This window comes from Arthrobacter livingstonensis, from assembly GCF_003219815.1.
GTDB lineage: Bacteria > Actinomycetota > Actinomycetes > Actinomycetales > Micrococcaceae > Specibacter > Specibacter livingstonensis.
In genome coordinates this window covers 229071-285009 of sequence record NZ_QJVD01000001.1, presented here as the reverse complement: position 1 = coordinate 285009, position 55939 = coordinate 229071, and the positions used below count along the sequence as shown (strand labels likewise).

The 55939-nt window shown below is 61.0% G+C and carries 58 protein-coding genes and 2 pseudogenes (2 of these 60 only partly in view); 29 read left to right on the top strand and 31 right to left on the bottom strand.

Going from position 1 to position 55939, the window contains the following annotated elements:
* Nucleotides 1–397 carry the 5' portion of an RNA polymerase sigma factor gene (locus CVV68_RS01325; protein WP_110499199.1) on the bottom strand. Its footprint begins 203 nt before the window's first position, so the window shows 397 of its 600 coding nt (coding positions 1–397); the start codon lies at nucleotides 395–397; the stop codon falls past the left edge of the window.
* Between the two features lie 232 nt (nucleotides 398–629).
* On the opposite strand from CVV68_RS01325, the gene CVV68_RS01320 reads away from it, so the two are divergent.
* From CVV68_RS01320 to CVV68_RS01295, 5 genes are all read left to right on the top strand, one after another.
* Nucleotides 630–1133: an Asp23/Gls24 family envelope stress response protein gene (locus CVV68_RS01320; RefSeq protein WP_110499198.1), complete on the top strand. Its 504-nt coding sequence runs from the start codon at nucleotides 630–632 to the stop codon at nucleotides 1131–1133.
* Between the two features lie 239 nt (nucleotides 1134–1372).
* On the top strand, nucleotides 1373–1828 hold the full coding sequence (locus CVV68_RS01310) for an Asp23/Gls24 family envelope stress response protein (RefSeq protein ID WP_110499197.1): 456 nt from the start codon (nucleotides 1373–1375) through the stop codon (nucleotides 1826–1828).
* On the top strand, nucleotides 1825–2439 hold the full coding sequence (locus CVV68_RS01305) for a DUF6286 domain-containing protein (protein WP_110499196.1): 615 nt from the start codon (nucleotides 1825–1827) through the stop codon (nucleotides 2437–2439). Before CVV68_RS01310 ends, CVV68_RS01305 begins: the two co-directional genes overlap by 4 nt.
* 46 nt (nucleotides 2440–2485) lie before the next feature.
* Nucleotides 2486–3103 (top strand): Asp23/Gls24 family envelope stress response protein, encoded by a 618-nt coding sequence (locus CVV68_RS01300; protein WP_110499195.1) that lies wholly within the window; start codon nucleotides 2486–2488, stop codon nucleotides 3101–3103.
* Nucleotides 3104–3325: 222 nt separating this feature from the next.
* On the top strand, nucleotides 3326–3529 hold the full coding sequence (locus CVV68_RS01295) for a cold-shock protein (RefSeq protein ID WP_110499194.1): 204 nt from the start codon (nucleotides 3326–3328) through the stop codon (nucleotides 3527–3529).
* An 84-nt stretch (nucleotides 3530–3613) separates the two neighbouring features.
* Here the strand turns inward: CVV68_RS01295 and CVV68_RS01290 are convergent, their stop codons facing one another.
* The 3 genes from CVV68_RS01290 to CVV68_RS01275 form a co-directional block, all read right to left on the bottom strand.
* On the bottom strand, nucleotides 3614–3868 hold the full coding sequence (locus CVV68_RS01290) for a helix-turn-helix domain-containing protein (protein ID WP_110499193.1): 255 nt from the start codon (nucleotides 3866–3868) through the stop codon (nucleotides 3614–3616).
* A gap of 1141 nt (nucleotides 3869–5009) precedes the next feature.
* Complete coding sequence (locus CVV68_RS23045) at nucleotides 5010–5501, bottom strand: hypothetical protein (RefSeq protein ID WP_146238797.1); 492 nt, start codon at nucleotides 5499–5501, stop codon at nucleotides 5010–5012.
* A gap of 179 nt (nucleotides 5502–5680) precedes the next feature.
* On the bottom strand, nucleotides 5681–6265 hold the full coding sequence (locus CVV68_RS01275) for a helix-turn-helix domain-containing protein (protein ID WP_110499190.1): 585 nt from the start codon (nucleotides 6263–6265) through the stop codon (nucleotides 5681–5683).
* 121 nt (nucleotides 6266–6386) lie between these two features.
* Between CVV68_RS01275 and CVV68_RS01270 the strand changes: the two genes are divergently transcribed.
* The 3 genes and pseudogenes from CVV68_RS01270 to CVV68_RS01260 all read left to right on the top strand — a co-directional run.
* The gene (locus CVV68_RS01270) at nucleotides 6387–7451 is read left to right on the top strand and encodes an NAD(P)/FAD-dependent oxidoreductase (protein ID WP_110499342.1); all 1065 of its coding nucleotides are present in this window, start codon (nucleotides 6387–6389) and stop codon (nucleotides 7449–7451) included.
* A complete protein-coding gene (locus CVV68_RS01265; protein ID WP_110499189.1) occupies nucleotides 7448–8290 on the top strand; it encodes a class I SAM-dependent methyltransferase in 843 nt (280 codons plus the stop codon). The genes CVV68_RS01270 and CVV68_RS01265 overlap by 4 nt, the downstream gene beginning before the upstream one ends.
* 400 nt (nucleotides 8291–8690) lie before the next feature.
* Nucleotides 8691–9050, top strand: a pseudogene (locus tag CVV68_RS01260) (GNAT family N-acetyltransferase); the annotation flags it as partial.
* Nucleotides 9051–9120: 70 nt separating this feature from the next.
* Here CVV68_RS01260 and CVV68_RS01255 read toward each other — a convergent pair.
* The 3 genes from CVV68_RS01255 to CVV68_RS01240 all read right to left on the bottom strand — a co-directional run bounded on the left by CVV68_RS01255 (nucleotide 9121) and on the right by CVV68_RS01240 (nucleotide 11324).
* On the bottom strand, nucleotides 9121–9936 hold the full coding sequence (locus CVV68_RS01255; RefSeq protein ID WP_110499187.1) for an NAD-dependent epimerase/dehydratase family protein: 816 nt from the start codon (nucleotides 9934–9936) through the stop codon (nucleotides 9121–9123).
* Complete coding sequence (locus CVV68_RS01250; RefSeq protein WP_110499186.1) at nucleotides 9933–10397, bottom strand: MarR family winged helix-turn-helix transcriptional regulator; 465 nt, start codon at nucleotides 10395–10397, stop codon at nucleotides 9933–9935. Before CVV68_RS01250 ends, CVV68_RS01255 begins: the two co-directional genes overlap by 4 nt.
* A gap of 372 nt (nucleotides 10398–10769) precedes the next feature.
* Nucleotides 10770–11324, bottom strand: a complete 555-nt coding sequence (locus CVV68_RS01240) for a YceI family protein (protein WP_110499185.1) — start codon at nucleotides 11322–11324, stop codon at nucleotides 10770–10772.
* A 418-nt stretch (nucleotides 11325–11742) separates the two neighbouring features.
* Between CVV68_RS01240 and CVV68_RS01235 the strand changes: the two genes are divergently transcribed.
* Nucleotides 11743–12909 carry a DUF4238 domain-containing protein gene (locus tag CVV68_RS01235; protein WP_146238796.1) on the top strand — a complete coding sequence of 389 codons (1167 nt, stop codon included), beginning with the start codon at nucleotides 11743–11745 and terminating at the stop codon, nucleotides 12907–12909.
* A gap of 378 nt (nucleotides 12910–13287) precedes the next feature.
* Here the strand turns inward: CVV68_RS01235 and CVV68_RS01230 are convergent, their stop codons facing one another.
* Together CVV68_RS01230 and CVV68_RS01225 are read right to left on the bottom strand one after the other, a co-directional pair.
* Nucleotides 13288–14820, bottom strand: a complete 1533-nt coding sequence (locus tag CVV68_RS01230) for a tetratricopeptide repeat protein (RefSeq protein WP_110499183.1) — start codon at nucleotides 14818–14820, stop codon at nucleotides 13288–13290.
* Complete coding sequence (locus tag CVV68_RS01225) at nucleotides 14817–15722, bottom strand: protein kinase domain-containing protein (RefSeq protein ID WP_170133043.1); 906 nt, start codon at nucleotides 15720–15722, stop codon at nucleotides 14817–14819. The genes CVV68_RS01230 and CVV68_RS01225 overlap by 4 nt, the downstream gene beginning before the upstream one ends.
* Before the next feature lie 542 nt (nucleotides 15723–16264).
* On the opposite strand from CVV68_RS01225, the gene CVV68_RS23330 reads away from it, so the two are divergent.
* Complete coding sequence (locus tag CVV68_RS23330; RefSeq protein WP_170133042.1) at nucleotides 16265–16426, top strand: hypothetical protein; 162 nt, start codon at nucleotides 16265–16267, stop codon at nucleotides 16424–16426.
* Between the two features lie 49 nt (nucleotides 16427–16475).
* Here the strand turns inward: CVV68_RS23330 and CVV68_RS01220 are convergent, their stop codons facing one another.
* The 5 genes from CVV68_RS01220 to istA all read right to left on the bottom strand — a co-directional run bounded on the left by CVV68_RS01220 (nucleotide 16476) and on the right by istA (nucleotide 22444).
* Nucleotides 16476–16976: a hypothetical protein gene (locus CVV68_RS01220; RefSeq protein ID WP_146238795.1), complete on the bottom strand. Its 501-nt coding sequence runs from the start codon at nucleotides 16974–16976 to the stop codon at nucleotides 16476–16478.
* A gap of 370 nt (nucleotides 16977–17346) precedes the next feature.
* Entirely contained in the window at nucleotides 17347–17685 is a 339-nt protein-coding gene (locus tag CVV68_RS01215; protein WP_110499180.1) for a hypothetical protein, read from the bottom strand.
* Nucleotides 17678–19225 carry a hypothetical protein gene (locus tag CVV68_RS01210; protein ID WP_211320681.1) on the bottom strand — a complete coding sequence of 516 codons (1548 nt, stop codon included), beginning with the start codon at nucleotides 19223–19225 and terminating at the stop codon, nucleotides 17678–17680. Before CVV68_RS01210 ends, CVV68_RS01215 begins: the two co-directional genes overlap by 8 nt.
* A gap of 724 nt (nucleotides 19226–19949) precedes the next feature.
* On the bottom strand, nucleotides 19950–20771 hold the full coding sequence (gene istB, locus CVV68_RS01205; RefSeq protein ID WP_110499178.1) for an IS21-like element helper ATPase IstB: 822 nt from the start codon (nucleotides 20769–20771) through the stop codon (nucleotides 19950–19952).
* Nucleotides 20768–22444: an IS21 family transposase gene (gene istA, locus CVV68_RS01200; RefSeq protein WP_110499177.1), complete on the bottom strand. Its 1677-nt coding sequence runs from the start codon at nucleotides 22442–22444 to the stop codon at nucleotides 20768–20770. Before istA ends, istB begins: the two co-directional genes overlap by 4 nt.
* An 819-nt stretch (nucleotides 22445–23263) precedes the next feature.
* Between istA and CVV68_RS01195 the strand changes: the two genes are divergently transcribed.
* From CVV68_RS01195 to CVV68_RS01185, 4 genes are all read left to right on the top strand, one after another.
* Nucleotides 23264–23863 (top strand): DNA-binding protein, encoded by a 600-nt coding sequence (locus CVV68_RS01195; RefSeq protein ID WP_110499176.1) that lies wholly within the window; start codon nucleotides 23264–23266, stop codon nucleotides 23861–23863.
* Nucleotides 23864–24319: a hypothetical protein gene (locus CVV68_RS01190; RefSeq protein ID WP_110499175.1), complete on the top strand. Its 456-nt coding sequence runs from the start codon at nucleotides 23864–23866 to the stop codon at nucleotides 24317–24319.
* On the top strand, nucleotides 24312–24521 hold the full coding sequence (locus tag CVV68_RS23040) for a hypothetical protein (RefSeq protein ID WP_146238793.1): 210 nt from the start codon (nucleotides 24312–24314) through the stop codon (nucleotides 24519–24521). Before CVV68_RS01190 ends, CVV68_RS23040 begins: the two co-directional genes overlap by 8 nt.
* A 333-nt stretch (nucleotides 24522–24854) precedes the next feature.
* Nucleotides 24855–25202 (top strand): metallophosphoesterase, encoded by a 348-nt coding sequence (locus CVV68_RS01185; protein WP_110499174.1) that lies wholly within the window; start codon nucleotides 24855–24857, stop codon nucleotides 25200–25202.
* Between the two features lie 152 nt (nucleotides 25203–25354).
* Here the strand turns inward: CVV68_RS01185 and CVV68_RS01180 are convergent, their stop codons facing one another.
* The 7 genes from CVV68_RS01180 to CVV68_RS24850 form a co-directional block, all read right to left on the bottom strand.
* Nucleotides 25355–26266, bottom strand: a complete 912-nt coding sequence (locus CVV68_RS01180) for a ParB family protein (protein WP_146238792.1) — start codon at nucleotides 26264–26266, stop codon at nucleotides 25355–25357.
* A 214-nt stretch (nucleotides 26267–26480) separates the two neighbouring features.
* Complete coding sequence (locus CVV68_RS01175) at nucleotides 26481–26861, bottom strand: hypothetical protein (protein ID WP_110499172.1); 381 nt, start codon at nucleotides 26859–26861, stop codon at nucleotides 26481–26483.
* A gap of 1082 nt (nucleotides 26862–27943) precedes the next feature.
* On the bottom strand, nucleotides 27944–29860 hold the full coding sequence (locus tag CVV68_RS01170) for a relaxase family protein (protein ID WP_110499171.1): 1917 nt from the start codon (nucleotides 29858–29860) through the stop codon (nucleotides 27944–27946).
* Nucleotides 29860–30462, bottom strand: a complete 603-nt coding sequence (gene mobC / locus CVV68_RS01165) for a plasmid mobilization relaxosome protein MobC (RefSeq protein WP_146238791.1) — start codon at nucleotides 30460–30462, stop codon at nucleotides 29860–29862. Before mobC ends, CVV68_RS01170 begins: the two co-directional genes overlap by 1 nt.
* Nucleotides 30463–30754: 292 nt before the next feature.
* Nucleotides 30755–31096, bottom strand: coding sequence for a hypothetical protein (locus tag CVV68_RS01160; RefSeq protein ID WP_110499169.1), 342 nt, complete (start codon nucleotides 31094–31096; stop codon nucleotides 30755–30757).
* A 109-nt stretch (nucleotides 31097–31205) separates the two neighbouring features.
* Complete coding sequence (locus CVV68_RS01155; RefSeq protein ID WP_110499168.1) at nucleotides 31206–33173, bottom strand: phage/plasmid primase, P4 family; 1968 nt, start codon at nucleotides 33171–33173, stop codon at nucleotides 31206–31208.
* Nucleotides 33173–33439 (bottom strand): helix-turn-helix transcriptional regulator, encoded by a 267-nt coding sequence (locus CVV68_RS24850; protein ID WP_110499167.1) that lies wholly within the window; start codon nucleotides 33437–33439, stop codon nucleotides 33173–33175. Before CVV68_RS24850 ends, CVV68_RS01155 begins: the two co-directional genes overlap by 1 nt.
* Nucleotides 33440–33637: 198 nt before the next feature.
* Between CVV68_RS24850 and CVV68_RS01145 the strand changes: the two genes are divergently transcribed.
* Nucleotides 33638–34774, top strand: coding sequence for a tyrosine-type recombinase/integrase (locus CVV68_RS01145; protein ID WP_110499341.1), 1137 nt, complete (start codon nucleotides 33638–33640; stop codon nucleotides 34772–34774).
* On the top strand, nucleotides 34771–36135 hold the full coding sequence (locus tag CVV68_RS01140; RefSeq protein ID WP_110499166.1) for a HEPN/Toprim-associated domain-containing protein: 1365 nt from the start codon (nucleotides 34771–34773) through the stop codon (nucleotides 36133–36135). Before CVV68_RS01145 ends, CVV68_RS01140 begins: the two co-directional genes overlap by 4 nt.
* A 236-nt stretch (nucleotides 36136–36371) precedes the next feature.
* On the opposite strand, the gene CVV68_RS01135 is transcribed toward CVV68_RS01140, so the two are convergent.
* Nucleotides 36372–37199 carry an excalibur calcium-binding domain-containing protein gene (locus tag CVV68_RS01135; RefSeq protein WP_245933259.1) on the bottom strand — a complete coding sequence of 276 codons (828 nt, stop codon included), beginning with the start codon at nucleotides 37197–37199 and terminating at the stop codon, nucleotides 36372–36374.
* Nucleotides 37200–37414: 215 nt separating this feature from the next.
* Between CVV68_RS01135 and CVV68_RS01130 the strand changes: the two genes are divergently transcribed.
* The 5 genes from CVV68_RS01130 (at nucleotide 37415) to CVV68_RS01110 (ending at nucleotide 42165) form a co-directional block, all read left to right on the top strand.
* Nucleotides 37415–38152 carry a response regulator transcription factor gene (locus CVV68_RS01130; protein ID WP_110499165.1) on the top strand — a complete coding sequence of 246 codons (738 nt, stop codon included), beginning with the start codon at nucleotides 37415–37417 and terminating at the stop codon, nucleotides 38150–38152.
* Nucleotides 38143–39816 (top strand): sensor histidine kinase, encoded by a 1674-nt coding sequence (locus CVV68_RS01125; RefSeq protein ID WP_110499164.1) that lies wholly within the window; start codon nucleotides 38143–38145, stop codon nucleotides 39814–39816. The genes CVV68_RS01130 and CVV68_RS01125 overlap by 10 nt, the downstream gene beginning before the upstream one ends.
* A 32-nt stretch (nucleotides 39817–39848) precedes the next feature.
* Complete coding sequence (locus CVV68_RS01120; RefSeq protein WP_110499163.1) at nucleotides 39849–40493, top strand: hypothetical protein; 645 nt, start codon at nucleotides 39849–39851, stop codon at nucleotides 40491–40493.
* A gap of 75 nt (nucleotides 40494–40568) precedes the next feature.
* On the top strand, nucleotides 40569–41300 hold the full coding sequence (locus CVV68_RS01115; protein ID WP_110499162.1) for a YcnI family copper-binding membrane protein: 732 nt from the start codon (nucleotides 40569–40571) through the stop codon (nucleotides 41298–41300).
* Between the two features lie 157 nt (nucleotides 41301–41457).
* A complete protein-coding gene (locus CVV68_RS01110; protein ID WP_110499161.1) occupies nucleotides 41458–42165 on the top strand; it encodes a DUF4232 domain-containing protein in 708 nt (235 codons plus the stop codon).
* 220 nt (nucleotides 42166–42385) lie between these two features.
* Here the strand turns inward: CVV68_RS01110 and CVV68_RS01105 are convergent, their stop codons facing one another.
* Nucleotides 42386–42688, bottom strand: coding sequence for a helix-turn-helix domain-containing protein (locus tag CVV68_RS01105; RefSeq protein WP_110499160.1), 303 nt, complete (start codon nucleotides 42686–42688; stop codon nucleotides 42386–42388).
* A 67-nt stretch (nucleotides 42689–42755) separates the two neighbouring features.
* Between CVV68_RS01105 and map the strand changes: the two genes are divergently transcribed.
* Nucleotides 42756–43520, top strand: a complete 765-nt coding sequence (gene map / locus CVV68_RS01100; protein ID WP_110499159.1) for a type I methionyl aminopeptidase — start codon at nucleotides 42756–42758, stop codon at nucleotides 43518–43520.
* A 277-nt stretch (nucleotides 43521–43797) separates the two neighbouring features.
* Here the strand turns inward: map and CVV68_RS01095 are convergent, their stop codons facing one another.
* The 3 genes from CVV68_RS01095 to CVV68_RS01085 form a co-directional block, all read right to left on the bottom strand.
* Complete coding sequence (locus CVV68_RS01095) at nucleotides 43798–44196, bottom strand: GNAT family N-acetyltransferase (RefSeq protein ID WP_211320680.1); 399 nt, start codon at nucleotides 44194–44196, stop codon at nucleotides 43798–43800.
* A 164-nt stretch (nucleotides 44197–44360) separates the two neighbouring features.
* Entirely contained in the window at nucleotides 44361–44996 is a 636-nt protein-coding gene (locus tag CVV68_RS01090) for a nucleotidyltransferase family protein (protein WP_110499157.1), read from the bottom strand.
* 1008 nt (nucleotides 44997–46004) lie between these two features.
* On the bottom strand, nucleotides 46005–46511 hold the full coding sequence (locus CVV68_RS01085) for a MarR family winged helix-turn-helix transcriptional regulator (RefSeq protein ID WP_110499156.1): 507 nt from the start codon (nucleotides 46509–46511) through the stop codon (nucleotides 46005–46007).
* Between the two features lie 95 nt (nucleotides 46512–46606).
* Between CVV68_RS01085 and CVV68_RS01080 the strand changes: the two genes are divergently transcribed.
* Together CVV68_RS01080 and CVV68_RS01075 are read left to right on the top strand one after the other, a co-directional pair.
* On the top strand, nucleotides 46607–47167 hold the full coding sequence (locus tag CVV68_RS01080) for a YceI family protein (protein ID WP_110499155.1): 561 nt from the start codon (nucleotides 46607–46609) through the stop codon (nucleotides 47165–47167).
* Between the two features lie 203 nt (nucleotides 47168–47370).
* Complete coding sequence (locus CVV68_RS01075; protein WP_110499154.1) at nucleotides 47371–47988, top strand: NADPH-dependent F420 reductase; 618 nt, start codon at nucleotides 47371–47373, stop codon at nucleotides 47986–47988.
* Between the two features lie 736 nt (nucleotides 47989–48724).
* Here the strand turns inward: CVV68_RS01075 and CVV68_RS01070 are convergent.
* Entirely contained in the window at nucleotides 48725–49447 is a 723-nt protein-coding gene (locus tag CVV68_RS01070) for an ABC transporter permease subunit (protein ID WP_110499153.1), read from the bottom strand.
* Entirely contained in the window at nucleotides 49444–50424 is a 981-nt protein-coding gene (locus CVV68_RS01065; protein WP_110499152.1) for an ABC transporter ATP-binding protein, read from the bottom strand. Before CVV68_RS01065 ends, CVV68_RS01070 begins: the two co-directional genes overlap by 4 nt.
* Nucleotides 50425–50811: 387 nt before the next feature.
* On the opposite strand from CVV68_RS01065, the gene CVV68_RS01060 reads away from it, so the two are divergent.
* The 3 genes from CVV68_RS01060 to CVV68_RS01050 are packed head-to-tail and all read left to right on the top strand — an operon-like array spanning nucleotide 50812 to nucleotide 52073.
* Complete coding sequence (locus CVV68_RS01060) at nucleotides 50812–51135, top strand: ArsR/SmtB family transcription factor (protein ID WP_211320679.1); 324 nt, start codon at nucleotides 50812–50814, stop codon at nucleotides 51133–51135.
* Nucleotides 51132–51614, top strand: a complete 483-nt coding sequence (locus CVV68_RS01055; RefSeq protein ID WP_110499150.1) for an SRPBCC family protein — start codon at nucleotides 51132–51134, stop codon at nucleotides 51612–51614. Before CVV68_RS01060 ends, CVV68_RS01055 begins: the two co-directional genes overlap by 4 nt.
* Nucleotides 51615–52073: an SRPBCC family protein gene (locus CVV68_RS01050; RefSeq protein WP_110499149.1), complete on the top strand. Its 459-nt coding sequence runs from the start codon at nucleotides 51615–51617 to the stop codon at nucleotides 52071–52073.
* A gap of 214 nt (nucleotides 52074–52287) precedes the next feature.
* Here CVV68_RS01050 and CVV68_RS01045 read toward each other — a convergent pair whose 3' ends face one another.
* Complete coding sequence (locus CVV68_RS01045; protein WP_110499339.1) at nucleotides 52288–53181, bottom strand: helix-turn-helix domain-containing protein; 894 nt, start codon at nucleotides 53179–53181, stop codon at nucleotides 52288–52290.
* A 133-nt stretch (nucleotides 53182–53314) separates the two neighbouring features.
* On the opposite strand from CVV68_RS01045, the gene CVV68_RS01040 reads away from it, so the two are divergent.
* Complete coding sequence (locus tag CVV68_RS01040; RefSeq protein ID WP_110499148.1) at nucleotides 53315–54055, top strand: SDR family oxidoreductase; 741 nt, start codon at nucleotides 53315–53317, stop codon at nucleotides 54053–54055.
* 278 nt (nucleotides 54056–54333) lie between these two features.
* Nucleotides 54334–54513: pseudogene (locus tag CVV68_RS24845) on the top strand (cupin domain-containing protein); the annotation flags it as partial.
* 238 nt (nucleotides 54514–54751) lie between these two features.
* Here CVV68_RS24845 and CVV68_RS01030 read toward each other — a convergent pair.
* Nucleotides 54752–55102 carry a VOC family protein gene (locus CVV68_RS01030; protein WP_110499146.1) on the bottom strand — a complete coding sequence of 117 codons (351 nt, stop codon included), beginning with the start codon at nucleotides 55100–55102 and terminating at the stop codon, nucleotides 54752–54754.
* A gap of 428 nt (nucleotides 55103–55530) precedes the next feature.
* On the bottom strand, nucleotides 55531–55939 hold the 3' portion of the coding sequence (locus tag CVV68_RS01025; RefSeq protein ID WP_110499145.1) for a hypothetical protein. The gene runs 173 nt beyond the window's last position; 409 of the gene's 582 nt are visible here — the last part of the coding sequence; the start codon falls outside the window, past its right edge — the gene reads right to left on this strand; it ends in the stop codon at nucleotides 55531–55533.

Below are 55939 nucleotides of genomic sequence, written 5' to 3'. Positions count from 1 at the left end.
GGGCCTGATCGGCAGGGTCAGTGCCGGCCGGGGCCTGGGGGAAGCCGTGTTCGCCAATGCCGAGGAGCTCGTCGGGATCGGTACTGGTCTCTGCGTGGGTCGAGCGCCTGCGCAGCAGATCCAGGCACTTGTTGGTCGCCAAGCGATAGAGCCAGGCGCCGAAGGCATTGACGTCGGCGAGCAACGGCAGGGAACGCCAACTGCTCGTGAGCGTTTCCTGCACGACGTCCTCGGCATCGAGGCGGTCGTTGAGCATCCGGTACGCCAAACGAAAAATCCTGTCCTGATAGGCGATGACCAGGTGCTCGAACGCTGCCAGGTCGCCGTCCTGGGCGCGGGCGACGATACTTCCCTCGTCGCCCTCGTCCGGTTCCGGCCCGGGACCGTGATCATCCATGCAATATCCGCCCTCTCCGGTGGGGTGCCGGGTCTTGGCCCCAATATGCCACAGCCGCCCCGCGCCGGGAACCGGCTGGACACCCTTTTTTCGTTACCCGTGCAGAGAAAAAGGTGTGTGGCGACTAGCAGGTGGGAAAAGTTTTTCGTGTTAGGACGTGAGGTTTGTGGCCCGGTTTCGTCTTTAAGTGTGTAAGCGCGATCACATTTCTTTTTCCAAGGAGCTGTTTTTCATGACAGAGTCATCCAGGACCCCCACACCCTCTGCCGGTGTGGTGGCCACCCCAGAGGAACAAAAGCGCAACGTCCCGGCCGACGAGCCCAAGCCGCACGACGCGCTCCACACGGACCGTGGGGACACCACGATCGAGGAGACGGTGGTGCAGAAGTTGGCCGGGATGGCCACCCGCGAGGTCCCTGGCGTGTACGCGATGGGTAGTTCGGCCCGGCGGGCGTTTAGCGCCTTGGCCGAACGCATCCCGGGATCCCAGACGAACGTCAGTGGCGGCGTCATCGTCGAGAAGGGTGAACGCCAAACGGCCATTGATGTTTCCATCGTGGTGGAATACGGCGTCTCGATCGTGGAAATCAGCCAAAGCATCCGTCGCAATGTCATCCAGTCCGTGGAGCACAGCACCGGCTTGGAGGTGCTGGAGGTTAACGTCAATGTCACCGATGTGCACCTTCCTGACGACGACGAGCAGGACCAACAGGACCACAAGGCCGAACTGCAGTAGGTCCGCCGCACCGGGCGGGATTCCGCCCGGTGCCAGGTCGAGTCCGAGGAGGAAAAGATGGCTATGAGTACTACGCGGTGGTGCCTGGCGATAGGTCTGGTACTGGGAATAGTTTTGGCTTTTGGTGGTTGGTGGGCGCTGGTGTCTGCGGTGGTCCTGGGCTTCATCGGTTTGGTGGTGGGTCGGATCGCTGAGGGAAAACTGGACATGGCCGCCTTGTTCGGTAAAGCATCGAGCCGATGAACGCCCCAGGCGCCCCGGCCCAGGCGCGCAACGCCCAGGCTTCGCACGCCACACCGTTCCCCGGCGTCACGGACGCCGGGGAGGGCGGCACCACCACGCGGGGACAGACCGTGTTGGAGGACAAGGTGATCGAGAAAATAGCCAGCCAGGTCGCCCGCGATGAAACGTTGGCTGGTGGTTCCTCGGGAGGTTTCCTGGGCATCGGAACCCACGCGGACCGCCATGCCCGGCCCAAGGTCTCCGTGGAACTGACCGGGAACATCGCCACCCTCAGCGTCGAAGTCGGCATGCCCTATCCCATTCCGTTGCGGCAGGCGACGGAAGAACTGCGGCAAAGGATCCGGGTCAGGGTGATGGAACTGACCGGGGTGGAGGTTCGCCACGTCGACATCAGGGTCTCCTGGCTCATCGCTGCCGGTGGCGACGCGGGGGGACGAAGGAGGCTGCTATGAGTCGGAACGACGGACGATCGACCCGGCTAAGGCACCGCCCCAGCAGGATCGTCCCGTCCCTGATCGTGGCCATCCTGCTTCTGGCGGCCGGGGTTGCCCTGACCTGGCTCGCCGTTGCCCGGCTGCTTGACGGGACCTGGTCCACGATCCTGCAGCAACCACGGAACTGGCTGGCCGGCCTACGGTGGGACAGTCCCGACCTGTGGGGCCTTGGTGTGGCCGCCGTCGTTCTCGGAGTGGTCTTGTTGCTGTGTGCCCTCATCCCCGGCGCCTTCACTGCCCTGACGGTCCGCAACGCCGCCAGGGAAGATACCGGTGTCGGACAGGACGGTGTCGGCCAGGACAATGAACCCGGGATGTACAAGAGGGAGACGGTGATGACCCGCCGCGCCGTGGCCCACCTGGCTAGGGCCCAATGCGTGCAGATCGATGGCGTCTCCGCGGCGTCGGCAACCGCCAGCAACAAGCGTGTGCACCTGAAGGTCACGACCTCCCTGCGCGAGACCGAGGATCTTCGTGCCCGTGTCACCGACGCCGTCCGGGAGCGGTTGGACACGACCGGGCTGGACCCGGTGCCGCGGGTCACCGCCACCATGGAAACCACAGGATGACACCCATTTCCGTGCCCACCCACCATCAAGGAAGGAAGGGACTCCGATGAGACAGACAGCCGGAACACTGAACCGTACATGGCTGGCGATCCTGGGCGTTCTTGTCCTGGCCGCCGGCATCACCGGCCTCCTGCAAGCCGCCGGCACGCTGCAAACCATCGCGCCCACACCATCCCCGGGGACCAGGGTTGTCACCGGTGAACTGCATCCCTTCTTCGCACAACCCTGGCTGATAGCGCTCATCCTGGTCATCGGCGTGCTGGTCGGTGTGCTGGCCCTGTGGTGGATCATCGCCCAAATTCCCAGGAAGAACCCGGCGGGAACCTACCGGCTCCAGCACGAAGGCGCCCAAGGCCGCACCAGTTGCGACCCGTCCGTGCTGGCCGCCGCCGTGGAGGAGCAGGTCAACACCCTCCCCGGCGTGGTGACCGCCTCAGCGCTGCTGCGTGGAACAGCCAACGAGCCGGATTTGACGCTGAAAGTCACCATCAACGACCGCACCGATGTCCGCGCCCTGCTGCGCCACCTGGAAACATCCACACTTCCCCAACTCTCCACCACCCTGGAAGCACCCCTGTACCGGCGTCGCCTGCAGATCGACGTCAGCACCCGCACCCAAAGCACCGGGACCGTGGTCCACTCCACCGGCACCATCCTCCACTAACAAACCCAGCCGACACGTGAGGGCATTGTGCCCGGCAACGAGGAATCGGTGCACGGTGCCCCCAGCCGGTAGCGACCAGGCATCCCAAGATTCGGTCCGGATGTATCCCCCACCCTCCTTGCCCGAGGATTCCCCGCCCACGTACGGTGAGGACAACCGACAATGATGCCGGCCACCGCCACGGCGTGACGGGCAGTCTAGCGCCACCGAAGGACAACAATCATGGCCACAGGCACCGTCAAATGGTTCAACGCACAAAAGGGCTTTGGATTCATCGGCCCCGATGACGGGTCCGAAGACGTCTTCGTGCACTACTCCGCACTTGCCCCGGAGTGCTGCAGCCCGTTGGGAGAGAACCAAAAAGTCAACTATGACCTCGTCCAAGGCCCCAAAGGACCCCAAGCAGAAAACATCCGCCCACGATGACGCCTGCGCAAACTATTTCGGCATTTCAGGGTCTTAGCGTGCGATTTCGCCTTATTTCTGAGCCCACCCGTAGAGGGCTCCGTCTCACGGTCGAGGTACGACCCGTTTGTGGTCTGGGATGAACCCGTGCTCGAGTCCCCAGAGAATGGCGTTGGGGCGGTTGGCAACGCCAATGCGGCGGTAGCAGCTGCGGATGAAGGTCTTGACGGTGTTGCCTGAGTGCCGGGCCCTGTCCGCGATCTCGGCCAGGACCAAATCCTCCAGGAGCTCCTCGCCGAGATCGACCCGGGGTCGCCGCAGAAAACGGAAAAATCCTCCGCCAAGGCCTCGCTGAGGCATGCCCCCGCCCCCTGGCACGCACCCTGCCGTTTAACGCCCTGTGTCAATCACCGTCGGAGACCGACCCGTGGATTCATGCGCGGGCTGGAGCTGAAAAGTCGCACCATGGCAGTTCCAGAGGGGAACCTTCTGCGGGACGGTTCTTATCGTCTTCGGGCTGGTTTCGGTGCGGGCCGGCGAGTACCATCGCTAACATCCGCGCCCCCGAGGAAGCTTTAGAGATCGATCCGCTATGGAAGGTGTCTAGTAATGGTAGTAACACTCAGGGTATCGCCACGGAAGCCGGACTCGCGCTCGGTGCTGTGGATGTTGGTGGTTGTAGTGCTGGGTGTGAGCGCTTTGACCGCGTGCACAGGCGGGGTCGCACCGGTCAGCAGCCCGACGGGAGAGCACCAGAGCGCGACCCCCACGGGGAGTGGAGTTTCGGCGTCGTCGCACTTCAATGACGCATGCACTCAAGCCCGTCCCGTTCACGGACCGGTTCCCGGGCCCACTGACATAGCCATCGGGAAGTTGAGCTTCGGGGGCGCGCGGGCGGCGGCCAACCTCCCGTCCACCGACGCGCCGATCCTGGACCACGGGTCCACCTTCTACAAGATGGGGGCGCAATTGCCCGCGAACACGTCAGCCACGGTGACTATCGTGGCTCCGGAAGTGTCTGAGGCCACGATCATCGCCGAGACCGGGCCGAAGAGCGGTACACGGTCGGTCACCTACACGAACTGCACCGATACAGCTCAGTGGTGGGTGGCAGGGTTCGTCCTCTGGGGGCGGCAGACGGGTTGCGTCACCGTCGAGACCACATCCAGCGCAGATCCGACGCCGCAGCGTGCAGTCATCTCACTGAATGCGGGGAAGTGCCCTCCGGCATGAGCCACCTTACTGGCGCGACAACTCACCGCCTGATGATGCTCAGTTGACCAGCCCGGACCACGCGGCCATCCTGCACAAGCACCCCCACGCAACATCGGCGACGATCGGAGCATCTCGCCGTCGCGTCGATGCCCTCCCCACCCTCGTCTACGCGACGCGTTGGAAGCCACGCCCACATGCCCAACGTCTACCGGTCAGCCTGATGCCAAAGACGTTCATTGCTTCTGGTTGTTGATGTCGGGCTTAGCCGTTCAAAGAAGATGCGATGTCATCCTGCTTGTGTGGAGAGGTAGTGCTCCACGATCGGCCACCAGTGCTGTTCCGAGAACTCAGAGCCGCCGTGGACGACACTAATCCACTCCCCAGCAATAAGCGGCTCAACGGTGTCGGTGATGAGGTTCACCGGCACGTGCGCCCATGGTGTCGGATAGGCGTAGCTGGCATCGGGACTGGGAACAACATTGCGGATAAATCCAACACAGCGCGTCGCAAGATCGGCTCGTCCGAACACGTCCCGCATGAGATCCGTGACGCTACCCGGATCAGTCCATAAATATCGTGTTGGCAGGTTTAGCCCCTTGGGCGTGGGAACGCAGAAGAATTCCGATACACCGTTCAGATTCCGCCGTACCAGGAGCAATCTGGTAACGACCACGGGTTCGACAATCTGACAATTGTGGCCGACCCATACTTCTGCCGAGCTGCCTAGCGGAAGCCAGGGGGCTTCGTGGGTAGTCGACATCAAGAACTCATTGGGCATGAATCACATCCTACTGAGCGGCACAGCATCCGGCTTGTTCTGATTCCTTGCTGGGAAACTTGCTTTTATCGTTTTTTGAAGTCTGCCCGAATTTTCCGACCTGATATTGAGCGCCGAGCTTGTCTGTTGGGGAACCTTGGCCGGTTAATTCAGGGATAACGCGGTCCGGTTGGTTTCTGTTATGGGGTCTTGGGGTGCGCGCGTACGTGCATCCGTTCGCCTTGCTGTCCAAAGAGGCTGATGAATTCAACGGGTTTGCCGTCGGCGCTGGCGAACCAGTGTGGGGTGTGGGTGTCGAATTCCGCAGCTTCACCCGGGCGGAGTTCAAAGTCTTTTTCGCCCAGCACGAGACGTAGCCGTCCGTTGAGGATGTAAAGCCATTCGTAGCCTTCATGAACGCGTGGGTCGGGTTCTGCGCCACGGTCCTCCCCTGTGAGCACCATTTTGAAGGCTTGCAATCCGCCTGGGCGGCGTGTGAGGGGAACGGCTGTCATGCCCCCGTGGGTGATGGGTTGGAGATGAATTCTCGGGTCTCCGGTGAGGGGTGCTCCGACGAGATTATCGAGGGGAACACCGTACAGCCTTGCCAGTGGCAAGAGGATTTCAAGGTTTGGCTTGCGTTGGCCTGATTCAAGGCGGGACAGGGTGCTAATGGACACTCCGGATGCGGTGGAGACCTCTTCAAGGGTGAGGTTCCGTTCCGTGCGGAGCGCGCGAAGCCGGGGGCCGACGGCTCCAAGAATGTTGTCCAGGTCATTTGTCATACTCACAGTTTGCCATACCAGCAAATACATTTGTCAAAGATGATCCGCGTGGTGAAAGCTGATTGGAGCAGCCAAGGACACTGGCGGCGAACTTTCGACACGAGATGAGGGACAAATGACTATGAACACGACAAGGTATGACGTTGTCATTATTGGCGGCGGGGCTGCGGGGCTCAGTGCGGCCACGACGCTACTGCGGGCCCTGCGCTCGGTACTGGTCATTGACTCAGGGGCACCGCGCAACGCGCCCGCGGCCGGGATCCACGGTTTTCTTTCGCGGGACGGTATGCCGCCCTCGGAATTCCTGTCTATAGGGCGTGGCGAAGTGCTCTCGTACGGGGGAGCGGTCATTGACGGCGAGGCTGTTTCGGCACGGCGGAACCCGGAGGGATTCGAGGTGATCCTCGATGATGGCCGCAGCTTTGCGGCGCGGCGTCTTCTGCTCACCACCGGACTGACGGATGAGTTCCCTGCCATTGACGGGCTGCGGGAGCAATGGGGAAAGGGTGTTGTGCATTGCCCGTATTGCCACGGCTGGGAAATTCGCGGGCAACGTATTGGGGTACTGGGCACGGGGCCGATGTCCGTCCATCAAGCATTGTTGTTCAGGCAATGGTCCCCGAAGATCACCCTCTTCCTTAACGACACCGTGGAACCCACGGACGAGGAGTGGGGCAATCTCGCGGCCAGGGCAGTGACGGTTGTTGACGGAGCGGTGGAATCTGTTGACACCATCGGTGGTGCCCTCACCGGGCTCACGCTCCGCCAGGGCCATTCGTTCGATGTTCAGGCTCTTGCTGTCGGAACGCGGATGGAATCCAGATCCACGCTTTTGGAGTCACTCGGGTTGACTTCACAGGTGCACGCTTCTGGAGCCGGGCGTTTTATCGAGGCAGACGGAGCCGGTGCAACTGCCGCCCGTGGCGTGTATGCGGCGGGGAATGTCTCCAATTTGATGGCTCAAGTTGTTACCGCCGCAGCCGAGGGTGTCATGGCCGGGGCAAGGATCAACGCGGACCTCGTTGAAGAAGAAACACGATGGGCCGTTCAGGGCCACTTCGGACCTTTTTCGGCCGCCTCGGAAGCCGCTGTCTCGAGGATCGTGCTGGGCGACCGGCGCCACGGGTTCGATGTGGGGGACAAATTTAGAGGTATTGGCCCTGCGGCCGCAGTAGAAAGGTCATGACCATGGACCGCCGGCACCAGCACCAACAGGATCGGGACAGTAACCACGAGACCGACAGTGCACATCAACGAGATGATAGTCATGACCAGCACCGCGTCCTTGACCTAGATGCCGAGGTATTCAACGCCAACCTCGCAGCGGTCCTGGACATGACCGGTGTGAGAGCTGCGCGCAGCGTCGTCGACCTCGGCGCCGGCACCGGCGCAGGCAGTCGACTTCTACGTGAGCGTTACCCGGACGCGAAGGTGACGTGCGTCGATAACGACCCCCAGATGCTCAAGCTGGTGCGCGAGCAAGGATTCTCCGTGATCGAGGCCGACCTGGATGAGGGCTTCCCAGAGCTAGTTAACTCCTTGAGCGAGGCGGATCCAAGACCCGATAATTCGGTTGACCTGGTGTGGGCAGCGTCCTCGTTGCACCACGTCACCCACCCTGCCCGACTCTTGTCCGGGATCCACGGGGCGTTGGCTCCTAACGGGGTCTTGGTCGTTGTCGAGCTAGCCACGCTGCCCAGCTTCCTCAGCGACCCCCATGGAGCGCTACTGGAACAACGGTGTCATAACGCTGCCACAGCAGAAGGGTGGAACCACCACCCAAACTGGGCATCTGTCCTAGAAACCGCCGGGTTTGCTGTCAACCAGTCCGAGGTGAGGACCACCGCATCCGTTACCCCGGCGGCACGGGAGTACGCACAGAAATGGTTTACGCGCTTCTCGTATCTGGAAGCATTGACCATAGAGGACCGAGCGGCCGTCGAGGACCTGATGAAGCGGCTCCCTGACGATGTCGCGCTGGAACCCCGCACCACCAGGACCCTCTGGGTGGCTACCCCAAAATAGAAACAAAAACAGCCCAGAGAGGGAATAACTACAAAACCGGAAATCCTCGCAGACACGGGACCGGAGTGAACGCTGATGAACTATCCCTAGCCGCAACCGAAGCCTGACCCCATGAACGCGGCAAGAGCACTTTGCAAAGTTGAAGGATCGAAATTACTGCATCGACAGCATTTCGCAGGGGAACCCTCAGTGACACGAGACCCGCAAGACCGTGAGAAGTGCATCATCTAGGGTTACGAGATGAATGCAGAAGTCGCACCCCGCCGCTACCGTGCCGCGGATGCTGTGGACATCACCAGCTTGTTGAACGGTGCCTACCGGGAACTTCAGGATCAAGGCTTGAACTTCACCGCCGTGACTCAGGACGTCGAGACAACACGGCGACGCGTGGGCGTGGGGGGCCTGCTGGGTCGTCGAACTGGGAGGCCGTATCGCTGCGACGATGACGATGTCAGTGCCTCCGTCGGACGACGTGCGATCACTCTCCAGCTACGGCCGCCGGCCGAACACGGGATGGCTGTGCCAGGTGGCAGTGGCACCCGAACTCCGCGGGCGCGCTGTGGCAAAAGTCCTCTACGCTGTCGCGTGCGACTGGGCTCGCGCCGAGGGCATCACGACAGTGGGGCTTGACACGGCGGCTCCTGCCGAACACCTTGTTGCCATGTACTCCAGATGGGGCTTCAAGCACGTCGACGAGGTTCACTTCCCAGGCAAGAACTACGACAGCATCGTGATGACCAAGAGGCTGTCCGGTCGCTAATCCGCCCGTCTCACCAACCGAACCCTGATCGCGGCAGCTTCGAAGGCTGAGGGTGGTCTCGGATACTTCTTTAGAGCATTCCTTCGCGAACTGCGTGGTAGATGGTCGGCACCTTGGGTTCGAATCCGAGGCTCCGCGCGAGTGTCACATCCATGTGACCCTTCCAGGGGTTGGTGAGAGGCTCGGACGAATCCTCGTAGGGGAAGTCGAGGATCTCGGCTATTTCGTACATGGTCAGTGGTGATTCGTCGGCGATGTTGACGACACGACCGTCCATGACTCCGGTGAGTGCGAGCTCGAAGGCCCTCGCGATGTCCTCGTGGTGGATCACGCTCAGTTTTTGTGCTGGGTGCCATTTCATGTCGGATGCGATTTTCGGAAGTGAGTCCAGGTGTCCGTCGCCGTCGCCGTATATGAAAGGCAACCGGAGGATGCCCCAGTTCAGGCCGCTGTCACGGAGTTCTTTCTCGGCCGCGATTTTACTGGCTGGGTAGGCGAGCGTTGGGCTGACCTCGTCGTCTTCCCGGCCGGGATGGGTGATGTCGGGGTCGTACACGTTGGAGGTACTCGCCATGAGGAACTGAACATCTGGGTTGTGTTCTTTCGCGGCAGCGATGAGGTTGCGGGTGCCGTCGAGGTTAACCTTCCAGATCTGGTCGTCGTCAGGCGTGCGGAACAGGGCCGCGAGATGAACGATCGAGGTCACACCCTCTACGGCTGCCACCAGCGAGTCGGGACTGAGGATGTCACCTTCCACTACGGTGACTCCTTCGGGCACGGTTTTGCCGGCTCGTACGAGTGCCCGGCAGTCGATGCCGGCTTCGATGAATCGCTTTAGGATCCGAGGCCCTACAAGACCGGTGCCGCCGGTGATGAGGATTGTCATGATTTTGTTGCTCCTTTTTTGTAGTCGATAAGACGCTGCGTGGCGTCTTTGAGTACTTGATTCGTGGTCGCGATGTCGGCGTCGCTGACGTCAGCAAAAGCGACCGCGGCGATGATGGCGATCGGATCAGGGACCGATGCCAGCAACGTCCGACCGGCAGGAGTGACCTGCAAAATTTTCTGACGCTGATCTTCCGGGTCGGGGTGTTGCTCGATGTATCCTTTGCGAACGAGGGCGCTGATGACGGCGCTGAGGGTGGCTCGTTCTACTTCGAGTTCGCGGGTTAAATCTCGCTGCTTGAGAGGCCCCCGGTCGACGAGAACACCCAGGACGTACCACTGTGTGTTGCCGAGATCGTAGGGACGAAGAACGGATTCCACTACCTCGCGGCTCGCGAGAAAGTATCTTTTCGCCCAGGAGCCCGCTGCTTCCAGGTCGGCATCATTGACATTGTTAGGCACCTAATTAAAATGTCAGGTACCTAACAACCTGTCAAGTGCGGCGTGGGCTTCAGCGTGAGACACGTGGTTCAGCTGCTTCCAGTCACCGCTTATTTTAGTCCTTGCAGCCAACCCTGAGCGGACGTCATTCAGTGTAGAAGTGATCGTGTCACTCATGGGCAATGAGCTCGGCTTCGAATCCATTAGAATTTTCGAGGTACGCGGCGTAGTGGCCGGATCCTCCCGCATGCGGATATTATGCTGCGAACAACGGTGTCCAGCCATGAGAACTCGGCAGGGACGGCGACCCCGGACCGTGACGCGGCCCGGGTATTGTGGCCCGGGAGATTTCCGGAGTTGAAGACGGGGCCGCTGCTCCCCGGTACGCCGCCGCTATTGCCTGATCGCGGAGATATCAATCTCCAGGGTCACTTTCTCGCTCACGAGGACCCCGCCAGCTTCCAGGGGCGCGTTCCAGTTCAGGCCCCAGTCCTTCCGGTTAATCGTTACGGCGGCCTCGAAACCAATCCGGGTGTTGCCAGATGGATCGATGGATGAGCCCGTGTATTGGACGTCCAAGGTCACGGCCCGAGAGACACCCTTGATGGCCAAGTCACCGATCACCTGGTAGTTCTCACCGCTGGCATGCTCAATGGCGGTGCTTTCGAAGGTGATTTGCGGATAGTTCGGCATGTCGAAGAAGTCGTTGCTACGCAGGTGGTTGTCTCGTTGTTCTGTGCCGGTGTCAATGCTCTCGGTAACGATGCTTAGCCGTCCGCTGGAACGGGTGGGTTCCTCGGCGTCGATATGCAGGTGTCCCTCGAACTCTTTGAAGGAGCCGTGGACTTTAGTGATCATCGCGTGCCGGGCAACGAACCCGAGCCTGCTGTGGACAACATCAAAAACATAGTCACCGCTGAGCTCCGGTGCCACGGTCTCACTGCTCATCGCCGATTCCTTTCGTTGTATCCAACTCTAGCGAGATTGAACTGTCCCTGAAAGAGCGGATCCAGAAGCGCGCATGGAAGGATGGAATCATACATTCCCTCGAGGCGGCTCACCCTGAAGCGTACGGGAGGGCATCGCTTGGCCAACGATTAGTGACTGGCTTTCCTGAACGAATCGCTGACCTGACCTGTTGTTATAGGGGTCGCCGCTTGTTATAGGGGTCGCCGCAGAAAACGGAAAAAATCGTAGGCTAAGGCATCGCTGAGGCACCTCCCGGCTGGCGCGCAACTTGTAGATGAACGCACTGTGCCAATCACAGCCCGAAGGGGAACCCCTTACGCGCTCCAGATCTGGGAGACTCCTCGCGGCTCCAAACGCAAGCTGAGGTTGTCCGGAGGGGCTGATAGCGTCGGTCAATGTGAACATTCAAGATCAGGACCCTCCGGCTCCCGCTATTACCCCTGAGCTACAGCGGATTCTCGATGCCGCCGCAGCGATGACCGCGAAGGGGCAAGAGCCACGAAGGCACCACCTGGTCCCGAAGTTCTATCTTGAACGCTGGGCCATCAACAACCGCATTCTCGTCACCGATCTCGACATAAACAAAAGCTTTCCTGTCGCACCGATCAATGCGCTGATCGAGACGGACTACTACCGCGTCCCCGAGGGTTCCTTTCAGGGTGGTTCACCAGTTGTATGGGAAACATGGCTGTCCACAATCGAAGGACACGCCAAATCGGTCTTTGACGCGATCGACAAGAACGGCCTGCCAAACATCAGCGACATTCAACACGCGCACCTCCTTCACTTTCTCGGAGTCCAGATCACCCGCTCGCGCTCCTACCGTTTCCGGGGCCGGTGGATGATGGGCCCCGGCTACTACCAGGCGATGGAGCTGAATCGGCCCGGCGCGATCGAAGCCCTGCTGATCAGAGAAGGCGGAAACCCCTCCCCCGAGAGGATCTCAGAACTGGAGGCCTACTTCGCACAAGTGAACGCCGATCCGTGGAGAGTACCCATGGCGGCTGAGCAGGAGATGCTGATGTCCACCGAAGCGGGCGGAAAAATGGCAGAAACCCTCCATTCCCGCCAGCTTGTGCTGTACACCACGGCCAAACCTCTGCTGACCTGTGACGAACCGGTTGTCCTCCTACACGAACACATGGGCGCTCTCCATCCAGATGACGGCGGATACCTCCGTGCGCCCATCATTGCTTTTCCTTTCGGCCCACGGGAAGTTCTTGCAATGTTCCGTGAGGATCTGCCGTTGTCCCGCCCCAACAATGTGGAGCTGGACTGGAGGGAAACGCTGGAGTTGAACAGGGCCATTGCAGGCAACGCACACCGTCACCTCGTCGAAGGCCCTGACGGGGGGAACGGTGCAAATCTGTACGTTCCCGCAGCAAAGGATCCCGTCCGAATGGTTACGTTGCCGCCAGCCGAAGGTAACGGTCATGAAGTTCTATGGACGACGGCGCAGCGCCGCTGGACAGGTGAGCACGACGCTCCGGTCCGCCCGGTCTCAGCCTGGTGGCCAGCCGCAGTCCCACCACCCCCGCAGGGACCTGCAAGACCGGCAGTTTGAAGTCAGGAGTAGGAATCAGCCAGCGAGACTGACCCGGGCTGCCCAGGCAGGGAACACTCACCCATCACCGTCCGGACGTGGGGATCTTCCCGCCCAAAGCCTGAGACGTCGAAATTGTCACTACAGACCCGACCGTGTGGTGGGCATTCTGGTCACCCAACCGTCCCGAACCCATCCTTCTGTTCCTAGAGGAGTGCGGCTATCCGGTGGATTGGACTCCGCACAATTGGACTTGTCTCCCCACCGAGTGAGTACTGCCGCTCGGTAGCGAGAGCAAACGCCCGCAAACCGATCCCCCCAGCGGACACTGTCGCGGAAAATAGACGATTGGCGCGAAGTAGTTCTCCAGCAGTCGGTCGATGCCGTGGTGGCGTTTTGCTATCGGAGCCATTCTGCAGGCAGGGCGGGGTCGATCAGATTCCAGGCGTGGGTAGAGGAAACAGTCACTGGAAGCCTAGCCAGTACAACTTGAGCATCACAATCCGGAACTCGGCTGGCAAGCCTTGCAGCGATGTCGGCTACTTCGATCGCACTTGGCGTTTTCGCTCGGAGCTCTTCTCGGGCCCAGAGGCTCGCCGCGAGGGCAGCCTGATGCAGCAGTCCGAGATCGAGGCATGCCTCCACAGCGTGCCTGTATCCCTCACGACCTGCATCCGGTGAGCCAGCTCGAAATGCCGTAAGGCCTCGCGTGGCCATATAGGTGGCTGCTTCCTGTTCATCCTTTGGGGCAGGACAGCTGGCGAGGACGGCACCAGCTTCCGCGTTCTTGTCTTGATTGGCGAGGGCGAAGGCCAGGTTGTTGGCTATAGTCGCGTCTTGGGGGTTGGCGAGTTGGCCAATTCGCGCCGCCTCTTCCGCGATGTCGTATCGTTCTGCACCCACTGCGGCTACATATGAGAGGAAGGTGGCCGGTTCGACGGCGAATGGCTGGTCCTGCTGCCACTTCCGGCCGGACTCCATTGCAGCGGACCAATCCTTCCGCCAGCCAGCCTCAATGGCCTCGGCCTCGAACCTGCGCTCGGGTTCCTGCACTGGTTTGACGGTGAATCCTCCGCGATTGGATTCGAAGGCGATCTGCGCAGCCGCGTTTTCTGTAGGTTTCGGTCTAGCCTGTTCGAGGAATTTGCGTGCACGCTTATCGCGTCCGTCGTTGAATTCTGCGTGAGCAACCGTGCAAGCGAGCTCACTGAGCTCCCAAGGGGTGAAATTTGCTGACGTGAGGACAACGAGCGCATCCCTTATCGAGGATGGGGTGCTGCCGGCAGCTTCGTCGCTGGCGATCTCTGCGGCCAGGATCCAAGGGTCTGATGATCCCTTTGCCTCTCTTAGTGCATATTGGGCTGCTTCGGGGTCCTCGACGTGTATGAAGAAGCGGACTGCTGACCTGAGAACGAAGCGGTTCAGGGGCGCCAGACCCAATGCTGTCGACAAGGATCTTCTGGCTTTGTCAGCTTGGCCCAGAAGTGTCTGGGCTAGGGCGAGATCGACCCATTTCGTGGGATTGCGAGGCCTTCGCCGGAGCTCATCTCGCAGAGTGCGAACAGCGGCATTGCGCTCCTCTACTCGGAACCAGGTTTCGCCTGCGGGCGTCAGGCTCTGGTCCAGCTGCCGTCTGACATGGGTGGCGGTCGCGGAGAGTAGGGGGTTCGCGTTTTTGGATTCAATGAACTCGACTACCGGCCGCAGCGGCTCTGGGTCGCGCAGGCTGAATGCGAGGCTCAGCGCGTCGGCTGCCTTGTGTAGCGTCGGAGCTGCGTTGAATGCGCTGAGTGCCTCCATGTCCGGGAAGAGGACGGATGACGGCTGACGCTGGGGAGAGCTGAATGTGAGTTCGCCGAGCGCCGCCGATACCCGAAAGGGGCGCCAGCGTGGGACCAGGTTCCGCTCGTCCGTTCCCTGGGACGCTGTCACGCTGCTGCCAATCTGGACTGTCGGACTTCAGCCAAGTGGGCCAACAGGTCCAATTGGGAAACGATGCGGTTCAGGGCGTAAGGCTGACCCGCCTTCCGGCTTGCGTGATGTCCCCGTCGTCCCAGATCGGGATCGGTGAGGCACTCGATCAGGTCGATCAACTCATCTTTCATGTGGGAGGGGAGGAAGCCCTCCAAGGCATCCAGGCCAGCAGAGTGCGCCGCCTGCACGTAGGGAAGCGCCTGCTCGTAAGATCCGCGCCAGTTCTGTGGGGAATGGCTTGGGTCGAGGAACGTGTGCACAAGCATGTTCATGGTGACACCGCTGAGGACGAACGTAAGGAGGTTCCCGAGCTGGTAGATGTCACATGCAAGCCGCCGCTCCTCAAAGGAAACCGGTGTCTCGCCGAAGCACTGCTCGGGTGGCGCATAAGAAGGATCACCTGCGATGGCATATTCGTCATGGACGGCGGACCTTTGTTGGTCGGTCGCGCGGCCGAGGTCCCCGATTTTCGCTGTGCGGCCCAGGACGAGTTGGGGTTTGAAGACCAGCAAGTTGCTGGGCTTGATGTCCTGATGGGCCACCTGAATCGAATGGAGCTGTGCGATCCCACTGGCTGCGTTGTGGACCATCCTCAGTCGGACGGCCAGCTCGAGATCGGCAACCTCATCGAGCAGACCTCTAATGTCTCCGTCTGCCCGTTCGAAGATAATAAAGCTTATCGGAAACGGGGCGGGCGCCTGCGCAGGAAGGCTGTCGTGGTGGTATGCCTCCACAACGCGGGACAGCCGCCGGTTGGTGCATTTCTGAACGAGCTCACGCTCAAAGTTGTATGCCTCGGTGATCATTTGCATCATGCCGGTCGGGTCCGGGCTCTGGAAGATCGCCTGGTAGTTGATCACCTTGACGAACCCCCTTGCGGCCATCATCGTTCGTCGCGAGATAGCCGAGCGAGAAGTTCCCCCCGGTCGCGCCGATGGGTTTGGGAAGTGTTTCGTCGATTCTCCAACCCCCGCCCAGTTCGAGTCCTACTAGCGGATCGGCCGCTGCCGACATACCTGATGTCATACTGCCCCCATCGATTGGGCCGTGTTATGAACGGCGCCGAACATCCTTCCAATTCTAGTGGAGCGCATCCCCGGATACGGCCGTCATGCTCAAGTGGCGCTTTCGGCTTACACGTGAACAACACGCCCGTAAGCCGGTCCTCCACCGGACGCACCCGCCTCTGAAGTGCATCGTTGCGACCGTTGGCCGTCGACTGTTCCGTATAGGGTGTCCGGTGAACTGACCGGTGAAGGGGCCGTATACGAGGCACTATTTGAGGCCGATTTCAGCTGACGTCGATGTAAGGACTAAGACATCGAACTTATTCGGCACGCCGTTCCGAAAGCCCTAACGTACGATTTATTCCGTTTTCTGCGGCGACCCCAAAGAGCACGCGTTGAACGACATCACCGACTCCGTGGAAGTGCTCTCCGAGACGGTGACCAGCGAACTGGCCGGCTCCCACGCACGCGCAATCGCCGAGGTGCTGCGCCGGCTGGAATCCGATTATGAGGTGGCTGACCTATTCTGCGACGACCAGACGCTCGGGATCGGCTGAGTGCCCGACCAAGCAAAATATTCAGCAGCTGTGTGAAGACTTCGACGGGCTAAGCATCGAATGCTGCCTTGAGGAAGTCCGAACCCAGTTTGATGGCCTCGCTCCCCGTGGTTGGTTCGGGCCACAGAACGATCAAGTAGTCCTCGCATGGCTCGTCAACGGCCAAGTCATAGTTGATGTCTCGTCCTTTTGCGTGAATGCGTACACGGTAGTCAACCGGCCCGGCAGCTATTCGGCCAATGAGGAAAGGCTCATCCCTGAAACCGGTGAGACTAATGGTCCCTGTTTCCAAGCGAAGTGAGTACTCCTCGATGTCCTCCCAATCTGCCTCGACGAGCTCCGGACGAGTCTCCAGCACCTCGGTCGTGACTCTAACGGGTCCCATGTAGATTCCAGTTCTCACGAGGAGCTGGTCAGATTCAAACGGTGGCGGTATCTGGCCCGTGACTTGTCCTTGAAGTAGTCGAAGGGCTTCTTCGTCCGACACAGGCTCGGGCACAGTGGAAAGGACCATGGCAGACGTTGAAACTTCAACTATTTGGGTTTCCATCGGGCTCCTTGGCAATTTACGGTCCAGAGAATGATACGTAGAAACCGTCACCATCGAGTACTCGGAATGGCACAAACAACTTGCTGTTCATTGCGCCTCCTGCTTGTGAATTCACAGCCTCATTGATCAGAACTAATCATCGCCTTATTGAGAATGTCAATCTGATTGGGGACCACTTTGGTGCGGAATCGCAGTTTCCTTGGGGACCACCTAGCCAGGCTTCTTATGCTTCTGAACTGGACCACACAGAGAGTTGGGCGCCGTATCCAATTGGATACGGCGCCCAACTCTCTGAATGCCGGCGGAGGCAATCCGTACTGATGCGGAGCAGAGAGGTACATATGCAATTTTCTGCTGATGCTATTTCGTGTTAGCCAAGCGTAGGGCGTTTCCCTGCGGCGATTTCCTTGCACCGGCGGTCGTATTCATCTTCCGTAATGGCCATCAGTCCCGAGCACGGTCCTTTAGCAGAGGCGGTAAAGCCAAAAGCAAGGCTCCAGTCGGAATTTTCGAATCCTGCCCACTCGACCAGGATATGCATGAGATTGGGGTCCGTGATTCGGCCTGGATGGCCCCTGTAGAGGAACAGCGGCTCTCCGTCGTTATGCCAAATATCATTGGCATCCAGATCCGCAGATGAACGGAGGGCAACGGTCTGCCCAATAAGAAACAATTCTGGAGGCAGCGGTTCGGATTCGTTGTCAGCCATTCGCGACAGCCTTTACCCAATTGGGGCACCGGGGCTGGTAGCCCTGACAGTATGCCGTTACGACGCCGAAGGTCCCGACAAATTGGGATGGCGACGTTCGGTAGTCAACTGAAACCACGGTATCCACCACTCCTACCGTCTTGCATTTTCTAAACCAGCCGTAGCCGGTACAGAGGTGCCGGTAGATGTACGCCTCGTAGTTGTACTTCTGGCCAGCGACATACGTCTTAAACACAGGGTGCTGTGTTACCAACTTGACTGCGTTGATATTTAGATTGTGCCATAGCGCAATCTTGTTGTAACCGAATCCGCCGCCAGCTACCGTGCTTGTATACCCATACCGAAGGTAGACAGTCCGTCTACCGTTATCGAGCCACGTGGAAACAGTCGAGTACTGCACTCCCCCTGTAAGGGCCAAAGCCGTGGCGGCTTGGTTTTCCTCTGGCGGGATGGAAACGGTGCCGTCGAGTGCGGTTGCACCAGGCAGTGGGGTGATGGGGTTGGAGCCGTCGAAACTGGTGCCGTCCATTGCCTTGGAAAGCTGATCATCGGTGAGGGGTGATCCTCCGGATTCGATCGCGACCACTTGGGCCAGGCTGACCCCTCGAGCTGCGAGTTGAGTGCTGTCGTAGGTTTCCCCGACGACAAAGTCCCCTCCAACCACGGCAATTTCGGTTACCGAGGGATCCGCATACCAGCCCTGGAGATCGAGGATGAAGTCCACGGTGTCGGGTGAAACATTGTGAATCTGGATGGCTCCCTCGTCGTTCCCGCCAACGGGAACGGTAATAAGGTTCGTGTGGGTGCCCGTTCCAAAAGACAACGAGGCCACGTTTTTAGGTTCAGGTGCACCGGATGCCCAGGCTCGAGCATAACCGCCGGCAGTACCGGGATCGATAACGGTGAGGTTGCCTACCATAGCGGTCAAACCCTCGGTTAGCCCGGGAATGGGACCGACTCCGCCGACGTCAACCGTCACGGTCTGCCCGGGGGCAACGTGGCCGCTGGCCCTGGTGTCATACAGTTTGCTAATCGCCGGAGTGAATGTTCCATTGCTAGAACCGGCAGTGAAGTAGCCCCCAACATCCATCAAAAGATGGATCATGTTCCCTTGTGAGAGGTAGAGCTTAAAGGCTCCGTTGGCATCGAGTTTCACGATGGCACCTATGGATGTGTACGGACCGCCGTCGAAGTTTAGCGCCACGCCGGGTCGACTGGTCGAGCTCGTGGCGTAGGGATTAATATAACCGGCGGAGGTAGTGGCGTTATCGACTTGAAAGTTTACAAAGGCCGCCTGCGCTCCTGCCGGCACGCCTGCCTTTCCAGCGACCTGAATGGTTACTGTCTGTCCCGAGCCGATCGTTGCCTTCGGCAATCCCACACCATTGATCGTGTCCACGATTCGACTCTGGTCAACGGGAGCATAACCCCCCGCGGCCGTAACGTCGTTGCCGGACGTGTAATAGCCTTGCACGTCGATGTTGGTGTTGGTTGTCGTGGTCGCTTGGATCTGGATTTTTCCGGTTGCTGACACGCTCACGATGGCACTGTTGGATGTAGGGCTGTTTGCGTCGTAGCGCATGACCCCGCTTAAGGCGCCGTCGGCAGGGCCAGCCGACATTTGTCCAGGCAAGGCTGGTTCGCTAGCAGTAAAGGTCAAGAGAACCGCTGAGATTCCCGAAGACGGTAACCCCACCTGCCCCGCGACTTGGATGGTGCGGGGTGTCAAGGGAGCAAGTGGTGCCTTTGTCGTTCCAGTGGGCACTACTGTGCTCACCAGGCGGCCTTGTAGAGGTATGAACAGCCCGGCCGTGCCGGTCACCACAACGGGCTCCGCAGCGCTGGCCACCGGGACGGAAATCCCGGATGCGACAAGGACAAGTGAGGCGGCAAGTCCGATAGCTCCAAGCCATCGGACTCCCGCCAATCGGACATGACGAAGTAACAAAGTACGCATAAGATTGTCCCCCAGGACTGAGGCGCGAAGCACCCCGAAAGTTAACATAACAACAGGTGCGAGTACCTGGCTGCAACGTGACCAAAAATACATCGGTGTACCATCTGGACTGCAGTAATGAGAACTATAACCGACGCGTAACTCAGCCCACAACGCATCGAGTATCCCACTGTGGGAACGCATGGATACTGCTCATACGTAGGTCACCGAAAAGTCCATGTGGAACGACCCGACATGAGACTGGCGTTCTTGGTGAAACCCATGCTGCTGTGAAATCGCAGCTTGGTGGGAAACGACCTGGACCGTGTTATTTGGCGTCGGTGAGGTGCTGGTTTTTGGTGTGAGCGAGTCGGTATGACTCTGTGCCGGTTTCGATGATGGTGCCTTTGAAGGTGAGCCGGTCCACGATGGCGGCGCAGAGGCGTGGGTCGGTGAACGTTTTCGTCCACCCAGAGAAGGACTCGTTGGTCGCTATAGCCACTGATGCTTTTTCTTCGCGTTCGGTGAGGACTTGAAAGAGGAGCTCGGCACCGCGTTTGTCTAGTTCCATGTAGCCAAGCTCGTCAATGCAGAGCAGGTCTACTCGCCCGTACCTGGCGATGGTCTTGGTCAGGACTTTTTCGTCTTCGGCTTCGACGAGCTCGTTCACGAGCCTGGTGGCGAGGATGTATTTGACCCTGAATCCTTTCTCGGCCGCCGCGGTTCCTAGGCCGATGAGGAGGTGCGATTTTCCGGTTCCAGAATCCCCGATGAGACACAAGGGGAGGCCTTTGCGGATCCAGTCCCCGGTGGCCAGGGTGTTGATCGTGGCTGGGTTGATGTTTGGATTAGCTTCGTAGTCGAAGTCACCCAACCACTTATCGCGCGGGAAATTCGCTGACTTCACCCTCCGGATGGAGGAGCGCCGGTCCCTGTCATCACACTCGGCCAGTAGCAGCTCGGCGAGGAATCCTTGGTAGGAGAGTTGTTCCTTCCCGGCCACGGTCAGGGCTTCATCGAGCACGGCCCGGATCGTGGGCAGGCGTAACCGTCGGCAGGCCTGGTCAACGGCCGCGACGGCTGCTGGTTCGGTCAGGCCGCGGCGCCGACGAAGAGTTTGGGAGACAACGACTGGGGTAGTGGGACTCATGAAATCTGCTCCTTAGGTGATGGGGGCGGTGATGGTTGGGGACGGAGTCTGAGTAGCTCGTCATAGCCGGCCACGGAGGGCAACGGCCGCTTGTCTGGTGGCAGGCCAGCGATGACAGCAGCCGGGTCTGCCAGGCGGCGTTGGGTGAGACTGACAACCCGGTGCTCGACGACTTCGGCTTTTGCGCCGGGATGGTAATCGGGGCGGATCCACCCAGCATTCCTTTCGAACGCCACACGCCTTGCTTCAACAGCGACAACGTCAGAGCTCACGGCACCGACAAGAAGCGCGGCAGTGATCCCGTCGATGACATCGCAGGCTTCCATGGAACGATGGAGCAGCAATACCTCGATGAGTTCCCTCGTCGCTGCAGTGTCACCATCGGTCCTTCGTGCAGCGGCCCAGAAAGCGTCATGGGCGGGAGTGAACACTCCTGATTCACGCGCCTGGGCCAGGGCGGTGGATCCAGGTAATGCTCCGGGTTTGATCCGCAGGACTTCTAGGTAGTGATCGAGTTGCACGCATTGCCCGCCCCTGGCCACGGTCCGTGGGTGGGTGGCGATCAAGGTCCTGCCATCGAAGATCCTTATCTCGGTCGCGCGCAGGGATACCCTGACTTTCCGATTGATAAATCTCACCGGTACCGAGTACTTCGCTGAACGCACGGTAACCAGCGAGGAACGGTCAACCCTAGGAGTTAGCGCCAGGCCTGGATCGAAGCTCTCTGCCGACAACGGCGCCAGCAGAGGCGCCTCGAGAGCGAAGTCCTGCCCTACCGTGCGAAGTCGATGAGAGATCCGGCGCTGATCCTCGCCCTCGTCCCAGCCCCGCAGCTTCGCATTGAGCTCCACCAAGGAATCCACGACCGGGACCGGAGTCAGGAAATTTCGGCGAAACCGCCCCACTTCCCCCTCAACCCCACCTTTCTCATGGGCGCCTTTCATCCCTGGCTCGCAGTAAAAGGAATCAAACCCATAGTGAGAGCGAAAGAGCACCCAGCGCTCGTTCTCAACCCGTTGCCGGCCAGCACCATAGATAACTTTCGTCACGGCCGAGGTGAGGTTGTCATAACGGATGTGCTTCGCAGGGACACCACCGAGAGTCTCAAAAGCCTCGATGTGGCCCTCCAAGAAAGCTTCCTGCCCACAGGTCGGATACACGCGGTGGACCGATTTTCCCGAGTGGGACATACGGAAAGCGAACATGTAGCACCGGGTGCGCACTCCGGCAAGATCCACCCAGACATCCCCGAAATCAACCTCAGCCTCCGCACCAGGTGCATGCTCCTGAGGAACGAAGACCTCTATCGGCGCTTTCCCGGCCTCGAAAGCGATCTCCGCCCGGCGAACCTTCACATATTGACGCACCGTTGAATACGAAATCACCGCCTGATGTTCCTCAACCAAGCGATCAAAAACCCGCTGGGCCGTATGGCGCTGTTTCCGTGGAGCATCCAAATCAGCGATCAGCATCTGATCAATCACCGCCCGGAACCGATCCAGCTTCGGAGCTGAACGGGCAGGAACCCTCCGAGGTGGAGGCTCAGCCGCAGCCAAAGCCTGACGAACAGTTCGTCGCGATACCCGATGCACCCGTGCAAGCCGGCGAATTGACCACCCTTGGACCCGGGCGTCTCGACGGATCCTTGCGAATATCTCCACCCTCAACTCCATCACTGCCTTCCATCGTTGGAAAAATATTCTGATGAAATCAACGATGAGGTGGGCTCAGCCGAAACTGCGATTCATCACCCGGCGAGCCGCAAGGTGGGTCCCAAACAAACTGCGAAAGTGGTACCCAATCAAACTGCCATAATCACCTTATTGCGATTTTATGGGTACATATCGTAATAGCGGATGGCTTACTACTGACTTTCTGGCCGGCCATGCCCTCGTCCAAGGCCAGAAGGTCTGCCGAGACATTGGCCGCAGATGCCGTTCCCAGCAGCTCGCCAGCGATCGGGGCTGCCCGGCAGCCTTGCTCTATCCGCCGGCGGACGAGTTCTTCGTGACGGACCACAGCGTCATTGACGAGCTGTCGCTGCCGCCGCACGGATCCAGGCGCAGGATGCGTCACGATTCGCCAGGCGTCAAGCTGCGACACAGCGGCCCCAATCCCCCGTAACTGCGCGGCTCGACGCGCTCTGAGCCCACTTTTACAACTCAGCCCCATCTCACTTCAAGGGGTCGGTTTTTTACCCACGATAATCACACTTATCCCCACTATCGGCGCGCAGGGTCTTTTTCGGGTTTTGAGAGTCAAAATCTGAGAATGGGCCGGACACACTCGCCGCTGGTTTGGCATCTGCCCGCTGTCCGCCTATGTCATCGTCGCCTGCCAGCCAAGGTACGGCTGCAGCCGTGGTCGATGTCCTGTTCCGGCGACTGCGGAATGTGGGCGTTCTGAAGGTCTATGTGACGGGAGACTGCCATCCATTTGTGCAGTAATCGACGTAGTATTACTACTACTATTACTACTTAAGGAGTGCCGCCGTGGCCGAACAGTCAGTGAAGGCTCGCGTGTACGCCGCCGCCGAGCAGATCAGCACTGAGAAGAATCCCACGGTCGCCACCGTGCGCGAAGCCGCCGGGGTGTCCAACGCCGACGCCGGACGCTACCTGAAGGAATGGCGTGCCGAACGCGACAGCGCCGGATCGAAGATAGCCGCGACCCCGACCATCATCACCGAGCAGGCACTGCGCCTGGCAGGCACAGTCTGGGCGGCAGCAGTAAGCACCGCCACCGCAGAGCATGCCATCATCGAAAAGGCCTGGCGGGACGAAAAAACCCACAAGGACCGCGAAATCAACGAACTCGCCACCGACCTCGACCACGCCACCCGCTCCCACCAGGAAGCCGTCAAGGAACTCCGGTTCCAGGTCGAGGAAGCGAACCAGGCTGCGCGTGACAGTGCTTCTGCCGCTGCCGAAGCCCGTGAGCAGCTGGCGCTTGCCGAAAGGAGACACGCCGACGAATTATCTGTGCTCAAGAGTCAGCTCGCCGAGGCCCGCGCCACTGTAATGACATTGCAGCAAACCCAGGACGCTCTCATTGCCCGTATCCAGCCCTCTCGTGAAGAGACCGGGGCCTAAGTGAAAAAGCTAATCTTTACGGGGCTGGCGTGCGCAGTAGGCGGCGCGATAGTCAGGAGCCTGTTTCCACCGTTCATCCTCGATGATCCGTTTTGGCGTGAGTTTTTTACGGGGCCGCCTGTTGCAGGATTTTTCGCCCTGGTCGGTGCGGGTGTCGCGTACCTGGCCGCACGGGTAGGGTCGCGCTCGGCCCGCATTGGCGCCGAGCGCCAGGAATGGTGGGACCGGGCAGAATGGGCGTTGAACCTTGCCCGGTCTGATCAGAGCATTGACCGACTTATTGGCCTCAAGGCCCTGCAACCCTTGACCGAGAATGCAACCTACACGGAGTACGAGATGATTCTTGCCGTTGTTGAAGCTGTGACTGGTGACAACGGGGACGCAGCCAACGGGGACGTGGACAATGAGAAAGACATGCCCGACAATGAAGGTGAGGGAGGTGCCGAACATGCCTAAACCAACCAAGCAACCCAAACCCACTAAGCGTGCGAGCGTGCTTGCCCCGCGGATCAAGACAGGCAAGGCGGACCCGATCAGTTCGGAGGAGCGGGCCATCGTGGCCGGCCTGCGCAGCAACTTCGACACGAAGTACGGCCGCCGAGGCGGGAAGCATGGCGCCAAAGCGGCCTCTAAGAATCACCCCATCAAGGTCGCCTAAACAGGCTTTCGCAGGAGGGCTGTACCCGTTTGGGTACAGCCCTCCTGCCTGCGTCTGAATCAGTTCGGCTAGTCATCGGCCGGTGGCTCGGGCTCCTGCCCGTGAGCCGTCGATGCGGGTGCTCTCTCGGCCTTCCGACCTCGCAGTCCTGGCAGCACCCCGGGGATTGGATGGGCATGAAACCAGCTCGAGTGTCGGATCCAGGTTGAGCAGACGCCTGGGATACGACCCTTGTTGATCAAGGCCTCCGGTCGTGGAACCCCTGGGGAATAGGGGTCATTTGAATTCGTTGTCTCAAGCGGGGGCGCCCGTCGCCAAACCCAGGAGACGTTTTTGCCGAAAACCACCTACGTGCTCAGCGACGTCCACGGACATCTGCCGTGCCTTCTCGCGGCGCTCGAGATGATCGACCTTGCATCCAACCCAGGTGCAAGCCTGTTCCTCCTCGGCGACAATATCGACCGCGGCGCGCAAAGTACGGAGGTCCTCTGCACGCTCAAGGATGTCGCGCACCGGTGGCCGAACCAGGTCCTTGCTTTGCGCGGCAACGACGACGTGGACTTCCTCGATTGGATGTCCGGCGACGACGACGACGTGTTCTGGCTGCTGCAGGACCTCGAATTCGTCACGATCGGCTCATGCCTCATGACAGAGCAAATGCCACGGGCCCGCGGAGACTAAGTAGAGCTACTGGCCGACATCGATGAGCTCTCCATGGTCAACCGTGCCATAAAAGATGCCACGAGGGTGCGTCATTCCGTTCCCGAGTCCGTGATTAGGCGCCAGCGACGGAGGCGGGGCGGATGCTGTGACTTCGCCGAGTGCTTGCCCGGTCAGCTGCCCAGCGGTCGTCCGGTGCGGAAGCTGCCGACGTTCGGGGGGAATAGTTCGCCGCTGTTGAACTCGGCTTCCAGCCGCGTGAGCTCCTGCTCCAGGGCGGCTTCGATGAGCATAACTTGGGAACGGTATCCGCCCGGAAGGTGGCCGGTCCGAAGGACAGCAGTCTCCGCGCGAAGTTTCAGTGCGGTACGCATGTTGATGGTTACTGGCTGCTTCATGTTCGGCGGGATGAAAAGCTCAGGCTCAGCTGCATGCTTGGGTTCGGACGCAAGCACCGGTGGCTTAGACTCGGGCTCGTCATCGTGCGCCTCGGGACCGAGGTCGTCGTCTTTGTCGACCGGTACCCTTCCAGACAATCGGATGCAGCCCAAAATGGCTTCGAGGGCCTGATCGGTAGCGAGCTGCCATGTGAGAAGCATGCCGCCTGTTCCGAGGGCCACAACGCCAGCCGCGTACGCGATGCCTCCAAGGTCCTCGAGATCGCTGACGAATTCCTCCGCTTCGTTGTACCACGTGGAGACTAGGAATCTGCGAGCATCAGTCCTGCACCCATGAAATTTGTTCTCTGCGACGCGAGGAATGCCGATCCCTTCGAAGGTTGACAATCGAGCGGGGGCGCCGGGGATTTCGTTAGCCATGACCCGGTCGAGCATCATGACGCAGAAGCTGATCAAGTCGCCCAGCTGCTCGTCGCCGAGCTCGGCGAGGATGCGAAGGCCCGGGGAAAGTTCACCAACCTGCACGGACTCGGCGAACTTGGCAAGTACCGCGTAGTTTCCGGTGAGTGAACAGTCCACGGAATCATGCCCCCGTTTTGTGGGCGTTGTCGTCGGGTAACGAACCCCGGTTTTTATGAGGTCACGAACAGCTTCGGTCTGATTCGATGGCTGTGGGTAGGTGTTCATATGGGCACTTTACGGTGAACAGGCAGCTGAGAAAACCCCCATGCGCCCGGGCAATTCTCGCCAAAAAATTTTCGGCTGGTAAACGAGCGGATTTGGCGAATTGCAATTTTATTTTTTCCAGAAGATCTGCGGCGAGGGCAGCTTCTCGATCTCTTGACATCGTCGCGAAGCAAGAAACACGTTTTGATGCAGCTCCACCTGCCGGGCGTGATGATCAGGCAGCGTGGCTATCGTTGACAAAAGCCTCCGCTGCACCGATGACCTCGCGTGTGCGCTGATGCTGGATGTAGAGAACTGGCAATTCCTCATCCAGTCGCGGGTTTGCACCCATCATCCATGCGAGAGCAACGTGCTTACCCTCCGCCATTGCGAGTGTCTTCCACACCCTGTATCCGAGGCGCAACCGCGCCTCTACCTCGGGGCGAGGTTCCGGACCGTTCGGCTTGGCCCACTTAAAGGGGGACGTCCGGTCTTTCACCCCGGCCATGCTCTGCACGACCGTCGCACCCACGTTCTCGTTCAGCTCCCGCACTAGGTCGTGAATATTCATCCTGGTGGCATCGGCGTGGATCCCGTTGCGAATTGTTGTTCCCATAGGCTCATGCTCGCAGATCCATTAGTCTGAGGCAACCAGAAAATAACTGAAAAGCAACACTTTTGCAACTGAGCAATGCAGTCCGCCCCGCCTGATAGCGAATATGGCTGTCATATGCGGCCGCAGAATCCATACCAGGTGAATCGCGGCCACTACGGGTAAGCGAAACGGTCAGGGCGTCTGACTGGGGAACACACCGACCCGACACCGAAGGCCATACGCGCAATCACTACCCAATCCGTTACCGATGAGGTCGCGCGCAGCGCACCGCAGATGCCCATGACCCTGTGGGTTGGCGCCCAGCGACACGCAGGAAGCCATTTGTACGCGTCTGTTGCAGCCTGCCATCGTTGTCGACGGGCAGACCCAACCAGTCAATGCAAGCGATACGCGGAGAAACCGTGAAGGCATCCTCAAAGTCTTCGTTTGTCTTAGAATCCTTAAAGGAAATGATTGGCACAATGCGTGCTCAACATGATTTTCACCGATCTGCTCGTAAACGAGCTTCGGGGACTGTTCCTGTTCATGTTCGTGGAGCCACTAGGGCCCGTGCCCTGACCATGGCACGGACCGCTCCCGTCCACGGCCAATCGAAAAGTGCGCTATGTGATAGCTGTCATGGAGTATGTGGGCGCAGAATGACCACAGTCGGGCCGAGCGCTGGACAGCTCACGCCCACCGCAGCGAAACTGACCTCGTGAAAATGGGTGGGCACCTGATGGCCCGATGCTGCCCATACTGGGGGCAGAGGATGCCCACATTCTGGCCCGAAGCGGCCGGCCCTTGTCCAGATATTGGTCACTCGAAGGCGAGAATAATGAGGAAAACGAAGGCTCGAAGGGTCGAAGGGTTGCCTCCAACGGAACGCACAATGCAGTTATGAAGTTCCATACCAAATCTCTCCATGCACGCGTACGTATAGGGTCTTTAGTTACTGGACTGCACAACTGCATGGACAACGTGGGACAGACCGCTAACAAGTACCCAGAAAGGATTCGATCCCATCCGCCCTGAGCTTGTGCGATTGTCAGCTTGGCGCTTTCTCTTGAGCAGGGACGAGGTTCCAGTCTTACGAAGGGCCCCTAATCACCGAACTCGAGGTCATCCTCGTTATTCGGAGACTCGTCATCACCCTGCAATACCCAACGTCGTAAGGAATCACGGCGCATGCGCTCCCTACGGGCTGCTGCTGCGTGCGGATTCTCCTCATCCACCTGTTGCCGAGCACCGCGGGTTCGCACCGGCCTCCCAGTGTGCAACGAGTGCCCTTCCTCAACAGAACTATCCTCCAGCAGGGCCCGGGTGAGCCTCTGAGACGATTGCATCTCGTTCTTGTCCTCTGGCGCGGAAGTGACTTCCTCGGCCTGCAGGGAGGCTTGAGAGGCTTTCTTCCGCTCCCGGTACCGCATTCGCTGCGCGTCAGAGGAGAGGGACTCCCAGAAGTTTCGCGCATCGCTGATTTCTCGCGGTTCAATTCCGGCCCTGTGCATCGCCGCGCTGTCAGCCCTGTAGATGCCGTACTGCACGAGGGCCTCGTCGACGATCAGCAGGTCCAGCAGCTCGGAATCCAGAGCCTTCTGAGCCGGTTCGGCAACTGCGGATTCTAGCTGATGCGGCCCCACCGCGGCCGCGGTGGGGCCCACGCTAGGCGTACCCAGCCAGCGCTCTTCCATGTTGTCTGTCAAAGTTTCTGACTGGGCCCTACTTGCATCGGCGAGTCGGTTCCACAGTTGCATCACCCGCATTCGTGAATCATGGGATTCCGGAAGCCTGTCCAGGATGTCACCGAACCCGACCCCCTTGTCGTGGCCCCGTGCGGCGATCCAGCGGTACAGCTCCGTCTCCGCGGTACGCAGCCCACGCTCTTCTCGAGCCATCCGTGCCATGGCCTCATATGCGGCAGCCAGCTCCTCCCCCGTGGACTGTGCCACCGGCCGCGGGACTCCTGCCTTCACGAACTCAGGACGGTGTTCCCTCGGTCGGCCGTGCGCCTTCGCAGAGAGCTGCCCGAGCGCACTTGCGTGCTCGTAGTGCTCGCCCAGGGTCTTCGCGCGCACCGGGGTCCCCATTCCGGACAATTGATAGCTCAGCCGTAGCACCTTCGGGGACTTACCACGCCTCCAGCCGGGCTCCGTGACGGTGACGCCGTGATCGGCCATGACGGACTTCCAGGTGTCGAGATCTACCGCCCTCGGGTCGTCCATCGCGGCTACGAAGGCCTGCCTGATCTGGTCCTGGTTCGAAAGCGCGCCCTCCGCGGCCATTCGTCGATCTCGCTGGTTACGCTGCTCCTTCTTCCTCTCAGCCACTGACGGCAGGCGCTGCGGTACGAGGTCATACTCGCGGCCGTGCTCGGCAAGGAACCGGTCGGACCTCTCACGCATCTTGTCGATATCAGTGAGATCACCGGCGAGTTTCCGGCCGGCCCTGTAGAGCTTTCCATCGACTTCCATGTCTTGATACAACGTGGCGTTCCGCGTCGCGTGCACATGGAAGTTGCCTCCCTTGCCTTCGGCCTGCCCGACAAACGTGGCCTGCTCTCCCGGATACAAGTTTGCATGCCTCGCGACGACGTACTCAAATGCTTTCGCGACCTGCTCCGGATCCTCAGGGTTCACCTCGTCGAGACCGAATGAGGTGATCAGATGACGCGCCTCAGACTGCCGGACGACTTCACCTTCGTGGCGAACGTGCGTCGCAGCTTCGCCACTCTTCGCAACGGCCCAGTACCTGCGCCCGTTCGGCCGCGTGCGCCTCACATGCGTGGCAGCCTCACCCAGTTCGGGCAAAGCGTACGTGGCGGGCGACTTACGCTTGGCCCCTTGTGTGCCATGCCTGCGTCGCGTCGCTGCGAATTCGCGCTCCGCCGTCCCCGGGCGGCAATTCTGGCCAGCAATGTGAAGCACCCGATCCTTGGCAGTCTGGCCGGGCTTGGGCTTCACCGTGTAGCGGAGTAGACGTGACGCCACGGTCGTGGTTCCTGCGTACTCGACGGGCATCAGAACACCTCCCGGAGCTTCGTAACGACCGTCTCGTCTCGCTTCGCGTCGCGCTCCATGACCAAAGCGATCCGATCGAGCGCTCGCTCCACACCACGAAGCGCGTCTGCATCCACAAGGCCACCAGAGTTCGCGACCTTGACGATCTGGTTCCAGTTGTTTCCGATCTTCTGGAACAAGAGCGCCTGCCTTGAGTAGCGTTCGGCGACCTCGCGGAACATGTCGCGGACATCCGTGAGCACACTTTCATCGGCTTTGACCACTACCGGCCTGCGGGCCGCGAGTCGCTGCGTCAACGACTTCTGCGCAGCATTGATCGACGACGCGTCGGACAAGGCCTCCGCGACGATTTGCACCGCCTGACGCACGCCGTCAGATCTGCTGCCACCGAGTAGCCGCTGCACCTCGGTGAGCGCGGCGATCCCGTCACGGTGCATCCGCACCGTCACGACCTCGCTCGCGCCCGGGCTCGACGTGCTGCGCACCTCGGCCCTCTCGCCGCCGCCAGAGCGACGGCTCACTGGCGGAAGCTCGGCATCCTCCGCTGACGCTACGGACACCGCGCTGGTCGGGCGTCCACTGTTCGCTCGTTCCTCGCTCACTGAGCCCTCCAAGTTCGCTGGTACCTATAGATCTGAGCCATGGTCTGAGCCATGGACCCAGCGCCGATATCCATAGGTACCAGCGAACTGGCAAGCAACCCGACCGTATACGTTCCTCGCTTCGCTCGAACGCACGGTCGGGCCGGACAGGAATCGTCGCTGTCGCTCCTCACCCTGTCCTTTGCTTGCGAGGAGAGGGCTGCGCCCCCTCCTTCGATCCACCCCCGGGTACGAGGCCACCCAGCCTCGCCAAACAACCGACACAAGCTGCGAAGTGAGATGACCCGCCGCATTAGCGCAGCCCTTGAGCGCCTGGCCCCAGCCGCTGGCCGAGTAGCGAACGCAGCTCACTCAGTCGATCGGCTTCGTCAAGGTCGCCGTCGATCACCTCAACCGCGAACTCGCGATACAAGTCTTCGACCAGTCGATCGCGATTCTTCGCTCGTCGTGACAGAAGCTTGTCCTTCAACGACTTGGCCCGTGCCTCAGCGTCCGCGTAAAGCTCCTTTTCAGTCTTTGGCCGGCGACGTTTGGTTGGCTGGGGCATAGTGCTCAAGGGGGCATTCTGGGCCGCTATTGTGGCTGTCTCTGAACGCTCAAGTGGCGTCCTCTGGCTGTCATATTGATCGCTCATCTTACGATCCTTACTTTCGTGTAGTTGTCGATTGCGCTGTCCTCGTGGAGACCGTTCCCGGTCGAGAAGGAATGGGTACGGTGGGCACGCATTCCTTCTCGGCCAAGGGTCATGACTGTTCCTCGGCGGCACCAGCGGCAACAAGACTGGGGCCCGAAGCACCGCTGCCAGCGGACGTGCGTAACAGTCCCCTATAGTTGTCCTTCAGCGGTGCGGGCATACACTTCTTTACGGGGTCGTTACCTGTGTAGCTTTGGTTCACCCACCCGCGCAGGTCGAACTCTGCGATGAGTGGCTCGACTGCGTCCATGTGCTGACCGGGACGAACCGATTTGTCCGGCGTCGTCCATACCTGCGAGTCGTCAAGATGGCTCTTTAGCGCCTCGATAAAGGGCTTGTAGCCTTCGGTTTTTCCGCTCGGCTCGACCTTCGAGAACCATTCCTTGTACAGGTCATACAGGAACGCCCACGGCAACAGGTCCCACTGGAATTGGTCCTCAAACTCGCGCCAGAACCCGACGACCTTGTTGTTCGTGCCGAACCACTCCTCTAGCGCGTCCTCGCATGCCGGCGGGTTCGACAGTTCCGTGTGTCTCATATGCAATGCCCGTTTCAGGACATAGCGCAGCACCTCGTCGCGCTGGAGGTAGTCACGCTTGATGTCCTTGTTCTCGACGCCCTTAAAGCTCTTGACCATGGGCACGATCAGTAACCGACGCTTGAGCGACTCGGACTTGTCCTTCATACGAGGAGTCATTGTGTTGAAGCACTGGACCTCGAACCCTTGCCAGCTCACTTCGACCGGGTCTTTGTACTTTCGATCCAGGGTGAACACATCGCCTGTTACACATGCCTTCCAATCGCCGAGACTCTCCGCGAATGCCCCGACGTCGTTCTCGTCGACCAGGTTGACGTTTGCGCGGACAAGGCTTGACTTCTTGAATCGATCGCCAAAGTCGACAAGCGAAACCGATGCGTATGACCCTCTGCCGAGAAGCTTTCTGATCAACGCCAATACGGTACCCTTGCCTCCGTTCCCCTTCGGGCCGGCGAGGAAGCCGGATTTGTCCCACGCTTCATAGGGACGCACTGCGGCACTGATGATCTCCCAAAGCAGTTCCGGAACTCCCTCGCTGTCGGAGAGACTCGCCATCCAGGCCTCTATCTCCCATGTCGAGCTGTCCGGCGTGGTGAAGTGCGGACTTGTTGCGTTCGAGTCGTAGTCGACCTGCACCTTTGACAGAAATACCCAGTCGGATGAAAATGGTCGCAACTCCATTTTCGCGTGGTCGAACACACCGTTGGCCACTGGGATCAGGTGCGGGTCGATTGTGCGGCGGAGCACCTGGGCGTGCCTGCGCATGCGACTGAATGCTGACTCGATACCTTTGTGGGACAACGAAGGGCGCAATTCGCTGATGAGAGCCATGATGCGACTCTCGCTATCGTTGTATAGGCCTTCGAGGGGCCCGAAGTCCTCATAGATCGCGAGCACCCCGTTCTCAGCGCCCCCGTTCCCGTCCGTCAAGTCAATCATCACGATCCGGTTCCGTGCTAGCAGCACCTGCACCACTATGAACTCGTCAAGCACCTGAATCTTCTTTAGTGCCGGGGACGTTGAGTTGGACTCCTTTCGACCCTTGTTCTCGAGACTCAGCTCTGCGTTGATGCGTTGGAGCATGCCATCGCGAATATCACAGAGCTCGACGTCCGATTCGTCGACGATCTTAGCTAGGTATCTAGTAACGGTGCGCGCGACTAGCGTCTCAAACCCGGTTGGGCGGAATGAACCGGCAGGCGAGCGGCGGACGATGGACTGATCTGCTGTCGAATCGTTCTCGAAGCTGGCAAACGCCTTCGTTACCTCAATGCCGTCCCCACTGCGTCTACTTACTGTTTTGCACTTGGCGACGCCGTCCCCTGCCCATCGGGACGCGGCGTAATCGTCGAATTCCGAGTGGGTCACAGGTCTGCTCGACGTGAGCACTTGCCGAGCCGCGATCATAATATCCGCTTCGGATACAGCGTCGCTGGGATGCCCGGAAACGCTCGGATCGGTGTTTTCAATGGCGTCCATCAGAGCACCTCCTCAGAAGTGCTCGAATGTTCATTCGCTAGAAGCCAGGCGTCGACGGCTTCTGGACGGTAGCGAACGCTTCGGCCCACGCGAATGAACTTGGGTCCTCGGCCCTTAATGCGCCACTCACTCAGACTGCGCTCGGTCGTGCCAAGGCACTTCGCCAAGGTGATGGGAGCGACGAGCGAGTCAAGCAGCGGAGTGCTGATGGGAGCGACGAGCGAGTCAAGCAGCGGAGTGCTGTTGATAGCAGTAGATGTGAGCATAAAAAATTCCTCTCGAAAGCTTTGCTTTCAAGAGGATCTTTAGCCGAACCCATTAGCGGTTGCTTGGCGTATCCACTCGACAACGAGCCGGATGGCTCTGGCCCCTTTTCACTAATTCAGGACTTGGGAAAAACTATACACACCTTCGTCGACATATACTCACAATTGATCACGGGAAGCCATACCCACGGGGGCGACATGGGCACAGTTAAGGCGTACAGCACAAAGACCAAGGGCAGGCTTTACGAAGTCTGGTACACGAAACCGGACGGCTCCCGAGGGCACGACCGCGGATTCAAGCTGAAACGCGACGCCGAGGCGCACCTGGCGACTGTTGAGGTCTCGAAACTCAAGGGTGCCTATGTCAATCGCACCGACGCGAAAGCCACCGTTTCAGAGCTGGGGGTCCAGTGGCTTGAACAGCACAAGCCGAAGATCACGCCATCGAGCTATCACTCGGTCGAAAGCGCTTGGCGCATTCACGTCAAGCCGAGGTGGGGCACCTACGCGGTCGGGACAATCACTAAGCGTGACGTGCAGGCATGGCTGAACCAACTCGGTGAGACGCGCTCCCACACGACTGTTGCCCGAGTTCGCGACCTCTTGGCAGGCATCCTCGACCACGCCGTCGAAGACAACAGAATCACGAAGAACCCAGCGCGAGACCTCACGATCAAAAAGAAGCCGATCCCTGACGAGGTATTTCTGTCGCACGCCCAGGTCGAGGCGCTGGCGCTCACATCGCGGCACCCCGAACTCGTTCGATTCCTTGCCTACACTGGTCTGCGGTGGGGCGAGGCGACGGCGTTGCGGGCGCGAAACGTGGACACGACAACGCGCCGGATAAACATCCGCGAAGCCGTCGCCGAAGTCAACGGAAAGGCCATCTTGGGGAGCGTTAAGAGCCACGAGAAGCGCACCGTGGCATACCCGAGCTTCCTCGCAGATGCAGTCACGGCTGCGTGCAGGGGGAAAGGTCAGGAAGACCGCCTGTGGAACGCCGAGGAGGGCGGCTACCTGCGTCCAGGCAACGCCGTTTCGGGCTGGTTTGCCCGGGCCGTCATGCGCGCCCAGACAGGAGATAAGACTTTCCGGAGAGTCACGCCCCACGATCTTCGGCATACGGCTGCGTCGCTCGCGATCAGCGCTGGGGCCAACGTGAAAGTCGTCCAGAGGATGCTCGGCCACAAGTCGGCTAAGGTCACTCTAGACACCTACGCCGCGCTGTTCCCTGACGACCTCGACAACGTTGTCGACGCCCTGAGTCGACAACGAGTTGAGTATTTGGAAGGCAACCCGATTTTTAGCACCATTTATGAAGAAGGCCAAAAGTGAGCAGTAAATGGTGGCTGCACCGTGGCGCTACACAGATCCAGTGGCAACGGAACGAAGAGCCTCTGGAACTGCTCACAATCTTCACAGAGGCGGACAAGTACACCGACGATGCGTGGCTTCAAGCCATCGATCGGCTCGAAGGCTACGGCCGGTACTCTCCCGAGGACGAGGAGCAACAGCGCCTAGATGAAATACTCGTCGAGGAGTCAAATGGTAAGGACGTCCTCGGATACCGAGCAAGAGTGAGTCGAATCCGAGCTCGACTTGCACTGATGGGATTCACTGCAAACGCGTGTCGACATGAGCTGTCATTGGCCATCGACGAAATGCTGGCGGACGACGAGCCGGGCGACACGCTTGAGGTCGCCGACAAGGACGGCGAAGCGGTCGAAACTATTCCGCGGAGTGAAATCCTAGACAGGGGCCTAGCGGCGTGGGAGAACGAGAAACCGTATAGAAGCCTCGGCCCCGTGGATCGCAAGTGCGCTACATACATCGATATCCTAATGGACTCGGGATTCGATCGACGCACGATCCTTGCGCTCCAGCTGGAGTCCGCCCCTGCAGATGTGGAAGTCTGCCTTGATCTGCACGATCTGTACAGCGCCGGGTATTTCAACAGCGTCGAAAACATCACTCAATTGGCAGCTGACGAACTCGCGGTCAGCGTCAGTTCCGGTGGGCCGATCGTCGTCGTGACAGAAGGTGTAACGGATGCGCGTTTTTTGCAACGCGCGCTTGAACTAGTCGTTCCCCACGTGAGTCATATGTTCAGATTCTTTGACAAAGATGCGGGAGCCGAAATGGGAGCCGCGCAGGTAGTCCGCACGCTCCGCAGTTTCGCTGCTGCGGGAGTGACCAACCGTGTCGTAGGAGTCCTAGACAACGACGCGGCCGGCCTAGTCGCCGCCAAGAATCTTGATGCCAAGGTCCGACCAGCCAACAACCGCTACTTTCTTCTGCCAGACGTGCCTTACGGCGCCAACTACCCGACGTACGGTCCAAATGGCGACTCGGACCTGAACGTCAATGGACGTGCCGTCTCCATCGAGTTTCAATTCGGCCTTGAGCAGCTCCGCCTAGCTAGCGGTGATCCTGCACGCGTCGAATGGTCTGGCCGAGAGGCCTCCATCGGCGTTTACCAGGGCAGTCTGCCGAAGAAGGACAAAGACGCCGTGCAGAAGAAGATACGCGACTTCCTCGCAAACGCGTCCCCGGACCATGACCCTGAGGCAGAGCCGTGGCCGGCGGTCCACGCCTTGGTCAATCGATTGCTGGAAGCTGCCACTCCTGAGTCCTTCCCTGGCCAGTCCTTCACTAAGGACGATCTAAATTCCAGTAAGAGCAACTCCCGTCCGTAAGTGTCCCTTTGTGGTGCATTTTGGTGCAGGAGTACCTGCGAGCACACGTGCATACCTGTAAGTAAACGGGTCAAAAACGTTGCATTTCCGGGACTTTTGATGCAACACCCTGACTCCGTTTGACCCTCGCAATGGGTTCAAATCCCACCGTCACCGCCACTGCACAAGGCCCCTGCTTCCCTTTGTTTACAAGGGAAGCAGGGGCCTTTGCCTTGCACCATAATCGGCCCGGGCGTCTACTTGTCGCAGGCGATGCCGTCCTTGTCGCGGTCCAGCCCCGGCCGGTAGCCGGATTGGCCTGCATGCATCGGGGCAGCCCCGGCGGCCCGGGCTGCAGCACAATTGGGATAGTAGGCTGACGCGTCCGGAACCTCGGCCACCGGCGCAACGGGAGCCTGCTGGACGGGAGCCTGCTGCTGGACGGCCTGCTCCACGGCGACGCGGGCCGCCTCGGCAGCCGCGGCCTGATCCGCAGTGGCTTGATTGGCAATTGCCTTGTCGGCAGCGGCCTTCGCTGCCGCAACCTGGGCGGCCGCAACCTGGGCGGCCGCTTTCTGGGCGGCGATTACCTTGTTGTTCAATGCTTTCTTGCTTGCCACCTTGTCTGCCTCGGCTTTGGCCGTCGCCGCGGCACGGTCCGCAAGCAGGACCTTGGACTTGTCTGCCGTCATCCAGACCAACATGCCGTCTTCGTCGGGGGTGCAGACCAATTCAGCGCCTGATTCCGTCACCGAGTCTTCTGCTGTGTCGCAGGCGGTGAGAAGGACAGTCTCCGATGAAGGACTCGGCGTCGGGCTTGCCGGCGCCGTCGTCGTCGTGGAATCTGATGCCGACAGGCTGGCCTCTTGCAGAGCGGGCATGGCCGCTGCAGCGACCACAACCCCCAGCACCAAGACCCCAAATGAGGCCCCTACGGCCACCCCCGCTGCCTTGCGGCGAGGCAGGCCCAGCCAGGACCGGCGGCCGGACACCAGCGAATACAGCGCACTGAGGATCCCGAAGAGCGCGAACAGGACCAGCCAGATGCCGAATTCGCCCGCCAGCGCCATGAGAATCAACAGCAAGGCACAAATGGCGGTTGTGACCCAAAATGATATTGGCGGTTGCCATTTGGGCTTTCGTGGCAAGCTCGCGTAGTTGTCTTTCACGGTTGTCCCCCTATAGGTCAGCCAGCGATGAAGCGACCGGCCTGCGGCCGGCGCCTTTCGCAACCATAAGACACAGAAAACATTCAGCTAACATCCAGCCACTAACATGACGCGCGCCCGACAATTGAGGCATGTCCCTTCCTTTCCATGCCAACGGCCCAGACAAGCTCACCCGCCCGGGCGGGGAGCCCATCCGCGCGCTGGTGGTTGACGATGAACCGTCGCTGGCAGACCTGATGCGCATGGGGCTTGAACTCGCGGGGTGGGAGATTGCCGTGGCACACGACGGCCAGGCGGCCTTGAAAACGGCCCGGTCCTTCCACCCCGACGTCGTGGTCCTTGACGTCATGATGCCCGGCATGGACGGCGTGGAGCTGCTTGGCCGCCTCCGCACCATCTACCCGGAAATCCCGGCGTTGTTTCTGACCGCCAAGGACGCCGTGGCGGACAGGCTCACGGGCCTGCATGCGGGCGGAGACGACTACGTGACCAAGCCGTTCAGCATGGAGGAAGTGCTACTGCGCCTGCACCGCATTGTCCAGCGCGCCGGCGTCACCGCAAGCAACTCGGCGGAGTTGGCCGTGGGCGATCTGGTCCTCAATCGGGACACTCGCGAGGTGTCCCGCGCCGGGACGGAAATTGCGCTCACCAGCACCGAGTTTGAGCTTCTTCAATTCCTGATGGAAAACCCCCGGCACGTCCTCAGCAAGACCCGCATCCTGGACCGGGTGTGGGACTACGACTTCGGCGGCCAGAGCAACATCGTCGAGTTGTACATCTCCTACCTGCGCAAGAAGATCGACGCGGACCGGGAACCGATGATCCACACCGTCCGCGGTGCCGGCTACGTGGTCAAGCCATGCACCTGACCGCCAGCCGCCAATCCCTGCGCACCGCTGCCGGGCGCCTCTCCAGACCAGGCTCGTGGCACCTGCGCACCCGCCTGGTGGCGGTGATGATGGCCCTGCTCACGGTCATTTGCGCCTTGGTGGGCCTGGTCAGCTACACCGCGATCAGCGTGAGCCTGAACGACAGGCTCGATGCCTCGCTGCAGCAGGCCTCGGTGCGCACCAACCAGTTCTTCCTCAATCCCCCGGGCGGCGGGGCCGGCAGCCCTCGCGACCTCCTCAATGCCAAGGCCACCAGCGCCGGGCAGTTGAGCGCCATCCAGATCAACGGCGGCGTCACTTACGCGGGCATGCTGGACGCCAACGGCACTCGCCAGGAACTGACCGCCGCCGACGCCCGGATCCTGGCCGGCCTCCCCACCACGGGCGCCACCGCCGACAAGTCCCTCTCGATCGGCAACTACCGCCTGCAGGCAGTCCCCGCCGGCAACGACGCGGTCCTGATCACGGGACTCCCGCTGGCCGGCACCCAAGCAACCCTTGCCACCTTGCTGCTGACTATCTTGTTGATCTCCCTGACCGGCCTTGCCATCCTGGGGCTGGCGGGCACGTACATCATCCGCCGCAGCCTGCGCCCGCTGGAACGGCTTTCCTCCGTCGCCACCCGCGTGGCCAGTTTGCCGCTCGACGCCGGAGAGGTCGCCTTGAGCGTCAGGGTCCCGGACACCGCCTCCCGCCCGGGCACGGAAGTGGGCAATGTGGGCCACGCGTTCAACGCCATGTTGGACAATGTCTCCCACGCACTGCAGGCGCGCCAGCGCAGCGAAACGAAGGTGCGCCGCTTCGTGGCCGACGCCAGCCATGAACTTCGCACGCCGCTGACCGCCATCCGCGGCTACACCGAACTGCTGCAGATGACGGAGTCGTTGACCCCCGACGGCAAGACGTCGCTGGGCCGGGTCACCGCGCAGTCGCTGCGCATGGGCCGGCTCGTGGAGGACCTGCTCACGCTCGCGCGGCTGGATGACGGCCAGCCCCTGGCCCTGCGGACGGCTGACCTCACGCCGATCGTCATGGACGCAGTCAGTGATGTCCGGGTTGGTGCGCCGGACCACCATTGGATAATCGACGTCCCCGACGCGCCCGTCCGGGGCAAGTGCGACGACGGCCAGCTCAAGCAGGTGATGCTGAACCTGCTCTCCAACGCGGCCAAGCACACGCCGGCCGGGACTACGGTATCCACACGGGTCACTCGGGAAAGCGACGGATCGGCCGTGGTTACGGTGACCGACAACGGCACGGGCATTGCCCCCGAGTTCCAGGACATCATCTTTGACAGGTTCTCTCGTGCGGACACGGCCAGGACCGGCACCCAGGGCAGCACCGGGCTGGGCCTGAGCATCGTCGCCGCCATCATGGCCGCCCATCACGGCACTGTGGACCTTGCCAGCAGCCCCGGCGAAACCACCTTCACGCTGCGGCTCCCGCCCGGCCCCGAAGGAATGCCGACCGGCCCCCTGGCCGCTGTTCCACCTGCACCACGCGATTCTGCCCCGCAGGATTCTGAATCGAAGGATCCGGCTGTGTCCGCGCCGCCACCGCAGGACCGGCCACCCCAGGAACCACAGCAGGATTCGGCCGTGCAGGATTCCGATGCGGTCACGGCGAAGCCGATTCCTCGATAAACTAACAAGGTTGGTCGATCGAAGGGAACGGAATGTCTCACGCGCACGCGCCGTTCCGCCTGCTTCGAACCACGGTGATCGGCACCACCGTTCTTGGCCTGGCTGCCGCGGTCCACGTGCTGGCCGGCGGATCGCTGCCCGGCCCAGGCATCATGGCCGCCCTTTTGGCGCTGCATGTCCTGTGCTCCACCATTGTCACCACCGTGCGCATCGGACTGCCAGCCATGGTGGGGCTGCTGGCCGTCAGCCAGCTGGTGCTCCACCAGGCCTTCGACTCGTTCTCCGCCGCCATCCCGGCCGCCACCGTGCCGCCGGGCATGCATGACCACTTGCACTCCGCGCAGGAGCAGTCGGCAGCCATGCTGCATGCAGCCGGCGCCATGGGTTCCGGCATGGGGCTGATGCAGCAGGCCACGCCACTTTCGGGCTGGATGCTGCCGGCCCACATGACCGCGACGCTGGCCACCGCGGTGCTGCTGGCCCAGGGTGAAAATGCCCTGTGGACACTGGCCAACTGGCTCCGGCCGCTCTGGCGGGGCGCCGCCGTCGTACCTCCGCTGCCTGCCCAACAGGCGAGCCCGGCGACCGCACCGGCGCCGCTGGCGCGCCTCCCCTGGCGCAACCTGCGCCCGGACACCCGCCGCGGGCCGCCATACTGCCGGGCCGTCTTCGCATAGCACCCTTCGAACAGTTCGCGGGGTGTTCCCTCCCGTACTTCTGCGCACTTTTGTGCGCTCCCGAAAGGTTTTAGCATGCATTTTTCCCGCACACTTAAGTCCACCCTTGCCTTCGGCGCCACGGCCGGCCTCATGGCCCTGGGGCTCGGCGCAGCCTCGGCACATGTCGAAGCCACCCCCACCGAAACGGCCGCCAACGCCTACTCGCTGTTGACATTCTCCGTGGGCCACGGCTGCGACGGCTCCCCCACCACCAGCCTGAAGATCACGCTGCCGGAGGAGCTCAACGACGCCACACCCACCGTGAACCCGAACTGGACCATCAGCAAGACCGTTGAAAAGCTGGCCACGCCCAAGACACTGGCCACTGGCAGCAAGATCAGCGAACGCACCAGCGCCATCACGTACACGGCCAAGACACCGCTTGACGCCCACCAGCGCGACACCTTCACCCTGTCCGTCCAGCTGCCGGCCACAGCCGGGAAGACGCTGTACTTCCCCGCGCTGCAAAGCTGCGAGAAGGGCCAGACGGACTGGAAGGACGTTCCCGCGGCCGGCCAGTCCGAGGACAGCGTCAAGGCGCCCGCGCCATCACTGACCGTCACCGCAGCGGTTGCCTCCACCGACGGGCACGGTTCCCACGGCGCATCCGCCGACGCCTCCGCGGCCGGCACCTCAGCCGACAACGCCGGCAAGAACGACGGCGCCGCCTGGCCCGCATGGCTCGGTCTCGGTGCCGGACTGGCCGGGCTCGTGCTGGGCGGTCTGGCGTTTCTGCGGACCGGACGGTCCACCAGCGCCAAGTAGCCGCCTGCGCTTCGCCGAGCTTCTTCGCGGAGCTTCTTCGCGGAGGTAGCGCATCCGCCCCGAAACCAGCCCCGATGCGGGCCGGTTTCGGGGCGGACCTGCTGCCTCGGCGGCGGGGCCGGTTGACTCAGGCGGGCAAGGGCGCAAAAGTTGAGCAATGACGTCCGCAGAGAACCACCTGTCCCCGAAGAACTCCCACCGCGCCCCCACCGCCGCAGGCAGGGCCGCCCGGAGCCGCGCGGGCGCCCTCATTGGGCTGGCTGCCGTGCTGGGTCTGGCCCTGGCCGGCTGCGGGCCGTCGAACGGCGGCGGGACCACCACCGGATCCGGGTCCACCACGGCAGCGTCGGCGTCCACAACGGCCGGGGACACGCCGTCGTCCGTGGAAAGCGGCGCACCCACCTCCGCCGCCCCCAGTTCCGCGGCGCCGGCTACTTCCGCGGCGCCCGCCCTGTGCACGGCGGCTTCCCTGTCGGGATCCCTGGACGATACCGGCGGCGGCGCGGCCGGGCATATCTACATGAAGCTGATACTGGCGAACAAGTCCGGCACCACCTGCATCCTGGACGGCTACCCGGGCGTTTCCCTGGTCAAGGCTGGCGCCACTTCGCCCATCGGCGCCCCGGCCACCCGCGACGCCACGCGACCGTCGACAGGCCCCATCTCCCTGGCGCCGGGCAAAAGTGCGGCCGCCGTGCTGAACTACACGCAAGCCGGGAACTACCCGAATTGCAAGCAGGTCCAGGCGGACCAGGTCATGGTGTACCCGCCCAGCGCCAAGGACCGGCTGTTTGTGGCGCACCCCCTGACTGCCTGCAGCAATGCCGACATCAAGTTGCTGCAGATCGGCGCCTTCCAGCCGTGACCTCCGCGCCCGGCAGCAACATGCCGGGCGCGCCGGAGTTGGAGTCGCAGCTTTCGGCCGCGGTTTTCACTCATCGGCAAGCGGGGCGGACAAGCTCTTCGAGGATTTCCTGCCCAGTGCTCCGGCGGGCATCGGCAGAAGCAGCCCGTGGACGATGTGAAGGAATCGCAGGTTTTGCAGGGGGCATGGCCGGTGAAGGTGAACCAGGTCCGCAGGGAACTTAGGACGCCAAACGGTCAGGCCGCCGGTCCGCTGCCTGTTCGCCCGTGGACGCTTGCCTCGGCGGGTTGATTGCCGACCAAACATCGTCCAGTGAGAGACCGAGCACGGTTGCGATGGCCGCGATCGTGGAGAATGCGGGAGTGGCCACACGGCCCGTTTCGATCTTCCGGAGTGTCTCTGGCGAGATGTCTGCGGCCACCGCCACCTCGAACATGGAGCGATCCGTTCTTGCTTGACGCAGAAGTGCGCCCAAATGTTGTCCGCGTTCAACCTCGGCGGCAGTGAGTGGAAGTCTGACCATGGCTCCAATTATAGTACCGGTATAGTATTACCGGTATAGTTATTGGAATCTGCGAGAGGATCAACGAATGATCGAATTATTCACCCCGGTTGAACTGCTGCGGGCGAAGGTGAGTGGCAAGTTCATCGCCACAGTTCTGCAGAGCCTGCAAGAACGGGCCAGGGTCGGCACAAACCTCCTGGAGATCGATGAATGGGCTGGTGAGATGATTGGCGAAGCGGGCGCCCACTCTTGCTATATCGATTACGATCCCCCGTTCGGGCGCGGGCCTTTCGGCCACTTCATCTGCACTTCGGTCAATGACGCCGTGCTGCACGGAATGCCGCACGACTATGCCCTCAAGAATGGCGATCTCCTCACCCTTGACCTGGCCGCGTCCCTCCATGGGATCGCCGCCGATGCCGCCGTCAGCTTCATCGTCGGAGTGTCATCCAGCCCTTCGGACGCCATGATGATCGCGACGACTCAGCGGGCCCTCGAAGCCGGAATCGCGGCCGCCACCCCCGGAGCGCGCATCGGGGACATCTCCCACGCAATCGGATCCGTCCTTGCCGCTGCCGGCTATCCCATCAACACCGAGTTCGGAGGGCACGGCATCGGAACGACAATGCATCAGGATCCCCACATCCCCAACACGGGCCGTCCCGGCCGGGGATACCAACTCCGCACTGGCCTGCTGCTGGCGATCGAACCGTGGGTCATGGCAGACACCACCGACCTCGTCACCGACCCGGACGGCTGGACACTCCGAAGTGCAACAGGAACCCGCGCCGCGCACAGCGAGCACACGATAGCCATCACGGACGACGGACCTGTAATCCTCACGACCTGACCAGTTGCGCTCGGATTACCAAGCACGCTGCCTCTCACTCCGCCGACGCCCTCATATTCCTCGAATGATTCTCGGCAGGTCTGGTTTCTGCTGGCACGCTTGATGGAGGGGTGGTTCCACCGGTGGTTCGCGCCTCACTAGACGACCGCGTGAGAAGAACTCTGTTCCAGGAGGGGTGTGGACTTCAGCGCTCGGTGGCGGCTTTCCGTGATCATTCGGTGCCGCAGCCCTGTCAGACATCGTCTGCACTGTCCTGCCATGTCCGTATGGGGACCCTCTACCGGGCAGTGACGGTGGTTTCGACGGTTCGGGGCAGGGACAGGGCCATGAGGACCTCGTCCCGGTCGCCTTCCGGCAATCGAAGTGCGGCTGGCCATCTGCCGACTTCTTGCCAGCCGCATGACATATAGAAGTCCTCAAGGCCCAGGCCCGATCGCAGTTCCAGGTGTAGCTGGTCAAGAGCGAGGTCTTCGGTGGCTGCTCTTGCCACCTCTCCCATGAGCGCGCGTCCGACGCCGCATTTCCTGAATCCAAGTGCGGTCTGAACGCGCAGCACTCGTGCCCAATGTGCGGTTAGCTCATTGGAATTGCCAGCCAGCAACAGCCACCCGGCCAGCTCTCCCTCGATAGAGGCAAGCAGGAGCTGGCTGGCAGGGTTTTCCAACGACTGGACCATGGATTCAATCGAACACAGGACTTGGTCGCCAGAAACGGGTGGAAACGGGAATCCCACGGCACCGCCCGCGTTGGACACATCCCGCCAACACTCCAGAATCTGCTCCCGAACGACAGGGCCGACCATCGCGGGAGCGGTTAGCCACCGCATTTGAAGGACTTCGTTCATCGTTGCGATCCCCCAGCCGTCGCGGACGACAGTGCTGGTTCATCAACGACGGCGTCGGTCGGCCATGGCAGCACTGTCAGCGACGGCCATTCCGCGCTCCACCTCTTTGTCTTTGCCTCGTACACATCACGGGGAGCAATCACCGGGTTTGGCACGATCTTCCGCGCGAACAGGTCGTCGTAGCCGTGCGGGGCATAGGTTGTGAGGGCGCCCGTTTGGTCTGAGGTGACGGCGAAGCAGCAGGTCTTCGCGGCGAAATGATCCACCGCGTCGGTGGTGCTGAAGAAGGGGGCGGCCGGAACGCCAAAGTGATCCTCGTACCAAAGGTGCACGCGGGCTTCATTGCGCACTTCGACGTCGACTCCCAGGTCTCTGAACAGCTCATGCGCCCGGAGAATGACGGCATTTTCGGCCTGCCAGGAGGTGTCTTCGTCGAAGTAGAACAGGTCGTAGTCACGGATGCCGGCTCGGGGTTCCTTGCCTTCCAACACGTTCCACACGGTTTGGAACAACGCCCCGGCGGTCAACCACCAGTCCGAGACACCAAGAAGCGGCGCCAACTGAAGTATTTGCCCGTTGATCGGGTTCTCTTGGACATAGGCCAGAAAGAGCTGCTCGTCATTGGTGGTCACGGTTTCATCCTGCCCCACCTTTGCACTACCACGTTGAATGCGACCGGCGATTCGCTTCGCAGGGTCCCAGTCTCAATGTGCCCGGTGCATGGCCATGAACCTTGCCGATCGTTGACGCGGGAGTTGCGGACGTCCCCTAACGGGAACCCCCTGCGCGACTGATTCGGCACTTCATTGTCGAGGCGCCAATTCAAGAACACTCTACAGTTTACGTTAGCAATTTCACGACGACGAGTCCCCCCGCTAGTCAGTTGCAGGTGTGGACGAACATGAGCTATCACCGTTGCCTTGTCAGACGGCACCTTCCTCGGACCTTCGCCGCACGCTGTCACTTGAAACAAGGTTGGGACCTGCCCCCCACGCCGCAGCGCTGGCGACACTCTCAATCTCAATAGGGGTCGCCACAGAAAACGGAATAAATCGTACGGTAAGGCGTTCGGAACGGCGTGCCGCATATGCTCGATGCCTGTCGGCCACAACTACACTTGCCGAAATCGGCCTCAAATAGTGTCCCGTGTAGCGCCCGCTTCACCAGAATTATCACCGGACACCCTATACGGACACTTCACGAGCCGCCATTTACAGAGCAGCTGGTCAGCGGCTGATATGCGCGGTGGAGGTCCGGGACAATTCGGAGAATAACGAGAGCAGGTACGAAGTGACTCCGTTTCATTGCGATTCTCCTCTGGATATGTTCCCACAAGGTGTGATGGAAGTGGTTAAATCGGCAGCTCAATATGCCCAGTGGTTCGACACTGGCACCTCGGCGTTTCACACTGGTGAGCAGTACGCACCGCTTCGCAGTCATCCCGATCGAATACGAATTACTCCCCGAGAAGAACCCCATCCCAGCCTGAAATTCACAACCTAACGGGCAACCAGGCCATGGGGCAGGTCAAAGTGGAAACCAAACCGGGGGCCAGCCGCTCGCCAAGCCCACGGCACGTTCCGACGGCCGCTACCGGACATCCATGCATACAGACTCCCAGCCGCGGAGTTCGTCGTGGGCTATGGACGGGTCGTCGACGCAGTTGTCGACACGGCCGACGCGCTCGGCGCGAGGCGATCGATGGTGCCCTGCGAGATCGCGTGCAGGGCGTCAACCTGCGACGGGTCCAGCGCGTCAAACAGGTAGCGCCGCACTCCGGCGACGTGGATAGGCGCGGCCGTCTCGAGGATGTCGCGGCCGGCAGGTGTGAGGACGATGAATGCGCTGCGTCGGTCTTCGCTGCAGTTGGAGCGTTCAATCAAGCCACGGGCTGTCATCCGTGTGAGCTGGTGGGATAGCCGACTCTTCTCCCATTGCAGCCCGCGCGCGAGTTCGAGCATCCGCACCGGGCCGTCGGGGTGCTCGCTCAGCCAGACCAGCACGACGTAGTCGGAATTCGACACCCCGGCGCCGTCCTGCAACTCCCGGTTGAGGCGGGCGGTGAGTTGGCTGTGCATATTCAAGAAGGCACGCCATGCCAGCTGTTCACGGTCATTCAACCATCGCACGTCCGATTGCTCGATCATGGCACCATACTATCGTAGTTGACACGTCACATAATTCGTTCTAGATTTGTTGACGTATCAACAACCACCCATTAAATCCGATTAAGGAGCACGCTATGACCATCACCACCACCGAGTTCGCAACCCTGACTGGCACCTACGCGATCGACGCGGCGCACAGCCGCATAGGTTTCGTCGCCCGCCATGCGATGGTCACCAAAGTGCGCGGCAGCTTCAACGACTTCGAGGGCACCGCCGTCCTGGACGGGTCCGACCTGTCGAAGTCCACCGTCACAGTGACCGCGCAGGTTGCCAGCATCGACACACGCAACGAGCAGCGCGACGGCCACCTGCGCACCAACGACTTCCTCGACGCCGAGCAATTTCCGGATCTGAGCTTCACTTCGACGTCGATCACCCACGTCGGCGGCAACGAGTTCGAGGTCGCTGGCGACCTCTCAATCAAGGGCGTGACTAAGTCGGTCACGTTCCCACTCGAGTTCCAGGGCGCGGCGACAGACCCGTTCGGGAACGACCGCATCGGCTTCGAAGGCGCGACTCAGATCCTCCGCAGCGAGTACGGCGTCAGCTTCAACGCACCGCTTGAGACGGGAGGCGTGTTGGTGAGCGACAAGATCACCATCGAGCTCGAGATCTCGGCCGTCAAGTCCGCCTGAATCGCTCGCTTTGGACGACTCACACCTCGTCGAGGTTTGAGCCGTTTCCAAGGGAGGAGGCGAGTTCTCACGGATCTGCCAGGAGTCTGGACAGCCCGAGCGACTCGACGAGATCGGCGGATTGATCTGACCCCAGCACTTGGCCGGAACCCACCTGCCGCAGTTCAACATCACCAAATCACGCACACGGAGGTAAATTCACCATGACCACCATCAGCATCATCGGCGCGGGCAACATGGCCACCGCCATCGGCACCCGGGCGGCGAAGCACGGACACACCGTCGAGCTCTTGAGCCGCAACAGCGCCAAGGCTCAGTCGCTCGCCGACCAGATCGGCAACGGAACCACCGTCGGCACGTACGGGGCAAAGCCGGCGGGTGACATCGTCATCTTGGCAGTCCTCTACACCGGCGCGGTTGACATGGTCGCGCAGTACGGCGATGCGCTCGCCGGCAAGATACTCGTCGATATCACCAACCCGTTCAACGCCGACGCCACCGGACTCATGACCACCACAGGCAACTCGGTGTCCCATCAGATTGCCACTGTCGCTCCCGATGACGCACACGTCGTGAAGGCAATCAACACAATCTTCGGCCACGTCCTTGCCAAGGACACGCCGCTGGACGCGTTCCTCGCCGGTGACAGCGCTGAGGCGAAGGCAGGTGTCGCGGCGTTTTTGAAAAGCTTGGACATGCAGCCCCTCGACGCAGGAGGGCTCGAGATGGCTCACGCTCTCGAATGGGCTGGCGTCCTCTTGATGGGCGTGGCACGCAACGGCGCCGGCTTCGATGTTGTTTTGGGCGCAAAATCCCTCTGAACACGTCCACCGTGGTTTCATGGACCGGCTTCAGCCGGCAGATGGTCACCTCGACACTCTGATCACCTTCGACACGAGTTCGCCGACTCGATCAATGCCGACCCGAGGAATCATTCTCCGCGAAGTCAGTTAGCGCCGGGACCCCTGGCACCCTGACGGGGAGCCACCGGGCTGGCTAGCACCTCCAGTCCAGACTGGGAGCCGCTCGAACCGCACAGCAAGTTGAGTTCCCGCATCATTCCGCCGATTCCTATGTCGCATTCGAGAAGCCTCTCGCCCATTGATGTGCGACGTGGCTGGCGAACCCTATCCGCCGGTGAGACCGACAGGCGCCAATCGAAAAACCGAGATGGACGGGGAGCCAGAATCGCCAGGGGTTGGCACCATTCTCACGATCTCTTCCGAAGGCTGAGGCGGACATAGGATTTTTACGGCCCGTTACTCCTACCCCTGCGGGATGCAGCATGATCTTGACGGAGCTACCGGGTGGCACCTATGCATCGCGCCACGCGCCGACCGGCTATCGGACGGGGTTAGTGGTGCTTCAGCGCCGGGCGATCCCAGTCCTTATCACCTACTCCGCGATCATGATCATCGTTGCACTCATCCCGTCGGCCCTGGGGTGACCGGTTGGTCTCTAGCCCACGCCGGGGGTGTCCAAGGCGGTCGCTGCCCTGGTCTTACAGATGCTCGACCATGCGTCGCCGGTCCGGTTCATTGCCGTCGTGGCATGTGGTCAGTGCGTACCCGTAATGAGCTTTTCGCGGTCGAACGCCGCCGCGACTATCCGCCAGCCCGCGGCGTCCAGGACCAGCAACGTCGCTGCGGCGACAAGTGCGGTGGTGAGCGATGCCGGGATGACGTTAAACGCGATGAGTGTGGTGACGGCGATGGGTGGGAGGTTGGCTAGGACGGCGAGTTGCTGGGCGACGCGGACGTCGTTCGATCGGGTAGAGATCAAGATGGCAGCCCAGATCGAGAATCCGGCGAGCAAGGGGGTGAATGCTAACTGGGCGAGTAGGTCCGGAAGGCGGATGAGCGCAGTGGCCACGCCTGGGCTGGCAAAAAATTCCACGCAGATCAGGAAGAGGCCGAAGACGATGTAGGCGATGGCGACCGAGGGAATGAGGGCCGCCAGCGCCTTTGCCAGTAGCAACTCCTCGCGAAGGATGGGGGTGGTGAGTACCGGTTCCAGTGTCCCCTGCTGGCGTTCGCCGACCACCGAGTATGCGGCGATGAAAGAAGGCACAAGTGCGGGGATTCCGAGCATGTACAGCAGTACATGCTCGCTGCGGAGCCCGGTCGATGCAGATGAGGACAGCAGGAGAACCTGAACCAACGGCTGGATGCAGAAGACTGCCGGAAAGATTGCCATACCGACGATGAGTGACCGGTTACGCCGCAACTCCCGCACCTCATTTATGAAGATGGCACGTACATGCCTGCGACGCGTGTTCATCTCCCGCGCCCCGTCTGGTTTGGATCGATGATTTCAAGGTATACGTCCGCAAGCGAGTGCTGGGATTGGTTGATCGAGAGCACGTCGGCGCCGGCCGCCACAAGCGCCCGAGTGGCCGCCGGCGCGACAGCCCTCACGTCGGACACGGCCAGGACATACGTGGCGGGACCGTTCTGGCACCAGCCGTCAACACCCGCCAGGTCGGCGAACATGCGGTCCGGGTCGGCCAGGGCGACGAGAGTCTTGACGATGAGCGTTTTGGCGAATAACTGCTCGCGGAGTTGGTTGGGACGGCCGATCGTCCGCAACGTGGTGTTGAGGATTGCTATGCGATCACAGAGGCGCTCGGCCTCGTCCAGACGATGAGTCGTAAGGAAAATGGTAACGCCACGTTTGCGCAGTTCGGTGATCAACTCGTGGACGTCTCGGGTGGCGACCGGGTCCAGGCCAGAGGTCGGCTCATCGAGGAACAGCACCTCGGGATCACTGAGGAGTGCCCGAGCCAGTGCGACTCGCTGGCGCAAACCCTTGGACAACTGGCCGCACGCTTCCCTCGAACGGTCTATCAGGTTCACGGCGCGCAATGCGCGGTCGATGCGGACAGCGGGAGCAGTCACGCCGTACAGGTCAGCGAAACATTGGAGATTCTCGCGGACGCTCAGACGCAGGTACAGGCCGGGTGACTCCGGCATGATCGAAATTCGTCGACGGATGGCCGCCCCATTCCCGGGCGTGAGAGGGAGTCCTGCCACCGTCGCCGAGCCCGATGTCGGGGCAAGCAACGTGCCTAACGTGCGGACCGTCGTTGTCTTCCCAGCACCGTTGGGCCCGAGAAAACCGAAGATCTCGCCGTATTCGACCTCGAAGGAGACGTCATGATATGCGACCCGGTCGCCGAACCGTTTGCCCAATCCCATGACGGATAGCGCGGGGCCAACCTTCTCCCCAAGGTTCGGCGCGAGTGGCTCTGAGTTCACAGGACGGCCTCCTCAGGAGCGCTGACATTAAATACATCTTCCACCTCGACAACTGGAATGTATATCTGAAGTCGGGCCGTCCTCGGCCACGACTGGCCGGCCCTGAGTTGGCGAAGTGCCCACAGCATGAGTGTCGCGAGGCGCCATCGCTGCGCGTGTCCGCTCAACGATCCGCTTTCGGAATGGTGAGAGGGGTCCCACTCAAGGTTTGGCTTACGGGCACCAAGCTCGGCACGGACGCAGGGCGTGACAGATGTGCCAGTTGGATCGTTTGTCGCATGATGTTATCCGTCGTGCCCCAAACCGACTTGTCCCATGTGGTGGCAGGGGCGTCATTTTGTCCGGACTACTTGACACATGCGGAAGGTAAGAGAATACTTACCGTTCGTGGATACTTACCGAGTTGATGATGCGTGGGAGGCTCTCGGCGATCGAACGAGACGGGCGATTGTCGAGTGTTTGGCTGAGCGCCCGCGGGCCGTAGGTGAGCTTGCCGCCCAGCTGCCCGTGAGCCGGCCGGCCGTATCGCAACATTTGAAGATCCTCAAGGACGCTGGGCTAGTCAGCGAGCACGCTGACGGCACCCGTCGGATCTACCGGCTCAATCCGGCCGGGATGGGCGCATTGCGCGATCAACTCGATACCTTCTGGACTCGGGCCTTGACCGCGTACAAGAGTGTCGTCGAGCAACTAGATGAGGAGAGATCATGACCGGGACAGCGACCGCAGTGGTTCGCAAGCAGATCGTCGTCGATGCGACGATTGAGCGCGCGTTCAACGTGTTCACCGAGCGATTCGGGGATTTCAAGCCGCCGGAGCACAATTTGCTCGTTGTGGCGATTGCCGAGACCGTGTTCGAGCCGAGGGTCGGAGGCCACATCTACGACCGGGGCATCGACGGCAGCGAATGCCGATGGGCACGGGTCCTGGCCTACGAGCCGCCCAACCGTGTTGTATTCAGCTGGGATATAGGCCCGGAATGGCAAATCGAAAGCGATACGGCGAACACTAGCGAGGTCGAGGTGAGGTTCGTCGTCGAAACCCCGCTGCGCACTCGAGTCGAACTGGAACACCGCAACATCGATCGGCATGGCCCCGGTTGGCACGCCGTCAGGGATGGTGTCGACGACGACGCCGGATGGTCGCTGTACCTTGCGCGCTATGCTGCCTTATTCAGTGAGGACAGCTGAATGTCGCCGATTACGACGACCACCGAGGTCAATATATCCGCAGCAGACGTTTTCGCCTACGCCACCGACCCGACTCGATTCTCGGAATGGCAGAGAGGCGTCACCAGCGGTCACATGGACGAACCGGGCAACCCCAGCGTGGGGACGAAGTGCATGACCACTAGGCGCATCGGCTTCGCCAACCGCCCGAGCATCTCCGAAGTCGTGCACTTCGATCCACCCAGGACCTGGGGCGTCCGCGGCATCGATGGACCTATTCGGGCCATCGTCGACGTCACGGTCGAGCCCATCACCGCCAATCGATCCCGGCTGACCATCGTCGTCGATTTCGAAGGCCACGGAATTGGAATCCTCCTTGTCCCGTTGGTTGTCCGCCGTGGTGCTCGAAAGGAAATGCCCGCCAACCTTGTGGCCCTGAAGCAGCATCTCGAACGTGGAGGAGATCCCGCGGCATTCTGACTCACGTGGTGTGCGAACGTGGCGTGTTAGGGTCCGCGGTCTACTCCTGCCGCGACTAGCGCAGCGGACCAAATCTGTTGCCCTCTCGAATCCGATGGACCACGACGTTTTCATCGTCTGCGAAGATCGCGTTGAGGGTTCCCCAGCGGACAGATCAATAGACCTCGACCCCATGGTTTCGCGAGATGCTCAGACTAGCCGTTGGCGGACCGGCTTACGCATCGTCAAGGTGCGACGGCGACTTTCTTCCGGCTGCTAATTTGTTTGGGGAGGGCATTTCGGAGGCTCCGGGCCCCGCGGTGGCCAATGAGGCGAGGAGCCGTAGCTTGTCTGCGCTGTCGCTCTGATTGTCGGGGTAGTAGATGACGACAATGAGCTCGCCCACGGGCAGTTTTTCCCGGTTCAGGTGCAGGGGGCCGACCGTGGGGTGATTGACGGTCGTGGTACCGCCGTCGAGGTATTTGACGTCGTGTCGGGCCCAAAGTGTTCGGAATCGTGCGCTGGCGAGAGAGAGTTCACCGACGAGCTCGACCGCTCGCGAATCCGTGACATTGTCTCCGATCGAGCTGCGGAAAGCCGCGACGGAATCGGATGCTGCCCGGGTCCAATCGTCGTGGAACTCGCGCTCTTCCGGATCCAACAGGAGAGATCGCAGCCGGTTCTGCCCGGGGACGAGTCGGGGCGAGAAGGCGACGGCAAGAGGGTTCGACGCGAGCACGTCGAAATATCGGCCTTCGATAAACGCCGGCACGTCGAGGGCATGCAGGAGGTGATGCAGACGAAGAGGGACGCGCTCGGTGCGGAAGTGGCGTCGGATCTTCGGGCGGGCGCTTCCGAGGCTGAACAGGTACTCGGTCTCGACATCATCCAACAGCAGAACGCGAGCCAGGGACCCCAAGACCTGGGCCGAGGGGTTGCTATCCCGTCCGCGTTCAAGGCGGAGGTAGTAGTCGGCACTGATACCGGCGAGAAGTGCGACTTCCTCACGCCTCAGCCCGGCCACACGACGATTCGAGCCGGAAGTCATGCCGACCTGCTCGGGCATCACCAAGGCACGCCGCGCGCGCAAATAGTCACCGATCCGATTCGTCTGGTTCTCATCGCTCATAGGCCCACGATAACCGCAAAGCCGGCCCTGAGAGGGGGTCCTGTCACTCCCCTGACCAGCAGGGACCTTCCTGGCCTTTGCGTTCTGCGTAATCATTTACCTGTACCAGTCATCGACTAGAAAGAAGACAGACATGGACATCAGCAACCGCACCGTCCTCATCGTCGGAGGCACCTCCGGCATCGGGCTCGGCCTCGCACGACGGTTCGCCGCGGCAGGCAGCACCGTCGTCGTCGGCGGACGCAACACAAGCAATCTCGATGACCTCGAGACGGTTGTGATCGACGTCACCGACACGGACTCCATTATTCGAGCTCGCGAGGAAGTGCTCACGAATCATCCCGACCTCGACGTCGTGGTGACAATGTCGGGCGTCATGCTCCTGGAAGACCTTCGCGATCCTGCCCACATCGCGCAGGCGGAAACAACCATCAACGTCAACCTCCTCGGCACGATCAGGGTGATCGACGCGTTCACTGCGCATCTGATCAACCTCGGCAACGGTGACATCATCACCGTTACGTCCGGTATCGGATTCCTTCCGTTCCCGCTTATGCCCACCTACGGCGCCTCGAAGGCCGGTGTGCACGCTTATAGCGAATCGCTTCGGGCCCACCTGACCGGGACCGGCGTCGAAGTCACCGAGCTTATTCCCCCGGCCGTCGCAACGGCCGGACAGGAAAAACTCAACCCCGCAGCGTTGCCGCTGGAGGCCTTCCTCGACGAGGTCGCGGCACTCCTGACCGAGACACCCACCCCGAAGGAAATCGTGGTCAAAGCCGCCGAACGACTCCGGTGGGCAGAACGCGACGGCACCTACGCCGACCTGCTGGAGCAACGCTCCCAGTCACTAAACAGCCTCCCAATCCGCTAAACGTCCACCACTCACGGCGGTCAACGGTCTGCTCTACCGGTGGCCGGCAGCGGCACCTCGAGACCGGTCCGTCAATCCTGGAAAGGCTCGTGCCCATGACGAGGGCGCTGATATATCGCAGGATCCTGCAACCGTGTCGAAAGGACACGATGGACGATAAGGTCAGTGTCGCCGATGGGCTCGAAGGCCTCACCGAATTCTGAGCTCAGGAGACGCCGGACGAGGCGAACATGAAACTCATCAAAGTCGCCAAGGGCACATGATCCACACAGTGGCATTCCCACGACCACCAAGACGAGACCTTCATCCTGATCGAAGGTGAACCCACCATCGAGCTCCGGAACCGCGATGTCGTTCTCCGAGCCGGCGACTTGTCCGTTGTACCCCTTCGCCGAACACTGCCCCGTGACAAGCTCAGAGGCGCGCTTCATCATTCTAGGGACGAATGTGACCTCTAATTCCGCCGGCGGCAAGCCTGATTGGAGCGTCGGCGGCAGAGGGCCGAACCAAGAACCCTGACTCGACCCAGTGCAGCGCGCGAAGCCCTCGGTCCGGCACGTCCGCAAACCATTCGGCTGTCGGGCACCCGGTTTGATCAACTTGCGGCCTCAAGTGCACGCACGGCAGAGCGCCAAAATGCGTCCGCTGGAGGTTCCGCATATGGTGATGTCGCGGTGCACGCGGTGCAATTCTCGCTCATGAGCGATGCTGGGCGACATTGATCACTTGTCCATCAGGGCTCCGAACGAAGAACCGACGAATTCCCCACGGCTCGTCGGTGATCGGGTGCACGATCTCATAGCCGCGCTGTTGCGCCTCCTCGTATGCAGCGTCGACGTCATCGACCTTGATGGTCATGACGGAGTCTTCAGGCGCCGTCGCGTCCCGGGTCACGACTTGGACGCAGGCGCCTGAGTCCGCAGAGGTGAACCGGGCCACCCATCCTTGGTTCATTCCAACTTCAGTTAGTCCGAGGAACCGAAAGAACCCCCTCGCCCGCTCGATGTCGTCGGTGTGCAGGTTGGTGATGGCCTCTATCGCTTTCATCGTCCAAGTCTGACACTTCATTCGGCCACACATCGGGGTGCCGAGACCACTGAGTCGCGACGCAGGTCGATCCGCTATCGGAATGTGGCAGTTTCCTGGTAGACGTTCCCCTGCGGGATGCAGCATGATCTTGACGGAGCTACCGGGTGGCACCTATGCATCGTCCCACGCGCCGACCGGCTATCGGGACATAGTGTCCGTTCTTGTGGAGATCAAAATCGTGGGGCTCAACGATGCATACGGGCGGCGCGGAATAGCTGTGCATGGAGCTGCTTCGGCGACTCCAAACGGGCGTAGTGACTAAAAATTTCCCGGTAGTGTGCCGGTCCCAATCCGGACAAAACCCCCGCTGACCTGCGCGTTTGATGTGGCGGAGATTGCCCCCCGTATGACCCAGTCCGGTGAGCGTTGGCCTTATGCGACGGCGGCTACCGGCGTTCCCAGAAATTCGGTGGTTCCTCGGCGTCGAACTCCTCGAAGCTGCCGATGAAGGCGGGATCGCTGTCCTGGACTTCGCGCCGCCGGCCATTGCGGAGCACATACAGCCTGTTGGCCGTGAAGGCCAGGCCGGCCGCCGCCAGGAGATGCAGCGCACCGCCCCACACGTCGGCGTGGATGACCATGGCCAAAAAGCCCGCCAATGCCACACCGCCGCCCGTTGTCACCAGCAGGCGAAGCCGCTCAAAGTAGCCATAGGTGGCCAGTGCGCCGCCCAGCACCAGCCATGGGCCGCAGCCGTGGAGGAACGGAATCATGGCCAGGAGCAGCACGCCGGCCAGCGTGCCCCCGGCGAGATAAAGGTAGTGCTTGGGGGGTGCCAGCCACCACGACGGATTC

Excerpts from the sequence above, each read along its gene's own strand:
- CVV68_RS23045 (WP_146238797.1), bottom strand. The coding sequence starts at position 5,501 with ATGCCCAATGAGTTCTTGATGTCGACTACCCACGAAGCCCCCTGGCTT.
- CVV68_RS01125 (WP_110499164.1), top strand. The coding sequence starts at position 38,143 with ATGCACCTGACCGCCAGCCGCCAATCCCTGCGCACCGCTGCCGGGCGC.
- CVV68_RS23040 (WP_146238793.1), top strand. The coding sequence starts at position 24,312 with ATGCCTAAACCAACCAAGCAACCCAAACCCACTAAGCGTGCGAGCGTG.
- CVV68_RS01030 (WP_110499146.1), bottom strand. The coding sequence starts at position 55,102 with ATGAAAGCGATAGAGGCCATCACCAACCTGCACACCGACGACATCGAG.
- CVV68_RS01170 (WP_110499171.1), bottom strand. The coding sequence starts at position 29,860 with ATGCCCGTCGAGTACGCAGGAACCACGACCGTGGCGTCACGTCTACTC.
- CVV68_RS01105 (WP_110499160.1), bottom strand. The coding sequence starts at position 42,688 with ATGGTCAGACTTCCACTCACTGCCGCCGAGGTTGAACGCGGACAACAT.
- CVV68_RS01160 (WP_110499169.1), bottom strand. The coding sequence starts at position 31,096 with ATGAGCGATCAATATGACAGCCAGAGGACGCCACTTGAGCGTTCAGAG.
- CVV68_RS01040 (WP_110499148.1), top strand. The coding sequence starts at position 53,315 with ATGGACATCAGCAACCGCACCGTCCTCATCGTCGGAGGCACCTCCGGC.
- CVV68_RS01055 (WP_110499150.1), top strand. The coding sequence starts at position 51,132 with ATGACCGGGACAGCGACCGCAGTGGTTCGCAAGCAGATCGTCGTCGAT.
- CVV68_RS01070 (WP_110499153.1), bottom strand. The coding sequence starts at position 49,447 with ATGAACACGCGTCGCAGGCATGTACGTGCCATCTTCATAAATGAGGTG.
- CVV68_RS01050 (WP_110499149.1), top strand. The coding sequence starts at position 51,615 with ATGTCGCCGATTACGACGACCACCGAGGTCAATATATCCGCAGCAGAC.
- CVV68_RS24850 (WP_110499167.1), bottom strand. The coding sequence starts at position 33,439 with ATGCTCACATCTACTGCTATCAACAGCACTCCGCTGCTTGACTCGCTC.
- CVV68_RS01080 (WP_110499155.1), top strand. The coding sequence starts at position 46,607 with ATGACCATCACCACCACCGAGTTCGCAACCCTGACTGGCACCTACGCG.
- CVV68_RS01295 (WP_110499194.1), top strand. The coding sequence starts at position 3,326 with ATGGCCACAGGCACCGTCAAATGGTTCAACGCACAAAAGGGCTTTGGA.
- CVV68_RS01115 (WP_110499162.1), top strand. The coding sequence starts at position 40,569 with ATGCATTTTTCCCGCACACTTAAGTCCACCCTTGCCTTCGGCGCCACG.
- CVV68_RS01085 (WP_110499156.1), bottom strand. The coding sequence starts at position 46,511 with ATGATCGAGCAATCGGACGTGCGATGGTTGAATGACCGTGAACAGCTG.
- CVV68_RS01255 (WP_110499187.1), bottom strand. The coding sequence starts at position 9,936 with ATGACAATCCTCATCACCGGCGGCACCGGTCTTGTAGGGCCTCGGATC.
- istB (WP_110499178.1), bottom strand. The coding sequence starts at position 20,771 with ATGAGTCCCACTACCCCAGTCGTTGTCTCCCAAACTCTTCGTCGGCGC.
- CVV68_RS01215 (WP_110499180.1), bottom strand. The coding sequence starts at position 17,685 with ATGGCTGACAACGAATCCGAACCGCTGCCTCCAGAATTGTTTCTTATT.
- CVV68_RS01240 (WP_110499185.1), bottom strand. The coding sequence starts at position 11,324 with ATGAGCAGTGAGACCGTGGCACCGGAGCTCAGCGGTGACTATGTTTTT.
- istA (WP_110499177.1), bottom strand. The coding sequence starts at position 22,444 with ATGGAGTTGAGGGTGGAGATATTCGCAAGGATCCGTCGAGACGCCCGG.
- CVV68_RS01095 (WP_211320680.1), bottom strand. The coding sequence starts at position 44,196 with ATGGTCCAGTCGTTGGAAAACCCTGCCAGCCAGCTCCTGCTTGCCTCT.
- CVV68_RS01300 (WP_110499195.1), top strand. The coding sequence starts at position 2,486 with ATGAGACAGACAGCCGGAACACTGAACCGTACATGGCTGGCGATCCTG.
- CVV68_RS01220 (WP_146238795.1), bottom strand. The coding sequence starts at position 16,976 with ATGGAAACCCAAATAGTTGAAGTTTCAACGTCTGCCATGGTCCTTTCC.
- CVV68_RS01310 (WP_110499197.1), top strand. The coding sequence starts at position 1,373 with ATGAACGCCCCAGGCGCCCCGGCCCAGGCGCGCAACGCCCAGGCTTCG.
- CVV68_RS01075 (WP_110499154.1), top strand. The coding sequence starts at position 47,371 with ATGACCACCATCAGCATCATCGGCGCGGGCAACATGGCCACCGCCATC.
- CVV68_RS01145 (WP_110499341.1), top strand. The coding sequence starts at position 33,638 with ATGGGCACAGTTAAGGCGTACAGCACAAAGACCAAGGGCAGGCTTTAC.
- map (WP_110499159.1), top strand. The coding sequence starts at position 42,756 with ATGATCGAATTATTCACCCCGGTTGAACTGCTGCGGGCGAAGGTGAGT.
- CVV68_RS01130 (WP_110499165.1), top strand. The coding sequence starts at position 37,415 with ATGTCCCTTCCTTTCCATGCCAACGGCCCAGACAAGCTCACCCGCCCG.
- CVV68_RS01110 (WP_110499161.1), top strand. The coding sequence starts at position 41,458 with ATGACGTCCGCAGAGAACCACCTGTCCCCGAAGAACTCCCACCGCGCC.
- CVV68_RS01180 (WP_146238792.1), bottom strand. The coding sequence starts at position 26,266 with ATGAACACCTACCCACAGCCATCGAATCAGACCGAAGCTGTTCGTGAC.
- CVV68_RS01175 (WP_110499172.1), bottom strand. The coding sequence starts at position 26,861 with ATGGGAACAACAATTCGCAACGGGATCCACGCCGATGCCACCAGGATG.
- CVV68_RS01270 (WP_110499342.1), top strand. The coding sequence starts at position 6,387 with ATGAACACGACAAGGTATGACGTTGTCATTATTGGCGGCGGGGCTGCG.
- CVV68_RS01320 (WP_110499198.1), top strand. The coding sequence starts at position 630 with ATGACAGAGTCATCCAGGACCCCCACACCCTCTGCCGGTGTGGTGGCC.
- CVV68_RS01290 (WP_110499193.1), bottom strand. The coding sequence starts at position 3,868 with ATGCCTCAGCGAGGCCTTGGCGGAGGATTTTTCCGTTTTCTGCGGCGA.
- CVV68_RS01120 (WP_110499163.1), top strand. The coding sequence starts at position 39,849 with ATGTCTCACGCGCACGCGCCGTTCCGCCTGCTTCGAACCACGGTGATC.
- CVV68_RS01045 (WP_110499339.1), bottom strand. The coding sequence starts at position 53,181 with ATGAGCGATGAGAACCAGACGAATCGGATCGGTGACTATTTGCGCGCG.
- CVV68_RS01265 (WP_110499189.1), top strand. The coding sequence starts at position 7,448 with ATGACCATGGACCGCCGGCACCAGCACCAACAGGATCGGGACAGTAAC.
- CVV68_RS01305 (WP_110499196.1), top strand. The coding sequence starts at position 1,825 with ATGAGTCGGAACGACGGACGATCGACCCGGCTAAGGCACCGCCCCAGC.
- CVV68_RS01155 (WP_110499168.1), bottom strand. The coding sequence starts at position 33,173 with ATGGACGCCATTGAAAACACCGATCCGAGCGTTTCCGGGCATCCCAGC.
- CVV68_RS01275 (WP_110499190.1), bottom strand. The coding sequence starts at position 6,265 with ATGACAAATGACCTGGACAACATTCTTGGAGCCGTCGGCCCCCGGCTT.